Annotated in this window: 48 protein-coding genes and 1 pseudogene (1 of these 49 cut by a window edge); 36 read left to right on the forward strand and 13 right to left on the reverse strand. The window is 66.4% G+C overall.

What is annotated here, in order from left to right:
• The 4 genes in view from ABFX29_RS15480 to dapF are tightly spaced (at most 49 nt apart) and all read left to right on the forward strand, a layout consistent with a single transcriptional unit that may run on beyond the window.
• A protein-coding gene (locus tag ABFX29_RS15480) for an aggregation-promoting factor C-terminal-like domain-containing protein (RefSeq protein WP_152228462.1) crosses the window boundary here: on the forward strand, positions 1-514 show its 3' portion. It extends 266 nt beyond the left edge of the window; 514 of the gene's 780 nt are visible here — the last part of the coding sequence; its start codon lies off the left edge, out of view; it ends in the stop codon at positions 512-514.
• Between the two features lie 49 nt (positions 515-563).
• The gene (gene miaB, locus ABFX29_RS15485; RefSeq protein ID WP_152228461.1) at positions 564-2,105 is read left to right on the forward strand and encodes a tRNA (N6-isopentenyl adenosine(37)-C2)-methylthiotransferase MiaB; all 1,542 of its coding nucleotides are present in this window, start codon (positions 564-566) and stop codon (positions 2,103-2,105) included.
• Complete coding sequence (gene miaA / locus ABFX29_RS15490) at positions 2,102-3,010, forward strand: tRNA (adenosine(37)-N6)-dimethylallyltransferase MiaA (RefSeq protein WP_152228460.1); 909 nt, start codon at positions 2,102-2,104, stop codon at positions 3,008-3,010. The genes miaB and miaA overlap by 4 nt, the downstream gene beginning before the upstream one ends.
• Entirely contained in the window at positions 3,007-3,957 is a 951-nt protein-coding gene (gene dapF / locus ABFX29_RS15495; protein WP_152228459.1) for a diaminopimelate epimerase, read from the forward strand. The genes miaA and dapF overlap by 4 nt, the downstream gene beginning before the upstream one ends.
• A 23-nt stretch (positions 3,958-3,980) precedes the next feature.
• Here dapF and ABFX29_RS15500 read toward each other — a convergent pair whose 3' ends face one another.
• A complete protein-coding gene (locus ABFX29_RS15500; RefSeq protein ID WP_152228458.1) occupies positions 3,981-4,592 on the reverse strand; it encodes a class I SAM-dependent methyltransferase in 612 nt (203 codons plus the stop codon).
• Positions 4,593-4,781: 189 nt separating this feature from the next.
• On the opposite strand from ABFX29_RS15500, the gene hflX reads away from it, so the two are divergent.
• Positions 4,782-6,350: a GTPase HflX gene (gene hflX, locus ABFX29_RS15505; protein WP_152228457.1), complete on the forward strand. Its 1,569-nt coding sequence runs from the start codon at positions 4,782-4,784 to the stop codon at positions 6,348-6,350.
• Complete coding sequence (locus ABFX29_RS15510) at positions 6,343-8,379, forward strand: ATP-dependent DNA helicase (protein ID WP_152228456.1); 2,037 nt, start codon at positions 6,343-6,345, stop codon at positions 8,377-8,379. The genes hflX and ABFX29_RS15510 overlap by 8 nt, the downstream gene beginning before the upstream one ends.
• 49 nt (positions 8,380-8,428) lie before the next feature.
• Here the strand turns inward: ABFX29_RS15510 and lexA are convergent.
• A pseudogene (lexA, locus tag ABFX29_RS15515) lies at positions 8,429-9,100 on the reverse strand (transcriptional repressor LexA); the annotation flags it as partial.
• A gap of 411 nt (positions 9,101-9,511) precedes the next feature.
• On the opposite strand from lexA, the gene ABFX29_RS15520 reads away from it, so the two are divergent.
• From ABFX29_RS15520 to ABFX29_RS15555, 8 genes are all read left to right on the forward strand, one after another.
• Positions 9,512-9,970 carry a LysM peptidoglycan-binding domain-containing protein gene (locus ABFX29_RS15520; protein WP_246167543.1) on the forward strand — a complete coding sequence of 153 codons (459 nt, stop codon included), beginning with the start codon at positions 9,512-9,514 and terminating at the stop codon, positions 9,968-9,970.
• An 81-nt stretch (positions 9,971-10,051) separates the two neighbouring features.
• Positions 10,052-11,152, forward strand: coding sequence for a histidinol-phosphate transaminase (locus ABFX29_RS15525; protein ID WP_152228454.1), 1,101 nt, complete (start codon positions 10,052-10,054; stop codon positions 11,150-11,152).
• A gap of 86 nt (positions 11,153-11,238) precedes the next feature.
• Positions 11,239-11,856, forward strand: a complete 618-nt coding sequence (gene hisB / locus ABFX29_RS15530; RefSeq protein WP_152228453.1) for an imidazoleglycerol-phosphate dehydratase HisB — start codon at positions 11,239-11,241, stop codon at positions 11,854-11,856.
• Positions 11,853-12,488, forward strand: coding sequence for an imidazole glycerol phosphate synthase subunit HisH (hisH, locus tag ABFX29_RS15535; protein WP_152228452.1), 636 nt, complete (start codon positions 11,853-11,855; stop codon positions 12,486-12,488). Before hisB ends, hisH begins: the two co-directional genes overlap by 4 nt.
• Before the next feature lie 21 nt (positions 12,489-12,509).
• Complete coding sequence (locus ABFX29_RS15540) at positions 12,510-12,647, forward strand: hypothetical protein (protein WP_170287766.1); 138 nt, start codon at positions 12,510-12,512, stop codon at positions 12,645-12,647.
• 27 nt (positions 12,648-12,674) lie between these two features.
• Positions 12,675-13,424 (forward strand): bifunctional 1-(5-phosphoribosyl)-5-((5-phosphoribosylamino)methylideneamino)imidazole-4-carboxamide isomerase/phosphoribosylanthranilate isomerase PriA, encoded by a 750-nt coding sequence (gene priA, locus ABFX29_RS15545; RefSeq protein ID WP_152228451.1) that lies wholly within the window; start codon positions 12,675-12,677, stop codon positions 13,422-13,424.
• Positions 13,425-13,429: 5 nt separating this feature from the next.
• Positions 13,430-14,278, forward strand: coding sequence for an SseB family protein (locus ABFX29_RS15550; RefSeq protein WP_152228450.1), 849 nt, complete (start codon positions 13,430-13,432; stop codon positions 14,276-14,278).
• Between the two features lie 29 nt (positions 14,279-14,307).
• On the forward strand, positions 14,308-15,615 hold the full coding sequence (locus ABFX29_RS15555; RefSeq protein WP_152228449.1) for an MFS transporter: 1,308 nt from the start codon (positions 14,308-14,310) through the stop codon (positions 15,613-15,615).
• Between the two features lie 52 nt (positions 15,616-15,667).
• On the opposite strand, the gene ABFX29_RS15560 is transcribed toward ABFX29_RS15555, so the two are convergent.
• Complete coding sequence (locus ABFX29_RS15560) at positions 15,668-16,093, reverse strand: DUF1844 domain-containing protein (protein ID WP_152228448.1); 426 nt, start codon at positions 16,091-16,093, stop codon at positions 15,668-15,670.
• Positions 16,094-16,465: 372 nt separating this feature from the next.
• Here ABFX29_RS15560 and infC point away from each other — a divergent pair, with 372 nt between their 5' ends.
• The 4 genes from infC to ABFX29_RS15580 all read left to right on the forward strand — a co-directional run bounded on the left by infC (position 16,466) and on the right by ABFX29_RS15580 (position 19,445).
• Positions 16,466-17,452, forward strand: coding sequence for a translation initiation factor IF-3 (infC, locus tag ABFX29_RS15565; RefSeq protein WP_246167541.1), 987 nt, complete (start codon positions 16,466-16,468; stop codon positions 17,450-17,452).
• A gap of 103 nt (positions 17,453-17,555) precedes the next feature.
• Entirely contained in the window at positions 17,556-17,750 is a 195-nt protein-coding gene (gene rpmI / locus ABFX29_RS15570) for a 50S ribosomal protein L35 (RefSeq protein ID WP_055240480.1), read from the forward strand.
• A 117-nt stretch (positions 17,751-17,867) separates the two neighbouring features.
• A complete protein-coding gene (gene rplT / locus ABFX29_RS15575) occupies positions 17,868-18,527 on the forward strand; it encodes a 50S ribosomal protein L20, sunset domain variant (RefSeq protein WP_152228446.1) in 660 nt (219 codons plus the stop codon).
• A gap of 18 nt (positions 18,528-18,545) precedes the next feature.
• A complete protein-coding gene (locus ABFX29_RS15580; protein ID WP_152228445.1) occupies positions 18,546-19,445 on the forward strand; it encodes a TrmH family RNA methyltransferase in 900 nt (299 codons plus the stop codon).
• Between the two features lie 13 nt (positions 19,446-19,458).
• Here the strand turns inward: ABFX29_RS15580 and ABFX29_RS15585 are convergent, their stop codons facing one another.
• Entirely contained in the window at positions 19,459-20,691 is a 1,233-nt protein-coding gene (locus tag ABFX29_RS15585; RefSeq protein ID WP_152228444.1) for an MFS transporter, read from the reverse strand.
• A gap of 171 nt (positions 20,692-20,862) precedes the next feature.
• Here ABFX29_RS15585 and ABFX29_RS15590 point away from each other — a divergent pair, with 171 nt between their 5' ends.
• A complete protein-coding gene (locus tag ABFX29_RS15590; protein WP_211372393.1) occupies positions 20,863-21,312 on the forward strand; it encodes a (deoxy)nucleoside triphosphate pyrophosphohydrolase in 450 nt (149 codons plus the stop codon).
• A gap of 44 nt (positions 21,313-21,356) precedes the next feature.
• Here ABFX29_RS15590 and ABFX29_RS15595 read toward each other — a convergent pair whose 3' ends face one another.
• The 4 genes from ABFX29_RS15595 to ABFX29_RS15610 all read right to left on the reverse strand — a co-directional run bounded on the left by ABFX29_RS15595 (position 21,357) and on the right by ABFX29_RS15610 (position 23,803).
• Positions 21,357-21,845: an SRPBCC family protein gene (locus ABFX29_RS15595; RefSeq protein ID WP_152228443.1), complete on the reverse strand. Its 489-nt coding sequence runs from the start codon at positions 21,843-21,845 to the stop codon at positions 21,357-21,359.
• 12 nt (positions 21,846-21,857) lie between these two features.
• The gene (locus ABFX29_RS15600) at positions 21,858-22,211 is read right to left on the reverse strand and encodes an ArsR/SmtB family transcription factor (protein WP_152228442.1); all 354 of its coding nucleotides are present in this window, start codon (positions 22,209-22,211) and stop codon (positions 21,858-21,860) included.
• Between the two features lie 51 nt (positions 22,212-22,262).
• Entirely contained in the window at positions 22,263-23,294 is a 1,032-nt protein-coding gene (locus tag ABFX29_RS15605) for an Rv2578c family radical SAM protein (protein ID WP_152228441.1), read from the reverse strand.
• A 71-nt stretch (positions 23,295-23,365) separates the two neighbouring features.
• Positions 23,366-23,803, reverse strand: coding sequence for a hypothetical protein (locus ABFX29_RS15610; RefSeq protein ID WP_246167539.1), 438 nt, complete (start codon positions 23,801-23,803; stop codon positions 23,366-23,368).
• Between the two features lie 194 nt (positions 23,804-23,997).
• Between ABFX29_RS15610 and pheS the strand changes: the two genes are divergently transcribed.
• The 3 genes from pheS (at position 23,998) to ABFX29_RS15625 (ending at position 28,315) form a co-directional block, all read left to right on the forward strand.
• On the forward strand, positions 23,998-25,074 hold the full coding sequence (gene pheS / locus ABFX29_RS15615; protein ID WP_152228440.1) for a phenylalanine--tRNA ligase subunit alpha: 1,077 nt from the start codon (positions 23,998-24,000) through the stop codon (positions 25,072-25,074).
• Entirely contained in the window at positions 25,075-27,618 is a 2,544-nt protein-coding gene (gene pheT, locus ABFX29_RS15620) for a phenylalanine--tRNA ligase subunit beta (protein WP_152228439.1), read from the forward strand.
• Positions 27,619-27,694: 76 nt separating this feature from the next.
• On the forward strand, positions 27,695-28,315 hold the full coding sequence (locus tag ABFX29_RS15625) for an HAD family hydrolase (RefSeq protein ID WP_246167537.1): 621 nt from the start codon (positions 27,695-27,697) through the stop codon (positions 28,313-28,315).
• Here ABFX29_RS15625 and ABFX29_RS15630 read toward each other — a convergent pair.
• The 5 genes from ABFX29_RS15630 to ABFX29_RS15650 all read right to left on the reverse strand — a co-directional run bounded on the left by ABFX29_RS15630 (position 28,312) and on the right by ABFX29_RS15650 (position 31,403).
• Positions 28,312-28,644 (reverse strand): TfoX/Sxy family protein, encoded by a 333-nt coding sequence (locus ABFX29_RS15630; protein ID WP_152228438.1) that lies wholly within the window; start codon positions 28,642-28,644, stop codon positions 28,312-28,314. The two genes, ABFX29_RS15625 and ABFX29_RS15630, sit on opposite strands and share 4 nt — an antisense overlap.
• Positions 28,645-28,658: 14 nt before the next feature.
• The gene (locus tag ABFX29_RS15635; protein ID WP_152228437.1) at positions 28,659-29,075 is read right to left on the reverse strand and encodes a hypothetical protein; all 417 of its coding nucleotides are present in this window, start codon (positions 29,073-29,075) and stop codon (positions 28,659-28,661) included.
• Between the two features lie 275 nt (positions 29,076-29,350).
• On the reverse strand, positions 29,351-29,599 hold the full coding sequence (locus tag ABFX29_RS15640) for a helix-turn-helix domain-containing protein (protein WP_152228436.1): 249 nt from the start codon (positions 29,597-29,599) through the stop codon (positions 29,351-29,353).
• Positions 29,592-30,215 carry a DUF2975 domain-containing protein gene (locus ABFX29_RS15645; protein ID WP_152228435.1) on the reverse strand — a complete coding sequence of 208 codons (624 nt, stop codon included), beginning with the start codon at positions 30,213-30,215 and terminating at the stop codon, positions 29,592-29,594. Before ABFX29_RS15645 ends, ABFX29_RS15640 begins: the two co-directional genes overlap by 8 nt.
• Before the next feature lie 222 nt (positions 30,216-30,437).
• Positions 30,438-31,403 carry a quinone oxidoreductase family protein gene (locus tag ABFX29_RS15650; RefSeq protein ID WP_152228434.1) on the reverse strand — a complete coding sequence of 322 codons (966 nt, stop codon included), beginning with the start codon at positions 31,401-31,403 and terminating at the stop codon, positions 30,438-30,440.
• A gap of 158 nt (positions 31,404-31,561) precedes the next feature.
• Between ABFX29_RS15650 and argC the strand changes: the two genes are divergently transcribed.
• The 14 genes from argC (at position 31,562) to tyrS (ending at position 46,869) form a co-directional block, all read left to right on the forward strand.
• Positions 31,562-32,593, forward strand: a complete 1,032-nt coding sequence (gene argC / locus ABFX29_RS15655; protein ID WP_152228433.1) for an N-acetyl-gamma-glutamyl-phosphate reductase — start codon at positions 31,562-31,564, stop codon at positions 32,591-32,593.
• Positions 32,593-33,762: a bifunctional glutamate N-acetyltransferase/amino-acid acetyltransferase ArgJ gene (argJ, locus tag ABFX29_RS15660; protein WP_152228432.1), complete on the forward strand. Its 1,170-nt coding sequence runs from the start codon at positions 32,593-32,595 to the stop codon at positions 33,760-33,762. Before argC ends, argJ begins: the two co-directional genes overlap by 1 nt.
• A gap of 16 nt (positions 33,763-33,778) precedes the next feature.
• A complete protein-coding gene (gene argB / locus ABFX29_RS15665; RefSeq protein WP_152228431.1) occupies positions 33,779-34,702 on the forward strand; it encodes an acetylglutamate kinase in 924 nt (307 codons plus the stop codon).
• A complete protein-coding gene (locus tag ABFX29_RS15670) occupies positions 34,699-35,958 on the forward strand; it encodes an acetylornithine transaminase (RefSeq protein WP_152228430.1) in 1,260 nt (419 codons plus the stop codon). The genes argB and ABFX29_RS15670 overlap by 4 nt, the downstream gene beginning before the upstream one ends.
• Positions 35,955-36,920, forward strand: coding sequence for an ornithine carbamoyltransferase (argF, locus tag ABFX29_RS15675; protein ID WP_152228429.1), 966 nt, complete (start codon positions 35,955-35,957; stop codon positions 36,918-36,920). The genes ABFX29_RS15670 and argF overlap by 4 nt, the downstream gene beginning before the upstream one ends.
• Positions 36,917-37,453, forward strand: a complete 537-nt coding sequence (locus ABFX29_RS15680; RefSeq protein ID WP_152228428.1) for an arginine repressor — start codon at positions 36,917-36,919, stop codon at positions 37,451-37,453. Before argF ends, ABFX29_RS15680 begins: the two co-directional genes overlap by 4 nt.
• A 96-nt stretch (positions 37,454-37,549) precedes the next feature.
• On the forward strand, positions 37,550-38,758 hold the full coding sequence (locus tag ABFX29_RS15685; RefSeq protein ID WP_152228427.1) for an argininosuccinate synthase: 1,209 nt from the start codon (positions 37,550-37,552) through the stop codon (positions 38,756-38,758).
• A 3-nt stretch (positions 38,759-38,761) separates the two neighbouring features.
• The gene (gene argH, locus ABFX29_RS15690) at positions 38,762-40,216 is read left to right on the forward strand and encodes an argininosuccinate lyase (protein WP_152228426.1); all 1,455 of its coding nucleotides are present in this window, start codon (positions 38,762-38,764) and stop codon (positions 40,214-40,216) included.
• A gap of 97 nt (positions 40,217-40,313) precedes the next feature.
• Positions 40,314-40,835 carry a pyridoxine/pyridoxamine 5'-phosphate oxidase gene (locus ABFX29_RS15695; protein WP_152228425.1) on the forward strand — a complete coding sequence of 174 codons (522 nt, stop codon included), beginning with the start codon at positions 40,314-40,316 and terminating at the stop codon, positions 40,833-40,835.
• 107 nt (positions 40,836-40,942) lie between these two features.
• A complete protein-coding gene (locus ABFX29_RS15700) occupies positions 40,943-41,812 on the forward strand; it encodes an SRPBCC domain-containing protein (RefSeq protein ID WP_152228424.1) in 870 nt (289 codons plus the stop codon).
• Positions 41,813-41,850: 38 nt separating this feature from the next.
• Positions 41,851-42,498 carry a DNA-3-methyladenine glycosylase gene (locus ABFX29_RS15705; protein ID WP_152228423.1) on the forward strand — a complete coding sequence of 216 codons (648 nt, stop codon included), beginning with the start codon at positions 41,851-41,853 and terminating at the stop codon, positions 42,496-42,498.
• Between the two features lie 84 nt (positions 42,499-42,582).
• The gene (locus tag ABFX29_RS15710) at positions 42,583-43,152 is read left to right on the forward strand and encodes an adenine phosphoribosyltransferase (RefSeq protein WP_152228422.1); all 570 of its coding nucleotides are present in this window, start codon (positions 42,583-42,585) and stop codon (positions 43,150-43,152) included.
• A gap of 110 nt (positions 43,153-43,262) precedes the next feature.
• Positions 43,263-45,530 carry a UvrD-helicase domain-containing protein gene (locus ABFX29_RS15715; RefSeq protein WP_152228421.1) on the forward strand — a complete coding sequence of 756 codons (2,268 nt, stop codon included), beginning with the start codon at positions 43,263-43,265 and terminating at the stop codon, positions 45,528-45,530.
• A gap of 13 nt (positions 45,531-45,543) precedes the next feature.
• Positions 45,544-46,869, forward strand: a complete 1,326-nt coding sequence (gene tyrS / locus ABFX29_RS15720; RefSeq protein ID WP_152228420.1) for a tyrosine--tRNA ligase — start codon at positions 45,544-45,546, stop codon at positions 46,867-46,869.
• Positions 46,870-47,225 lie beyond the last annotated feature (356 nt).

Genomic DNA, 47,225 nt, shown 5'->3' on the forward strand with positions numbered 1-47,225 from the left:
GAGCCCGTCCGCTTCCGCTGCCGCGGATTCGCAGGCCGATCAGGCAGCCGCCCAGCAGGCCGCTGACGAGCAGGCCGCAGCTGCCGAGGCGGAAGCCCAGGCGGCAGCAGCCCGCGAAGCAGAAGCAGCGGCTTCCGCCGCTGCGGCAGCAGAACAGGCTGCAGCCGAAGAAGCCGCCCGTGTGGCGGCCGCCTCCGTTCCGTTGGATGACCCTGCCGGTGCCAAGGCCTATGCAGCTTCGGTCCTGGGCGCCCATGGCTGGGACGCGTCACAGATGACCTGCCTGGACACTCTGTGGAATAAGGAGTCCGAGTGGCTGACCAGTGCAACCAACGCCAGCTCCGGGGCGTACGGCATCCCGCAGGCCCTCCCGGGCACAAAGCTGGCTGCTGCCGGGGGAGACTGGCAGACCAACTACCGTACCCAGGTCAATTGGGGCCTGACCTACATTGAGTCCCGCTACGGCAGCCCCTGCTCTGCACTGAACTTCCACTACGCCAACAACTGGTACTAAGCCCCGGCGAAATTGCGGCCCTGCCGCCGGCGGGACGTACCCTTGTAGGGTGAGCCTGTCTGTATCCCCTCCCGCATCAGAACCGCTAGCCGGCCCGGACGCTGAAGAGCACCAGCGCACCTATCAGGTGCGGACCTTCGGATGCCAGATGAACGTCCACGACTCCGAACGGATTTCCGGCCTGCTTGAAGGCGCCGGTTACGTTCCGGCAGAGGAAGGCGACGCCGACGTCGTTGTCTTCAATACCTGCGCCGTGCGCGAGAACGCGGACAACAAGCTCTACGGAAACCTGGGCCAGCTGGCACGCGTCAAGGAATCCCGCCCCGGAATGCAGATCGCCGTTGGCGGCTGCCTGGCGCAGAAGGACCGCGACACGATCATTGCCAAGGCGCCCTTTGTTGACGCGGTCTTCGGCACGCACAACATCGGCGCCCTGCCTGCCCTGCTGGAGCGGGCACGGCACAACGACGCAGCGCAGCTGGAGATTCTCGAATCCCTTGAGGTGTTCCCCTCCACGCTGCCCACCAAGCGGGACTCGGTCTATTCGGGCTGGGTGTCGATTTCAGTCGGCTGCAACAACACCTGCACGTTCTGCATTGTCCCGTCGCTGCGCGGCAAGGAACGCGACCGGCGGCCGGGGGAGATCCTCGCCGAGGTCCAGGCACTGGTGGACGACGGCGCCATTGAAGTCACCCTGCTGGGCCAGAACGTGAATTCCTACGGTGTGGAGTTCGGTGACCGCGGCGCGTTCGCCAAACTGCTGCGCGCCTGCGGTTCAATTGAAGGACTTGAGCGGGTCCGCTTCACGAGCCCGCACCCGGCAGCGTTTACCGACGACGTCATTGATGCCATGGCTGAAACGCACAACGTGATGCCGCAGCTGCACATGCCGCTGCAGTCCGGCTCGGACAAGGTCCTCAAGGACATGCGCCGGTCCTACCGCTCCAAGAAGTTCCTGGGCATCCTGGAGAAGGTCCGCCGGCAGATGCCGCACGCTGCCATCTCCACGGACATCATCGTCGGGTTCCCGGGGGAGACCGAGGAGGACTTCCAGGCCACGCTGGACGTCGTTGAGCAGGCCAGGTTCGCCACCGCCTTCACCTTCCAATACTCCAAGCGTCCCGGCACCCCGGCGGCCGACCTGCCTGACCAGCTGCCCAAGGCGGTGGTCCAGGAGCGCTTCGAGCGGCTCACTGCCCTGCAGGACCGCATTGCCGCGGAAGAGAACGCCAAACAGGTGGGCACCACGGTGGAAGTCATGGTCACCGCGGCCGCAGGCCGCAAATCCGAGGAAACGGGACGGCTGTCCGGTCGCTCCCGGGACCAGCGCCTGGTCCACTTCACCGTGCCCGACGGCGCACCGGTTCCGCGCCCGGGAGACCTGGTCACCGTTCCGGTGACGTCCGCCGCTGCCTTCCACCTGGTTGCCGACCCGGCAACGGCCGCGGATTACTCCCTTCGCCGTTCACGTGCCGGAGATGCCTGGGACCGTTCGCAGGCTGATTCCTGCGGTATCCCGTCCCCGGCCGCCGACGGCGCTGCCCGCGCGGGCGTCTCACTCGGCATGCCTGCCCTGCCGCCGCGCCGGTGACGGGCGCAGCGCTGCCCGTTATCGCCGTCGTTGGCCCCACCGGAACCGGCAAGTCCGACCTCGGTGTTGCACTGGCCCGGCACCTGGGCGGGGAGGTCATCAACGCCGATTCAATGCAGTTCTACCGCGGCATGGACATTGGCACCGCCAAGCTGCCGGAAGCCGAACGCGGCGGGATCGCGCATCACCTGCTGGACATCCTGGACGTCACGGAGGAAGCCAGCGTCTCCGCCTTCCAGGCCCAGGCCCGGGAGGCCATCAACCAGATCCGCTCGCGAGGCAACTGCCCGATCCTGGTGGGCGGCTCCGGACTCTATGTCCGGGCGGCACTGGACGTCCTTGAATTCCCCGGCACGGATCCGCAGCTGCGGCAGCAGATCGAAGGCGATCTTGAACGGGAGGGTTTCGAGGCGCTTCGCGAACGGCTGCGGGCCGTCGACCCCGTGTCCGCCGGCAGGCTGGGCGACGCCCGGCGGGTGGTACGCGCACTGGAGGTCCACGAGCTCACCGGGAGGCCCTTCAGCTCCTTTATGCCGGACCGCACCTACCACCAGCCGGCCATCCAACTGGGGCTCGACGTCGAACGCCCCCTGTTGCACGAACGCCTGGCCCTGCGGGTGGAGATGATGGTTCGGCAGGGGCTGCTGGAGGAAGTGCGGGCCCTGGACGCCGCCGGCCTGCGGACCGGGCGCACGGCCTCGCGTGCTTTGGGCTATGCGCAGTTCTTGAAGGTCCTGGACGGACTCTGGAGTTCGGAACAGGCAGTGGAAGACACTGTGGTTGCCACCCGACAGTTTGCGCGCCGCCAGATCACCTGGTTCCGGGCCGATCCGCGCGTCACGTGGCTGGACGCCCGGGATCCGGACCTGCTTCAGCGGGCGCTCACCGCTATTCTGGAGAAGTGAGCACAACTCCCCCCGCCGCCTTGTCCGCCTCCGGCCTGCCCTCCGGCCTTGCCGGCCTCGCCTTCGCGAAGGGACACGGTACCGGCAACGACTTTGTCCTGGTTGCTGATCCTGACGGGCTGCGGGACTACGACGCCGCCGAGGTGGCAGCCGTGTGCAACCGCCATAACGGAATCGGCGCCGACGGTTTTATCCGCGCCGTGCGTTCGGAGCACCTGCCCGAAGGCCAGGCCCTGCTGCAGACCAACCCGGACGCAGAGTGGTTCATGGATTACCGCAACGGAGACGGCAGCATCTCCGAGATGTGCGGCAACGGCGTGCGCGTGTTCGTCCACTTCCTCCTGGAAGAAGGACTCGCGGAGCTCGCCGAGGGCCAGGCCCTGCCCATCGGAACGCGCGCCGGCCTGAAGACCGTGACCCGCACTGAAAACGGCTACGCCGTGGACATGGGCCCCTGGGAATTCATCTTCCCGGACCACGCTGCTGCCAAAGCCATGGACACCGTGGTCAACGCAGGCGGCCTGGAAGTGCCCCGGCCGGGACTCTCCGTGAGCATGGGCAACCCGCACACTGTGGTGGCCCTGGCGGAACTGACCGAGCTCGCGGCAACGGACCTGGCCAAGGCGCCCTCGGTGGAGCCCGTCCCGGAGGACGGCACCAACGTTGAATTCGTTGTTCCGGCGGACCCCCTGGTGGTCGACGGCGTGGGCCAGCTGACCATGCGCGTGCACGAACGCGGGGTGGGCGAGACGCAGTCCTGCGGTACCGGTGCCTGCGCTGCAGCCGCCGCCACCCGCTTCTGGGCAGGCTCCACTGCCCCTAACAGCTGGAACGTTGCCGTGCCCGGCGGAGTCCTTGGAATCCGCTTCCTGGCCGGTCCGGAAGGACGCGAGCACGTGGAACTCAGCGGTCCCGCCGTGCTGGTGGCCCGCGGAACCCTGCTGTAACGGCCACGGCGGGCCAGCAGGACCTAAGCAGCGCGCTGCACTTTCAGGATGCGGAAGGATTTCGCGGTGCTGTACCGGCTGACGCCGTAGTCCGTGCCGAGGTTCTCAGCCAGCCAGCGCTGGAGTGAGTCCGAGCCGAGGTTCTTCTGCACCACCAGCCAGGCGGTTCCGCCCGGAGCCAGCCGCGGCAGCCACAGCAGCAGCAGCGCGTGCAGTTCATCCTTGCCGATCCGGATCGGCGGATTGGACCAGATGGTTTCGAAGCGCAGGGACGAATCGACGTCGTCCGGAAGCGATGCCTGGACGTTGCCCAGCCCAAGCGTGGCAGCGTTATCACGGGTCAGGCCAAGGGACCGTTCGTTGACGTCCACCGCGTAGACCTGCGCCGCGGGGGATTTCATGGCCATGGTCAACGCGATCGGGCCCCAGCCGCAGCCAATGTCCAGCAGGTTCCCCTCTTTGGCAGGGTCGGGAATACCGGAGAGCAGAACCTGCGTTCCCTTATCAATGCCGTCGGGGGAGAAGATCCCGCCCGAGGTCGCGAGGGTGACCTCGCGTCCTGCCAGGCAGACCTGCAGCGGTCTGCGGACCTCCGGCGTTGCCGGTTGCGAACTGAAGTAATGCTCTGAACCCATAACTACCAAGATTAGTGGCTGTCCCGCCCGCGGACCCCATCGGGTCCGCCGTACCGGGTCCGCCGTACCGGGTCCGCCGTACCGTCTGCACCGGGGCGGCGCCGCAAACCTTCTTGCACAACCCGCCGGGCGCCCATCACAATGTGGGTCCACTGGCCTACCATGGTTAACACCGCTTCTAAGGAGATTATGACCATCAACAATTCCCGTCCCGCTGCCGGCTCGACGCCCACGGACCTTAAGCCCGAGGAAATTCAGGGCGTCATTGACCGGATCCTGGCCAAGGAAGACGCAGCTGCTGCCAAGCAGAGCGTCACTCCTGCCGGGGGATACCGCGGACAGGCGCAGGCGTTGTCATCGCAGGCAGCGGAGCACTCTGACTTCGACGGGGATCAGCAGGATCTGGCAGACCGCCGTGCCCTGCGCCGTGTGGCCGGACTGTCCACGGAGCTTGAAGACGTCACCGAGGTTGAATACCGGCAGCTGCGGCTCGAGCGCGTAGTGCTCGCCGGACTGTGGACGGAAGGCACTGCGGCAGACGCCGAGAACTCCCTGCGTGAACTGGCGGCGCTGGCTGAGACTGCCGGCTCCGAGGTGCTGGACGGAATGATCCAGCGGCGGCTGAAGCCGGACCCCGGAACCTTCCTCGGCTCCGGCAAGGCCCAGGAGCTCAAGGACGTCGTGATGGCCACCGGCGCGGACACCGTGATCGTGGACAGCGAACTTTCGCCGTCCCAGCGCCGCGGACTGGAAGACATTGTGAAGGTGAAGGTCATTGACCGCACCGCCCTGATCCTGGACATCTTCGCGCAGCACGCGAAGTCCCGCGAAGGCAAGGCCCAGGTTGAACTGGCACAGCTTGAGTACCTGCTCCCGCGCCTGCGCGGCTGGGGCGAATCCATGTCCCGCCAGGCCGGCGGACAGGTTGGCAGCGCCGGGGCCGGCATGGGCTCTCGTGGCCCCGGTGAAACGAAGATCGAGCTTGACCGCCGGAAGATCCGCACGCGCATGGCCAAGCTGCGGCGTGAAATCGCCGGCATGAAGCCCGCCCGTGAAACGAAGCGCGCCAACCGCCAGCGCAACCAGATTCCTTCCGTGGCGATTGCCGGCTATACCAATGCCGGAAAGTCCTCGCTGCTGAATCGGCTGACGGACGCAGGAGTCCTGGTGGAGAACGCGCTGTTCGCCACGCTGGACCCGACGATCCGCCGTGCAGAGACCCCCGACGGACTGGGCTACACCCTCGCCGATACCGTGGGATTCGTGCGGTCCCTGCCCACGCAGCTGATCGAAGCCTTCCGCTCCACGTTGGAGGAAGTGGCCGACGCCGACCTGATCCTGCACGTAGTGGATGCCTCCCACCCTGATCCCGAAGGGCAGATCGCGGCAGTCCGTTCCGTGCTGGCTGACGTCGATGCCCGCCGGATCCCGGAGATCATCGTGCTCAACAAGGCCGATGCCGCGGACCCGTTCGTGATTGAGCGGCTGCGCCAGCGTGAGCCGCGAACCGTAGTGGTGTCCGCCCGCACGGGCGAAGGCATAGACGAGCTGCTCCAGGCCATCTCCGAGGGTATTCCGCGGCCGGGCGTGGAACTCGAACTCCTGGTTCCGTACGAGCGCGGCGACGTAGTCTCCCGCCTGCACAGCCAGGACGCTGAGATCCTGCAGCTTGACCATGAGGAAAGCGGCACCCGGATCCGGGTCAAGGTCCGCGATTCACTGGCTCCGGAGCTGGAGCCGTTCCTCAACCATGCCTAAGAAAGACACCGCCGGCGAGGTCCTGGACCTGCTGCAGACGGCCGTAACAGCCATGGGCGGCCAGCAGCGTCCGGGACAGCAGCAAATGGCCCGGGAGGTCGCCGAGTCCATCGAATCCGGTCAGCACCTGCTGGTGCAGGCCGGAACCGGAACCGGCAAGTCACTGGCATACCTTGTACCGCTGATCCACCATGCCCTCGAGAGCAGCAAGCCCGCGCTGGTTTCCACGGCCACGCTTGCGCTCCAGGCACAAATCGTGGGACGCGACGTTCCGCGCCTGCTGGCTGCGCTCAAGCCCAAGCTGCCCCGCGAAGTGGACGTTGCGCTCCTGAAGGGCCGCAGCAACTACGTTTGCGTCCACAAGACGGGCGGCGGTTTCCCCGACGACGACGACCCGGGCGCGCTTTTTACCCTTGGCGAGGAGAAGGCGGTGTCCCATCCGGCACCTGCGGCCGGACCGACGTCGGCTCTCGGCCGCGAAGTGGTTCGCCTGCGGGACTGGGCGGAGGAAACCGAAACCGGCGACCGGGATGAGCTGCTCCCCGGCGTCAGCGACCGCGCCTGGCGGCAGGTTTCCGTGACCGCGATGGAATGCCTCGGAGCCCAGCGCTGTCCTGTGGCCGAGCACTGCTTCAGCGAACAGGCACGTGCCAAGGCGGCCGTCGCGGACCTCGTGATCACCAACCACGCAATGCTGGCCATCAGTGCGTTTGAAGGACTGGCAGTGCTGCCGGACTACGACGTGGTGGTAATCGATGAGGCCCACGAGTTGCAGGACCGGGTGACCGGAGCAGTCACCGGGCAGCTCTCGGGCACCGTGATCAGTGCCGCCGTTACGGCAGCACGCAAGCACACTTCCGCCTCGGTGGAGGAGCTGGCCGCTGCCGGACGGGCCTTTGACGCCTCGGTGGAAGGCCTGCCAGCGGGCCTGATGCCCTCCGGCCTCAACGAAGAGCAGCAGTTGGCGGTGTCCCGGGTACGCGAAGCGGCCCGGGTGGCGCTGTCAGACTCCAAGCCGGAGGGTGGAGACGCCGGCGACGGCGGACGGCAGATGGCCCGTTCCCGGCTGCTCGCAGTGCTGGAGCTGTGCGAGCGCGTGCTTGAGGCCCCGGAGTCCGGGGAGGTTCTGTGGTCCTCGAGGCCGAGCACGTTTTCCCCCGGGGAAGGCTACTCTCCGCCGGACGATTCAGCTCCGGCCACCTTGAACGTCGCTCCGATCTCCGTGGCTGGACGGCTGAGGGACGGGCTTTTCGACGGTCACACCGTGGTGCTGACCTCAGCTACCCTGGCAATCGGCTCCGAATTCGGGCCGGTGGCAGGTGGCTTGGGACTCAGCGGCGCAGGCGCCCCGGCCTGGACGGGTACCGACGTCGGCAGTCCCTTCGACTATCCCCGGCAGGGCGTCCTGTACGTGGCGAAGGACCTGCCCAAGCCGGACCGCGGCACCTCCCCGGCGCAGCTGGCGGAACTCGAAGCGCTGCTGAAGGCATCGGGCGGTGCGGCGCTGGGCCTGTTCTCGTCGCGGCGTGCGGCTGAGGAGGCCGCTGCCGCACTGCGTGACAAGGTGGACTTCCCCATCCTCTGCCAGGGCGAGTCCTCAATGTCGGCACTGGTGAAGGAATTCGCCGAGGACGACGCTACCTGCCTGTTCGGAACCATGTCCCTGTGGCAGGGCGTGGATGTGCCGGGCGAGGCCTGCAGGCTGGTGGTGATTGACCGCATTCCGTTCCCCCGCCCTGATGATCCGCTGATGACCGCGCGGACCCGCGCCGTCGCGAAGGCCGGAGGCAACGGCTTTATGAGTGTCTCTGCGACCCATGCAGCCGTCCGGCTGGCGCAGGGTGCCGGACGGCTGATCCGGGCTGCCGGAGACCGCGGCATGGTGGCCGTGCTGGATTCCCGGCTCGCGACCGCCCGGTACGGAGGGTTCCTGCGCGCTGCGCTGCCGCCCTTCTGGGCCACCACGGACAGGTCCGTGGCGCTGGGCATCCTGGAACGTCTGAACGCCGGGCAGCGTACGAAAGCCTAGGCCGGGAAAACGGGAAAGCCCGTTTGCGCCGGCGGGAAAACAGGCCGCCCTAGAGGGAGCGCATCACCGAGACGACTTTGCCCATGATGGTCGCGTGGTCGCCCATGATCGGCTCGTAGCGGGTATTCTGCGGCAGCAGCCAGGTGTGTCCGTTGCGCTGCCGGAAAGTCTTGACCGTGGCCTCATCATCCAGCAGGGCGGCTACGATGTCCCCGTTTTCTGCCGTCTGCTGCCGCCGGACCACCACCCAGTCCCCGTCGCAGATGGCGGCGTCGACCATTGAATCCCCGGATACCCGGAGCATAAAGAGTTCACCGTGGCCCACCAGCTGGCGGGGGAGCGGCACCATTTCCTCCACTACCTGCTCAGCCAGGATCGGCCCGCCGGCCGCAATCCGTCCCACCAGCGGAACCATCGCCGTGTCCACCGCAGTGGTCAGCTCGGTGACGGAGGCCGCCGTGCCGGTCTCCGAAGTAGCCGGTCCAGAGTCGGAGGGCTCCTTGTGCATCAGCAGCGGCACCAGGATCTCCATGGCGCGGGGCCGTTTGGGATCGCGCCGGATGTAACCCATCTTCTCCAGCTGGCTCAGCTGGTGCGTGACGCTGGACAGGCTGGCCAGTCCCACCGTGTCTCCGATTTCGCGCATGGACGGCGGGTAGCCGTTGGCGCTGACGGAGGCCTGGATGGTCTCCAGGATCTTCTTCTGCCGCGGGGTCAGTGCCCGGGGGCGGGGGGAATCGGCCGCAGCAGCGGCAGCCGGGCGGCCTTCGGAGTCTGTCCTACGGGGCACTTCGGCTTCCCTTCAAGCGTTCCGGACTACCCGGAAGTGGCGGCAATGTCAGTGGCGGGTGTTTTCCTTTAGTCCGAACGCTGGTGCCGGCAGTGGCCCGCTCACCAAGAGGGCCAAATCCGGCGGCTTTCGAAGGTTTCCGCTGGTACCACGCTAGGCGAGCCGGAGGTCATTTTCAAACATTTGTTCGAGTGAGTCTCGACAGCGTTCGTAGATAGATGCTAGAAAAGGAAACAGCAGGAATCGAATACATGTTCGATTCGAAGATGCCAACAGTTCGAATCCAGTTTCGAAGCCGGGTGTGTGCCGGTGAGGAAAGGCTTCGGACCGGAAAGGTTTGCCATGTCCGTTCAGTTTGCGGCAGCCCCCAGTTCAATGGGCTCCATCCGTTTCATTCCAGCCTCCTCCCGCCCCGGCGCGCGTTCCGGCGCGCGTTCCGGCGCCAACCCGGCGGCCGCCCGTTCCAACCGGGAAAACCGTCCCGTGCCGAAGGGTCCGCTTAAGCTCACCCGCCGCGGACGGTTCCTGCTCATCGGAGCTCCGGTCATGCTCGGCGGAGCTGCGCTGCTGACCTTCATCGGGTTCTTCACGGCCCCGGCCCTGGCATCCAGCGACAGCGCCGAAGTCACCCGGACCCAGCAGGTCAGTGTCTCTGCCGGGGACAGCCTCTGGAGCCTCGCCGGAGAATACGCACCCGAACGCGACCCGCGCGCCGTCGTGGCAGACATCATGGAGTTGAATAATCTCTCCGATGCAGTGGTTCCTGCCGGCGTCCAGCTCTATATCCCGGTGGCCGGCTAGCCTGCGTGCGGCAACTCCGGGCTGCCCGTCACCTTTACGCAGGATTCTGCGGCGCGGCGGGCAGCGCCTTAAGCTGTACAGGTGAACGAACAGCTGGAAAAACTCAACCGCCTTCCCCTGCGAGACGACCTGAGGGGCCAGACCCCGTACGGAGCTCCGCAGCTGGAAGTGCCCATCCTGCTGAACGTCAACGAGAACACCCACGGACTGCCGCAGGAAGTCGCGGACGCCATTGCGGAGTCGGTGCGCCAGGCCGTTACCGGCCTGAACCGCTACCCGGACCGGGAATTCACCGAACTGCGTGAACGCCTGGCCTCCTACCTTGGACACGGACTGTCACCCGAAAACATCTGGGCCGGAAACGGCTCCAACGAGGTTCTGCAGCACATCCTGCAGGCCTTCGGCGGTCCGGGCAGGACCGCCATGAGTTTTCCTCCCACGTACTCCATGTACCCGCTGCTCTCGAGCGGAACCGGCACCGAATACATCACCGGCACCCGCGCCGCGGACTTTACGCTCAGCGCCGCATCGGCTGCCGAACAGGTGCGGGATGCGAAACCGAACATCGTTTTCCTGTGCACCCCCAACAACCCCACGGGCACGGCCCTGGGGCTGGACGTTGTGGAAGCCGTCTACGAGGCAGGCGCTGCCAGCAACGCCATCGTGATTGTGGATGAGGCCTACGCCGAGTTCTCCCACGCGGGCACTCCGAGTGCCCTGTCCCTGCTGCCCGGCCGTGAACGGCTGATCGTCTCCCGGACCATGAGCAAGGCCTTCGCCCTGGCCGGTGCCCGGCTTGGGTACATGGCCGCGGCACCGGAGGTCGCAGACGCCCTGCGCCTGGTCCGTCTGCCGTACCATCTCTCAGCCGTCACGCAGGCTACTGCCAATGCTGCCCTGGCCCACGCGGATGCGCTGCTGGCCAACGTGGAGGACATCAAGGGCCAGCGCGACCGGATCGTGTCCGAGCTGACCGAAATGGGCCTGCAGCCAGCCGAGTCGGATGCCAACTTCGTGCTCTTTGGCGGACTCGAAAACCCGCGGAAAACCTGGCAGGGTCTCCTGGATGCCGGCGTGCTGATCCGCGACGTCGGAATTCCGGGGCATCTGCGCGTAACGGCAGGCACGGAGGCTGAAACCACCGCCTTCCTCACCCGGCTGCGCGAGCTGCTCTCGGCTTAGCGCATCTGCCGCAAACCCGCGCGCCGCCTGCGGTGCGCAAACACTAGACTGGTAACCAGAGTCCCCTTCTTCCTAAGGAACCTTTTATGACCGTGGAGACCACCACCGGCCGTACGGCCCGCCTCGAGCGGACCACCAGCGAATCATCCGTCCTCGTGGAGCTGGATCTGGACGGCACCGGGCGCTCGGATATCAGCACCTCCGTGCCGTTCTACGACCACATGCTCACCGCCCTGGCGAAGCACTCGCTGATCGACCTCACAGTCAAGGCCACGGGAGACACCCACATCGACGTCCACCACACCGTGGAGGACGTTGCCATCAGCATTGGTGAAGCCCTGAAGACTGCCTTGGGCTCCAAGGCAGGTATCCGCCGTTTCGGGGAAGCTACCGTTCCGCTGGATGAAGCCCTGGCCAACGCGGTCGTGGACATCTCCGGCCGCCCTTACCTGGTCCACTCCGGCGAGCCTGCCGGGCAGGAGTACCACCTGATCGGCGGACACTTCACCGGGTCGCTGACCCGCCACGTCTTCGAAGCCATCACCCTGCACGCACAGATCTGCCTGCACATGAACGTGCTCGGCGGCAGGGACCCGCACCACATCGTGGAAGCGCAGTTCAAGGCCTTCGCGCGCGCTCTGCGTGCCGCCGTGGAACCGGATCCCCGCGTAGAGGGCATTCCTTCCACGAAGGGCGCCCTGTGAGCCGGAATGTCACCGTCCTGGACTACGGTTCCGGCAATATCCACTCAGCCGTGCGTGCGCTGGAACGGGTGGGCGCCAACGTCACCCTGAGCTCCAAGTCCTCGGACGTCCTGGACGCGGACGGCCTGGTAGTTCCCGGTGTTGGTGCCTTCGCCGCAGTGATGCAGGGGCTCAAGGACGTTGACGCCCTACGGATGATCGGACGCCGCGTGGCCGGCGGCCGTCCAGTGCTGGGCATCTGCGTGGGCCTGCAGGTCCTCTTCGAGGAAGGCGTGGAGCACGGCGTCCGTACCCAGGGCATGGGCGAATGGCCCGGCGTGGTGGAGCGGCTGGCAGCGGACGTCGTTCCGCACATGGGCTGGAACACCGTTGAAGCCCCCGCCGGGTCCCGCCTCTTCGCAGGCATTGAAGACGAACGGTTCTACTTCGTGCACAGCTACGGCGTGCAGAAGTGGGACTTCGACGTCACGCAGCCTGCCATGCGCCCGCCCCTGGTGACCTGGGCCAACCACGGCGGCCCGTTCGTTGCCGCAGTGGAAAACGGTCCGCTCAGCGCCACCCAGTTCCATCCGGAGAAGTCCGGGGACGCCGGAGCAGCCCTGCTTGAAAACTGGCTGAAGGGCCTGGGCTGAGCTATGTGGAGTGTTGTCCTTATGGGTCTTGCCGGCCTGCTGATCGGCGGAGCCATTTCCTTCCGGCGGCAGGGAATGCCGCGCTTTGTCTCGATCAGTTTCTGGGTCCTGGCGGGAATGTCCCTGCTCGGCGCCTACGTCCTTACTCTCGGCCTCTGAGCCGGCACCATCACTGAAAGCAGGACCATGTCCCTCACCGAAACACCCATTCTTGAACTGCTCCCTGCCGTGGACGTCGCTGACGGCCAGGCCGTCCGCCTGGTCCAGGGCGAAGCAGGTTCGGAGACCAGCTACGGCGACCCGCTTGAGGCTGCCATGGCCTGGCAGAACGACGGCGCCGAGTGGGTGCACCTGGTGGACCTGGACGCAGCTTTCGGCCGGGGCAGCAACCTGCCGCTGCTCAAGCGCGTGGTGGAAGAGCTTTCCATCAAGGTGGAGCTCTCCGGCGGCATCCGCGATGACGCCTCGCTGGAAAAGGCGCTGGAGCTTGGTGCCCGCCGGGTGAACCTGGGCACTGCCGCCCTGGAAAACCCGGAATGGACCGCCAGTGCGATCGCCCGCTACGGCGACGCGATCGCCGTCGGGCTGGATGTCCGCGGCACCACGCTGGCTGCCCGCGGCTGGACCAAGGAAGGAGGGGACCTCTGGGAGGTCCTCGCCCGCCTCGAAGACGCCGGCTGCCCGCGCTACGTCGTCACCGACGTGACCAAGGACGGAACCCTCCGCGGCCCGAACGTTGACCTGCTGCGCGACGTGCTGGCACGCACCGACCGTCCGGTAGTCGCCTCCGGCGGCATCTCCAGCCTGGATGACCTGGCCGCCCTGCGTAAACTGGTTCCCCTGGGACTGGAAGGCACCATCGTGGGCAAGGCACTGTACGCCGGTGCGTTCACGCTGCCGCAGGCTTTCGACGTCGCCGGCCACCCGGAGCGCTAGCACCCGTGGCCAAGCGCGAACTGCCCGGACACATTGCCGCGGCCCTCGCTGCGGCCGGGGGACCGGCGGATTCCGCCGGTGTTCCCTGGGCCGGGCGCAGCCTCGAGGGTGAAGGCAATCCGCTGCACCAGTTCGACAAGGACGACGGCCAGCCTGACGCCGGATATACGGCTGCTGTCCAGGCCCTCGTGGCCGGGACCGGGACCGAGGCCGGCGTGGTTGAATCGCTGGCCACGGCGCGGGTCTACGTGGCGATCGTCGCAACGCTCGGGGAGGAAGCCTCCTCGGAACACGGACTGACCGCGGACAAGGAAGCCGACCTTGCCCTGGTGACGCTCACCGCGCCCGACGGGCGCAAGGCGCTTCCTGTCTTCTCCTCGGTCGACGCTCTTTCGCGCTGGCATCCCCAGGCCCGTCCGGTGGCCGTCTATGCTCCGCGGGCGGCGCTGTCCGCAGTGTCTGAAGAGGCCCAGCTGCTGGTCATCGACCCTGGAAGCGATGTGACGTTCGTGGTACGCCGTCCGGCTATGTGGGCACTGGCCCAGCAGCGCGAATGGGTGCCTTCCTATGAGGACAGCGGGCTGGCTGGGATCGTTGCCGAAGCCGCCGGCCAGGAATCGGCGGTACGCCAGGTGCGCCTCACCGCAGGCGGTGGCGTAGCCTCCCGGACGGCAGGAGGTACGCTGGTTTCCGGCGGGGGCGCCGGGCCGGAACTGAGGGTAATCCTCCAGCTGGCACCAGGACTTGACGCGGCGGGCGTCCAGTCCCTCGCAGCAGCGCTGCAGCAGCGCCTTGCCGGCCATCCTGAATTCGTTGAGCGTGTTGATTCCCTGGAACTGAAAATCACGCGCTGACCGGCCCGAGCGGCCAGAAGAGAAGTGCAGTGAACTTTAGTGTCTACCGGGACCTGCTTTCCATCGTCCCGGTCCGGCGTGTGCTCCTGGTGGGCATGCTGGCCCGTTTCCCCCATGCTGCCGCAGGCGTGCTCCTGACCCTCCATGTGGTGCTCACCCTGGACAAGGGGTACGCCGCGGCCGGAGTCGTTGCCGCCCTGGTGACCATCGGCATCGCCGTCGGCGCCCCGTGGCGGGGCCGCCGGGTGGATAACGTGGGGCTGCGCAAGGCGCTGATCCCCTCGGTGATCTCCGAAGCGGTGATCTGGTCCGTGGCACCCCACGTGAGCTACGAATGGCTGCTGGTGCTGGCCCTGATCGGCGGGCTGTTCACGCTGCCCGTCTTCAGCGTTGTGCGCCAGTCCCTCGGTGTCCTGGCCAAGGGGGACAAGCGGCGGACCGCTTTCACCCTCGACTCGATCGGCACCGAGGTTGTCTTTATGGGCGGACCTGCAGTGGGTGCCGTCCTCGCCACTTCCGTCTCCACCGCCGTCGGGCTGACCCTGGTGGGTATCTGCACTGCCGGCGCCGGTCTTTTCCTTATGTGGTTCAATCCGCCCACCAGGTCTGAATCGGTTGAGGCCACAGAGCACGACGTCGAAGCGGCCACAGCCGCGGTGGTTTCCTCGGCGCCGGCCCACCTGGGCGAACCTGCCGCCGAACTTACCGAAGCGGCCGCAGCCGCAGCGGAAGCAGACGGCCAGCGCGGGGGGCTGCTTGCCCGGGCGGGGGCCGGCTTCTCCTGGCTGACGCTCAGCGTTGCAGTGGTGTTCGTGGTGGCGGCCGGTGCGGGCCTGCTGCTGGCCAGCAGCGACGTCGGCATTGTGGCCCTGGTGGAAGCCTCCGGCAACCCGGGCCAGCTGGGCATCGTCTTCGCTGCCTGGTGCTTCGCCTCGCTGGTGGGCGGCCTGATTTACGGTGCCATGAAGCGGCGGATTTCGCCCATGCTGCTGCTGCTGGCCATGGCAGTGCTCACCCTGCCGATGTCCCTGGCAACCGACACACTGTCCCTGGCACTGCTCTCAATTCCCGGCGGCCTGCTGTGCGCACCCGTCCTTTCAGCCGCGTCCGAAAGGGTTGCTGACCTAGTGCCCGAAGAGCGCAGGGGAGAAGCCATGGGCTGGTACGGTTCCGCGCTGACCACAGGCACCGCGATCGGTGCACCACTGGCCGGAATGGCGATCGACGTCGTCGGACCCTGGGCGGGCTTCGCCTTCGCGGGCACGGCCGCCGCGCTTATGGTGCTGATTACCCTGGGCGCCCGCGCCGTGGTGAATGCCCGGCGCACCTTGGTCTAGGCACAGCAAAGGCCCGAAGGGAGATCCTTCGGGCCTTTGCTGTGTGCGGAACCTAGTTGACGGGGCCGGTGAACTTCTCGCCGGGGCCCTGTCCGGGGGCATCAGGAACTGAGGATGCTTCGCGGAAGGCCAGCTGGAGGGAACGCAGTCCGTCACGCAACGGACCGGCGTGCTGGCTGCCGATCTCCGGGGCAGCAGCGGTGACGAAGCCGGCCAGCGCGGTGATCAGCTTGCGGGCCTCGTCCAGGTCCTTGAGGTCTTCTGCATCCGCGCCTTCGGCAAGTCCGCACTTCACGGCGGCGGCGCTCATCAGGTGAACTGCCGCGGTGGTGATAACTTCAACCGCCGGAACTTCGGCGATGTCGCGGACCTGTGCCGAAACGGGGCTCTCGGAATGGGTGTGGGTTTCTTCTTCGGAGGTTCCGGGGAAGGAATGGCGGGCAGAATCGCCAGCCGGATTGCTCTGTGGGGTACTCATACTGGTAAGCTTGTCACAGACCGACCGGTAGACGTTATTTGCAGCAGCTCACCGACATGATGAAAATCAGTGGGCTGCTGTTGCAGGTAACGGGACCGGTATGCAAGCGGAGACTCTCCCACCCGCGTCAGCCTGATTAATCCAGCCTCACCGCCGGATCAGAGTTGCCGGGTTCTGGTCGGCCCTTCCAGGGCGGCATCTTCGGATGATTCCCGGAAGCGCGCTGTCAAACAGCGCCGGCCGATCCTCGAGGCCTCCGATTGCGCGTGCAATTGGGGGCCTTCTTCAGTTGCAGGCGGTAGCCGTTTTGAGTCAAACAGGAGCTGCAACATTAGCGAGCCAAGAATCAATGATCGGATCCGTGTCCCTGAGGTGCGGTTGGTAGGACCGGCTGGGGAACAGGTAGGTGTGGTCCGGATCGAGGACGCCCTTCGTCTGGCAGCGGAGTCCGACCTGGATCTTGTAGAGGTAGCACCTCAGGCGAAGCCTCCGGTGTGCAAACTAATGGACTTCGGCAAGTACAAGTACGAAGCCGCAGTCAAGGCCCGTGAGGCACGCAAGAACCAGACCAATACGGTCCTGAAGGAAATCCGTTTCCGCCTCAAGATCGACACCCACGACTACGAGACCAAGCGCGGGCACGCCCTTCGCTTCCTCGCCGCGGGTGACAAGGTCAAGGCCATGATCCAGTTCCGCGGACGTGAGCAGCAGCGCCCTGAGATGGGCATCCGCCTGCTGCAGAAGTTCGCTGAGGACGTCGCTGAGGTGGGTGTGGTTGAGTCCAGCCCCCGCATCGACGGCCGGAACATGGTCATGGTGATCGGCCCCCTCAAGAACAAGGCAGAAGCTAAGGCCGAAGCCCGCCGCGCCTCCCAGCGCGCCGAGGCAAAGGCTGCAAACGAAGCCGCCAAGAAGGGTGAAGCCCCGGCACGGGTCGACACCAGTGCCGACAAGGCGCCCATGACGCAGAGCCTGGCAGATCTCCTGCCGGACGGCCTGCGCCTTGGTTCTTCCGCAGCAGAAGCCGACAAGGCCCGTGCTGAGCAGGAACAGGCCGAAAAGGCAAAGGCAGCGCAGGCCGCCAAGGCCGCGGCGGACAAGGCTGCTGCCGATGCCCGCCGTGCGGAGGAAGCAGCCAAGGCTGCTGCCGCCAAGCCGGCCACGAAGCCTGCTGCGGCACCTGCCGCTGCAAAGCCGGCCGAAGCGCCCAAGCCCATGGCAGTGCCCAAGCCGACGGCCGTCAAGCCGGCCGCGCCGAAGCCCGCTGCCCGGCCGAAGCCGGCCGCCGCGCCCAAGCCTGCTGGCAAGGCACCCTCTTCGGGAGCCTCGAGCCAGAAGAAGCCTGGCACTGCGGAGTAAGCACCGCTAGAACGCCCAGGCGTCCCTAGGAAACCCCGGCACCGTTACAGGTGCCCATATCCCCGCGGGTTCGTACCGCGGAAACCAAAGGAGATCGGTTCCCATGCCGAAGATGAAGACCCACAGTGGCGCCAAGAAGCGCTTCAAGCTGACCGGTACCGGCAAGCTCAAGCGCCAGCAGGCGAACCGCCGCCACTACCTGGAGCACAAGTCCTCCCGCCTGACCCGCCGTCTCGCCGGTGACAAGATCGTCACCCCGGGCGAGGCCAAGGTCATCAAGAAGATGCTCGGCAAGTAACCATCTTCCCCAGCGGTTCTGAGAAGGACTGCTCCATATATCAACTAACTTTCCCGCGGCCCGTCAGGGGCCGCAGCACAGGTAGTGTGCGCGGGACTATTTCTAAGGAGTACGCACGTGGCACGTGTGAAGCGGGCGATTAACGCCCATAAGAAGCGTCGGGTAATCCTCGAGCGCGCCAAGGGCTACCGCGGACAGCGTTCGCGTCTGGTCCGCAAGGCCAAAGAGCAGCTGCTGCACTCGTACGTGTACAGCTACGGTGACCGCCGCAAGCGCAAGGGCGACTTCCGCCGCCTGTGGATCCAGCGCATCAACGCTGCATCCCGCGCCAATGGCCTCACCTACAACCGTCTGATCCAGGGCCTGAAGGCTGCTGAGATCGAGGTTGACCGCCGCATGCTGGCCGAGCTGGCCGTGAACGACGCCAACGCGTTCGCCACCCTGGTTCAGGTTGCCAAGGACGCACTGCCGTCCGACACTTCCGCTCCGGCCGCTGCTGCTGCAGCTCCGGCTGCCAAGAAGGCTCCCGCCAAGGCTGCTGCGAAGGCTGCCCCGGCTGCCACCGCCACCGTTGCTGACGGCGGCTTCAAGGCCTCCGAAGGCGAAGCTCCCGAGGGCTACGTCATCAAGGGTGCAGCAACCGGCAAGTACCACGTCCCGGGTTCCACCTGGTACGAGCAGACTGAAGCTGAGTACTGGTTCAACTCCGTGGAAGCAGCCAAGGCTGCCGGCCTGGAGCCTGCTGGCGGCGAAGCCCGCCAGAAGTTCCAGGGCTAATTTCGGTACCTGCTGAACATGCATGACGCCGGACGCTCCGCCGCGCCGCTGATGTCCAACCCCCGAGCTGATCGGGTGAAGGAAGCAGCGAAGCTGGCGGGGCGTTCGGCTCGTTTAAAGACCGGCCGTTTCCTGGCCGAAGGCCCGCAGGCCGTCCGTGAGGCCCTGATTGCGCACCGCGCCGCGCTGGCGGAAGGCCGCCCCGGCGTCGTCGTCGAGGCGTATGCCACCCAGGCATGCCTGGACCGGCTGCCCGAATTGGCCGAATTGGCGGATCAGGCCACCCTGCGCCTGGCCACGGACGAAGTCCTGGCAGCCATGGCAGACACGGTATCGCCGCAGGGAATTGTGGCGGTGTGCCGCATCCAGTCGCCGTCGCTCGAGGAGGTGCTGGCCGCGCGCCCGAAGCTCCTTGCCGTGATGTGCGAAGTGCGGGACCCCGGCAACGCCGGAACGATCCTGCGCGCGGCCGACTCTGCCGGAGCGGACGCCGTGATCCTCACTGCCTCCAGCGTGGACATCCACAATCCCAAGGCCGTGCGCTCCACGGTCGGCTCGCTGTTCCATCTTCCGGTGGTCTCCGGGGTGGACTTTGCTGAACTTTCTTCCCGGCTGCATGACGCCGGTATCACGATCCTTGCCGCCGACGGCTACGGCAGCCAGGACCTGGACGCGCTCCAGGACTCCTCGGCCCTGCGCAGGCTGGCACCCGCCGCGGACGCCGCGGATGCCGGCCCTCGGCTTGAAGATCCCTCCGCCTGGCTGTTCGGCAATGAAGCCCAGGGCCTGGCCGAGGACGAACTTGCTGCTGCGGACTACCGTGTGGCCGTCCCTGTCTATGGCCAGGCCGAGAGCCTCAACGTGGGCACGGCCGCGACCGTGTGCCTCTACGCCTCAGCCCGCGCCCAGAACCGCTGAGGCAGCAACAGCCCTAGCGCTGCAGCGCCTCTTCAGCAGCCCCGGCAGCGGATGCGCCCGCGGGACGACGCCGGTCCAGCGCTCCGCTGAGCAGTGCAACTCCCAGCCCCAGCAGAGCCAGGACGGCACCCACGATTGCCGGTGAACGGAAGCCCCAGCCCCAGGCAATCACCAGGCCGCCGGCCATGGCGCCCAGGGCATTGGCCATGTTCAGTGCGGCGTGGTTCAGGGAGGACGCCAGCGATGCCGCTCCGGGGGAGACATCGAGCAGGCGGGTCTGCAGCGCGGGGGTCAGGGCGGAGCCGATGGCACCTACCAGGAAGACCAGGATGATGGCGCCGGCCTTGTACTGCACACCCCAGGCGTAGACGGCCAGGATCACGACGGTACCGGCCAGGACGGCGTAGATGCTGCCCATCACCGAACGGTCGGCAATCCGGCCGCCCACGATGTTGCCCACTACCTGACCCACACCGTAGAGGCCCACGATCAGCGGCAGCACTCCCATGGAGAAACCTGCGACCTCGGTCATGGTAGGGGAGATGTAGGTGTAGACGGCGAAGAATCCGCCAAAGCCGACCGTTCCGACCAACAGTGCCAGCCACATCTGCATCCGGCGCAGGGCGCTGAGCTCGCGGCGGATGCTGGCATCGGGGTGCGCGGCCTGGAAGGGAACGAACCATGCCACCAGGGCGACTGTCAGCAGCGCAATCGCCCCAACAAGGACGAACATCCAGCGCCAGCCGGCCAGCTGCCCCAGCCAGGTGGCGAACGGCACGCCGATCACGTTGGCGATACTCAGTCCAAGCATGACCATGGAGATGGCCCAGCCGCGTTTGGTAGGCGCCACCAGGGAGGCGGCGATGACGGCCGCGACGCCGAAGAAGGCGCCGTGCGGCAGTCCTGAAAGGAAACGGGTGACCAGCAGCCACCCGTAGTCCGGGGCAATGAAGGATGAAAGATTGGCCACGGCGAAGAACGCCATCAGTCCCAGGGCCAGCCACTTGCGCGGCATCTTGGCTCCGGCGGCTGCAAGAAGAGGCGCACCAACAACGACGCCGAGGGCGTAGGCGGAGATGACGTGCCCGCCTTCGGGGACGGAGACACCCAGTTCTGCGACCATTTCCTGGAGCAGTCCCATAATGGCGAACTCGGTGGTGCCGATGGCGAAGCCACCTGCGGCAAGGGCAGTGATGGCCAGGGAAACATTGCGGGTTCTGGGCGTCGCTACGCGCAGGGAAGGCATAAGTGCGGGGGTGCTTTCGGATCAGCGGTTGCCGCGGAGCCGTGAAAAGCACGGTCGCGTCTGGCGGGCCCGGGACCAGCGCGGGAGCAGGGGCTGCCGTTGGCCGGGGGCCAAACGGCCACGATGCCGTTCCTTCCAAGTCTAGGACAGCGGGCACCGTAGACTCGATCTGTGTCGAATTCAGAACTGAAGCAGGTAGTCGGAGCCGCGATCGTGGATAACCTGGGCCAGCCGCGGAGCCTGCTGGCTGCTCGGCGCACGGCCCCGGAAGCCTATGCCGGCATGTGGGAGTTTCCCGGCGGCAAGGTTGAACCGGGGGAGACCTGCGAAGCCGCCCTGCACCGTGAGCTCACCGAAGAACTGGGCATTGAGGTGGTTCTGGGTGCTGAAGTCACCGGACCGCTGGACCAGGGCTGGCCGCTGAACGCCAAAGCCGCGATGCGTGTCTGGCTCGTGGAGGTCTCGGCCGGGAAGCCGCAGCCGCTCGAGGATCACGATGAGCTTCGCTGGGTCCGCTTGGATTCCCCGGAGCTTGCTGACCTGCCCTGGATTCCGGCGGACCTGCCGATCGTCACGGCCGTTCGTGCGGCCGCGGGTCAGCCCCCGGCCGGAATCGCCTAGCCGGGGCCCTGCCGCCGCCGGAGGCGCCGCCACTGGAAGCCGGGTCAGGCGTCCGCGAGGATCGCGTCCATTTGGGACATGGCGCAGGCCACGCCGTCAATGGCGCCCATGGAGATCTGTTCCTCCATCTGCTCCCGGTCCGCAAATGCCGTCACGACTTCAACGACCGTTCCCCCGTCCCGGGCAGCGAAGGTGACGGTGACGTCGGAGATCGGCATGTCGTCCCGGCGGGTGCCGTCCTCCTCGGCAAAGCCGTCGCGGAAGCGCAGCTTCTCCGGGCGTTCGACCGAGATCACCTCCCACCAACCGTGGTACGTTTCGCCGTCCGGTCCGGTCATGAAGTAGGTGACCGTGCCCCCGGGCGTCAGGTCGTGCTGCGGAACCGTGGCGGGGTGCGTTGGCGGACCCCACCACCGCTCGAGCTTCCGCGGGTCGGCCCACAGCTCCCAGACCTGTTCGGGAGCTGCCTCGAACTCCGCGAGGGCGGTGATGGTCAGGGTGTCGTAGTCCTTGTCGATGCTCTTCACGCTCATGACTAATCTCCTCTACCGGGGTCCGTTCCCGGGCGTGTCCTGCCGCAGCAGGTCTGACATCCGGTTCAGCCGGCCTTCCCAGGCCTCAGCCAGCGCGTCCAGCGCGCGGTGTGCCTGGTCGACGGCGTCCGGTGCGGTGCTCACGAGCTGTTCCCTCCCGCGGCGAACCTTGAAGACCAGGCCTGCCGCTTCGAGGACCGCGACGTGCTTCTGCACCGCCGCGAAACTCATGGGATAGGCCTCGGCCAGCCGCGATACCGACAGTTCGCCGGCGGCCGCACGGCGCAGGATGTCCCTGCGTGTGCTGTCCGCCAGGGCATGGAACAGGCGGTTCACGGCTTCGTCTGACAACGCATCTACAACCATTTGGTTGTAACTTAGGACTCGCCGCGGCACCGGTCAAGACCTCCGGGGAAATTAGAAGAGAGTGCCGGCTGCCACGGGCAGGCCGGCCGCCGTCTTCGGGGCGGGCCGGGCTGCACCCCGGGTGGCGAGGAACTGGTTTTTGCCGGCGAAACCGTGCCGCTTCTTGAAGTGCGTGATTCGTCCCGCAAGCCACTGGCGGTATTCCTTCGATGCGTACGTGCCGCCGTCGTACAGCTGGTCGTAGCGTGCCGAAAGCTGAGGATAGTCGCGCGCGAGCCATTCCCGGTACCACTCTCGCGCTCCCGGGCGAAGGTGCAGGGCGCCGGCCGTGACCGACGTGGCGCCGGCGTCCGCCAGTGCGGAAAAGAGTGCGTCCAACGACTCGTCGCCGTCGGTCAGCCACGGCAGGATCGGCATGGCCATCACATTGCAGCCCATGCCGGCATCCCGGATGCGCCGGATCAGGTCCAGCCGGGCTTTGGGGGACGGGGTGCCCGGCTCAACCCGATTGGCCAGCTCCGGATCCAGCAGCGCCAGTGAGATGCCCATGCTGATGCTGGTCTGCTGCGAGGCTTCGGCCAGCAGCGGCAGGTCGCGGGCAAGCAGAGTTCCCTTGGTGAGGATGGAGAAGGGAGTTCCGCTGTCCGCCAGCGCCCGGATGATGTCCGGCATGAGCTTGTAGCGGCCCTCGGCCCGCTGGTACGGGTCGGTGTTGGTACCCATGGCCACGTGTTCGAACTGCCACGACGGCTTTGCGAGCTCCTTTCGTAGGATCTCGCCGGCGTTGGTTTTGACCACCAGCTGGCTGTCGAAGTCCGCGCCGGTGTCCAGATCCAGATAGCTGTGTGTCTTGCGGGCAAAGCAGTACACGCAGGCGTGGCTGCAGCCCCGGTAGGGATTCACCGTCCAGCCGAAGGGCATCGAGGAAGTCTTGGGCACCTTGTTTAGGACGGATTTCGCCAGGACCTCATGGAACGTCACGCCCGCGAACCCCGGTGTCTGCACAGAGCGGACCAGTCCCTGCAGGGGGAGCAGTGCATCTGCGGTCGGCGGTGCTTTTGGTTCCTGTTCCTGCCACCTCATGCGACCAATTAGAACATACGTTCGAATTACCGCCTACCCCTCACCCTCATCGAGATAGCAGAAACTGCACGTTAGGCACCCCTATTCGGGCACTTTCTGCCATCTCGATGAGGGGAAGAAGGAGGGGGTGGGTAACCGCCGTCGGCCAGCCCGGCCAGGATCTCAAAGATGTTCGACGACGCCGGGTCTCCCGTCCGCAGTGTGGAGAACCCGGCTGCGGCGAAGTAAAGCGGCAGGAACGCCAGTCCCAGCACGGCATACTGGCTGCTGTGCCTTGCCTCATGCCGCAGCAGAGCGGATGCGGGTTCGACGGCGAACGCCCCGGATACCCGGGAACGGTAAAGGATCACGTTGCCCAGGGTGAAGGCTGCCGCGCGGGGGAGCGGAAGGCTCCAGCCTCCGGCCAGCAGCAGGCCCCCGGGGCCGCGCCGCACCGGCACCCGGCCCAGTCGGGCAGCCAACAGGCCTGCCGCCGTCGTGCCGTTGACCAGATTCAGTGCGCGGCGCATTGCCTGTCTACGGGACAAACACTGCCTGGCAGGGCTCATGCTGCCCATGGTAAGTGAGCGGGACGGTCTTCACACTGCCGGGGCGGACGGCGTTAGTTGGTTAGACTGGTAGCCGCAGGCTGCGTACCTTTGCCTGCAGCATCCCTTTTGCTTTCACCCACATCAACACGGCCGGAAACAGGTAAGAACGGTACATGTCGAATTCCATACCGGGGACGGACTCCCCAGACAACGCGGCACCCAATCCGCTCGACGAGTCAGCCATCGCGGCTGCCGTTGATTCAGCGCTCGCAGCCATCGCCTCCGCAGCGGACCTGGATGCCCTTAAGGACGTCCGCATCGCCGTCACCGGCGAGAAGTCCCCGCTGTCCCTGGCCAACCGCCAGATCGGCGGACTGCCCAAGGACCAGAAAGCCGCCGCCGGCAAGGTAGTCGGCCCGGCCCGAGGCCGAATCAACCAGGCGCTCGCCGCCCGCACCGTGGAGCTGGAAGCCGAGCGCGACGCCCGGATCCTCGTCGAGGAAGCCGTCGATGTCACCGCAGCTCCCCGCCGCCGCCGCATGGGCGGACGCCACCCGCTCTCCACCCTGCAGGACCGCGTCAGCGACATCTTCGTGGGCATGGGCTGGGAAATCGCGGAGGGCCCCGAGGTCGAATCTGAATGGTTCAACTTCGACGCCCTGAACTTCAAGCCGGACCACCCTGCCCGCGAAATGCAGGACACCTTCTTCGTGGAGCCCCCCGAAGCGCACCTGGTGATGCGCACGCACACCTCCCCGGTGCAGGTCCGTTCAATGCTCGAGCGCGACCTGCCGATCTACGTGCTGTGTCCCGGCAAGGTGTTCCGCACCGATGAACTCGACGCCACGCACACCCCGGTGTTTCACCAGTTCGAGGGCCTCGCGATCGACAAGGGCCTCACCATGGCAGACCTGGTCGGCACCCTGGAGCACTTCACCCGTGTGCTCTTCGGCGACGAAGCCAAGGTACGGCTGCGCCCGAACTACTTCCCGTTCACCGAGCCCAGCGCCGAGCTGGACATCTGGCACCCCGGCGCCAAGGGCGGTCCGCGCTGGATCGAGTGGGGCGGTTGCGGCATGGTCAACCCCAACGTGCTGCGCGCCGCGGGAATCGACCCCGAGGTCTATTCAGGTTTTGCCTTTGGCATGGGCATTGAGCGTGCCCTCATGTTCCGCAACGAAGTATCCGACATGCGGGACATGATCGAAGGCGACGTACGTTTCAGCGAACACTTCGGGATGGAGATCTAAGTGAGAATCCCACTTTCCTGGCTGCGCGAGTACGCCCAGGTGCCGGCGGATGCAACCGCCGAAGACGTGATGGCAGAACTGGTCAAGGTTGGCCTGGAGGAAGAGGACGTCCACCGTCCCACCGACGAACTGCAGGGCCCGATCGTGGTCGGCCAGGTGCTCTCCAAGGAGCCCGAGCCGCAGAAGAACGGCAAGACCATCAACTGGTGCTCCGTCCGGGTGGTGCCGGAGGGCGCTGAGCAGACGCTGACCGGTGACGGCATTGACCCGTCCGGTGTGCAGGGCATCGTCTGCGGCGCGCACAACTTCGAGGTGGGGGACAAGGTTGTTGTCACCCTGCCCGGCGCCGTGCTGCCCGGTGATTTCCGGATCAGCCCGCGCAAGACCTACGGCCACGTTTCCGCCGGCATGATCGCCTCCGTGCGTGAACTCGGCATCGGCGAAGACCACGACGGCATCCTGGTGCTCTCCACCCTGGGTCTTGATCCCGAGGTCGGCACCGACGCGATGGAGCTGCTGGGCCTCTACGACCAGGCGGCGGAAATCAACGTCACCCCGGACCGCGGCTACGTCTTCTCCATCCGCGGCGCTGCCCGCGAGTACGCCCACGCCACCGGCACCAAGTTCACCGACCCCGCGGCCACGGTGGAGGTTCCGGAAGCCGACGGCGCCGGGTACCCGGTGCGCCTGGCCGACGAAGCCCCGATCTACGGCAAGGCCGGCTGCGACCGCTTCGTGGCCCGCACCGTCCGCGGCGTGGACCCCACCCGCCCGACGCCGCCGTGGATGTCCTCACGCCTGCGCCTGGCCGGCATGCGGTCCATCTCGTTGGTCGTGGACATCTCCAACTACGTGATGCTCGAGCTCGGCCAGCCGCTGCACTTCTACGACCTGGACAAGCTCACGGGCGAGATCGTGGTCCGCCGCGCCAACCCGGGCGAGACGCTGAAGACCCTGGATGACAAGGTCCGCACGCTGGACCCCGAGGACCTGCTGATCACTGACGGCTCCGGTGCCATTGGCATCGCCGGCGTGATGGGCGGCAATGCCACCGAGGTCTCCGACGCCACACAGAACGTCCTGATTGAGGCCGCCCACTTCGAGGAAGTCTCGATTGGCCGTTCGCGCCGCCGCCACAAGCTCCCGTCCGAGGCGTCCAAGCGCTTCGAGCGCGGCGTTGACTGGTACGTCGCGGACATCGCTGCCCAGCGCGCCGTCGACCTCCTGGTGGAACTCGCCGGCGGCACCGCCGACGAATCCATCACCGACGCCGGAACCGCACCGGAAACCCGCAGCATCTTCCTGCCGGCGGACTTCCCGGCCAGGCTGATCGGCCTGGAGTTCACCGAGGACCAGATCACCGGCACGCTCACCGATTTGGGCGCAGACGTTGAAAAGGCCGACGGCGGCTTCCGGGTAGTTCCCCCGAGCTGGCGGACCGACCTGGAAACCCGTGAGGACCTCACCGAGGAAATCATCCGGCTGGTGGGCTACGACAAGATTCCCTCCACCCTTCCGGTTGCTCCTCCCGGCCGCGGCCTGACCCGCGTCCAGCAGCAGCGCCGCCGGCTGCAGCAGTCCCTCGCGGCGTCGGGCCTCACCGAAGTGCTGTCCTACCCCTTCGTCACCGAAGCGGACAACAACACCTTCGGCACCCCGGTGGCCGGCGAAGAACGCCCGGCCGTGAAGCTGGCCAACCCGCTCTCCGCCGAGTTCGGCTACCTGCGCACCTCGGTGCTGCCGGGCCTGTTCGACGTCGCCAAGCGGAACCTTTCACGCGGCTTCCGGGACCTGGCGCTCTTCGAATCCGCGCTCGTCTTCCTTCCGGGGGAGCAGAACGGCACGGAGTCGATTCCGCCGCTGGGTGTCAAGCCCTCGGAAGAGGTCCTCGACGGCCTCTATAACGGAATCCCGGACCAGCCGCTGCATATCGGCGTGCTGTTCACCGGCCACGAGTCACCCGCCGGCGCCGGCCACACTCCGCGTGCCTGGGACTGGGCCGACGCCGTCGACACCGCCCGGATCATGGGCGACGTGCTCGGCGTCGAACTGGTCATCAGCCAGGGCGAACACCAGGCTTTCCATCCGGGACGCACCGCCAAGATCTCGCTGCGCAGCGGCGAAACGGTTGGCTACGCGGGCGAACTGCACCCGAAGCTGCTCGCAGCCCGGGATATGCCGGCCCGCACCGTGGCGCTGGAGCTCGATGCCGATGCACTGTTCGATGCTGCTCCGGACGTCATCGTGGCGAAGGAAATCTCCACGTACCCGGCCACCACGCAGGATGTGGCGCTCATTGTGGGCGAAGACATCCCGGCAGAGTCCGTGCTGGAAACCCTGCGTGAAGGTGCCGGCGACCTGCTGGAAGACATCGCGCTGTTCGACGTCTACACCGGCAAGGGCATCGAGCCGGGGCACAAGTCCCTCGCCTTTGCCCTGCGGTTCCGCGCCGATGACCGCACGCTGACCGCCGACGAGGCCTCCGAATCCCGGGCCGCCGCCGTCGCGCTGGCTGCCGAGCGTTTTGGTGCCGTGCAGCGGTAGTTCCACCTGAAAAAGCGCAGATCCCCGCCGGAATCTTCCGGTGGGGCTCTGCGTTTTTTTTGCTAGCTTGTAGGGGGTGAATACTCTTTCCCGCCCCGGCACCTGGTACCTCTTCGACTACGGCATGGTGATCTCTGCCGCGCCGCTCCCGGAAGACTGGGACGCGCTTCGGAACGCCACCGGCATGGATCTGCAGCCCGCGTCGAGTCCTTATTGGGCCACCCGGCTGGAGTACGACGGCGGTGAGCTAAGTCCCGCGGATTACTGGGCTTCGGTCCTCGGCCGGCGTGTGGATGAGAACGAGCTGGCCCGGCTCGAGGAGCTCGACGCCCGACAGTGGTCGCGGCCCAATCCCCGCACCCACCAAGTGCTGGAGTTCTTGGCCGGGGAAGGTGCGCAGCTGGCGCTGCTCTCAAATATGCCCGCGGAGATGTCTTACCGGTACGAGTCGGAGGCGTCCTGGCCGGCGTTCTTTGCTGCCCGCTACTTCAGCGGCCGGCTGGGCATGGTCAAACCGGATGAACGGATCTACCGGCACGTCCTTGACGGCCTGGGTGCAGCCCCCGAAGACGTGGTCTTCATCGACGACAATCCGGCGAATATCGAAGCAGCCAAGGCGTTAGGCATGCAAGTGGTGCTGCACGCGGAGGGCACGGACCTGCGGCAGGAATTTGCTCTGCTCGCCGATCCGGGCTAGCCGCCCCGCGACGTACGCCCCACGGCGAGCCACCAGTCCAGAGCTTCATCGTCCGCGATGATGTCCATGGGAACGTTCATCCATCCTTCGCCCATCGGACGGCCCGCGCCCATGAAGGCAGGCTGGCCGCCGACGGCGAGCAGCTCCCGGTAATCCGCCGGATCCACACAAACCAGCAGGTTCCCGACCCGGCCAGCCGACACCGTCAGACGTCCGTCCACCATAAAAGCCACGCCGCCGAACATGTTTTTCTCCCGGACGTCTTGGTGGGAGGCAAGGCTCGCCCGGATGCGCTGGGCCAGGGTCTCCTGCGCCGGGTCCGACTGCATAATCCTGCCGCCTTTCAGTGAGGACGGTTGCCCACGGGATCTGCCGAACTGGTTTTCCGGTTCGCCACCAGGAGCGGGGCGGTCATTCCCATGCCAATCAGCAGATATCCGATCGCTATCCAACCGTGCCCCGGAATCGAGCTGACGTAAAGAGCTACGGGGACGACGACTACTCCCAGCAACAGCAGAGTTCCCGCCAGGCGCTTGCCTGTTGGTTGGAATGTGCGGAAGGTTTCGTGTCTTGCGGCGGCCCGGCGGTCCCTGATCACCTGGAGGGCAGCGGCGAGCCCGGTGAATAGCAGCATCAGCTGGGCCGCCTGTGCGTCGGGCGGCAGCCCGAGCAGGTTGCCGCTCAGAATGCCGGCAGCGGCGAGTGCGATGCTGACGGCGTCGACCTGCGCGACCCGATCCGGGCCTTGTGCGCTCATCATGGGGTCGAGTCTCGCACAAACGCGCGGCGCCCACAGTGCAGCCGAGGTATCGGACACGGGGCGGGGGATGCGCGGTGATTCTGCTGCCGGTTCAGGAAGATCCGACCGGTTCGCACTTCTGCTGCCGCTTGGATCAGGCAGCAACCCCCAAACCGGCAACAGAACCCGGATCTGCTCCGCTTTGTGCAGATCGCTCCGCGGCATATCGGAGCGATTGCCACAAAGTGGAGCGGAACCGGCAAGCCGGCAGCGGGCCTAGACGCTGACAAACAGTTTCAAGTCCGAGGCTCGATGCTGAAGAGTTCGCCCGGCGTGGTTTCCAGAGCGTCGCAGACGGCTGTCAAGGTGGTGAACCGAACGGCCTTGGCCTTGTTCGTTTTGAGGATGGAAAGGTTTGCCATGGTTATGCCGGTCCGCACTGAAAGCTCAGTCAACGTCATTCCCCGCTGGAGCAGCACCTCATCCAGATGGCACACCACTCGGTGGCCGCTGGCTGGCTCGGCAGCGGATCGAGTGTCAGACAAGTCCGTCCGTCTCTTCCTGCAGCCGTCCGCCTGCCTTGAAAGCGCTGGAGAGCGCCAGGCCAACGACGCCGCTGGTGATCATGAAGTACGGCCACCGGGGAGCGTCGGTGCTGATTGCTGCGTAATCCGCGCCGAGCGGGAAACCTTCGGTGCCGAAATTGCTCGCCACCTCAAAGACGGCCCGGTTTGCCGTAGCGTCGAGCGTGCCGTACAGAAGCCCAGCTCCAATCAGGAGAAAGCTAAGGGCCAGTAGATTCTTCCGTACCCGCGCTGTGAACGGCCGTCCGGCAGAGATTTCCCGCAGGACTCTCGCGATGAGGAACGCGGCCACCAGTGCCATGACAATGTAAAGCAATGCAGGGGTCGCACACAGCACGCGCAGCCACAACGGAATATCCACCAGATAGCCAACTGCACCCTCACGGAGTTCCGCCTGAGTGATTTGGGGGAGCATAACGAGCTGCACCCGCGGATCAGCACCCCCGAAGGCCAACGGAGTCCGGCCGAAGATCGTCACGAATGCCTCCGCAGCACTACCGAGTGCTGCGAGGCAGGCAACGATCCAAACCGAGATCACCGCCAACTGGCCGGACTTCGGTTTTCTGGTGTGCGTCACGTTCGTCATCATTCCCCATATCGATTGTCAATAATATTGATAAACGATATGACGGGTTGGTGCGGATGGCAACACTGTCGAGAGAATCGGGATCGCTCCGGTTTGTGCAGATCGCTCCCGTTTGTGGCGTTCCCTCCGCGGCGTACCGGAGCGTTTGTCACAAAGCGGAGCGAATCCCGAGGCAGCGCCAGGGGAACGGAGACGGCAACAATCGGGCCGGCGCTACGGAACCAGCAGCACCTTGCCGGTCGTCTTCCGGCCTTCGAGGTCCTCATGTGCCTGTGCGGCGTCGGCCAGGGGGTAGGTTGCGCCGATCCGCACGTCCAGGGTTCCGGCCTCCACCATGTCGAACAGTTCGCGGGCACGCCACTGCCGCTCCTCGGCGCTGAGCAGGTAATCCCTTAGCGTCGGCCGGGTCAGATAGAGCGAGCCCAGGGCGTTCAGCCGCTGGATATCGAACGGAGGTACCTGGCCTGAGGCGCCGCCGAACAGCACCATCATGCCGCGCGGACGCAGGCTGGCCAGGGAACCGTCGAACGTAGCCTTCCCGACGCCGTCGAACACGACGTCCACGCCGTGCCCGTCGGTCAGTTCGCGCACCCGGTCGGAGAAGCCGTCGTAGCGCAGCACATGGTCAGCGCCGGCCGCGGACGCCAGCGCTTCCTTCTCATCCGTGGAAACGGTGGTGATCACGGTGGCGCCCTTGGCCTTGAGCAGTTGGGTCAGCAGCAGCCCGACGCCGCCGGCACCGGCATGGGTGAGGACGGTTTCCCCGGCCTGGACGGGGTAGGTGGAGTTGCACAGATAATGCGCCGTGATGCCCTGAAGCGGCAGGGCGGCGGCTACCTCGCTGCTCACGCCCCGGGGCACGGGCAGGGCCTTGGACGCATCCAGCAGCATGTACTCGGAATAGGCTCCGCCGCCCTCTGCGGTCGCAACCCGGTCCCCGTCGCTGAAAGCGGCTACGTCCATCCCTGCCTGGACTATGGTGCCTGCGGCTTCGGAACCTGGAATGAAGGGATAATCCATCTTGTAGACACCGCTGCGCTGGTACGTGTCGATGAAGTTCACGCCCGCGGCAGCCACCTTCACCAGCAGCTCGTTGGGTCCGGGAACGGGAAGGTCCACGTCTTCATAGCGCAGGATTTCGGGTCCGCCCGCTTTGGGGACGACAATGGCCTTATGCATGGAATGCCTCTTCCGGTGGATTGGCGGCTGTAAACAGGTTCGCGAACCTTCGAACCATCGTAGGGCGGGGGCTGCCGGGAGGCACGGATTCTGGCCCACCGGAGTCATATTGCATAGTTATGAAGCCTCATGCATAAAACTGCTGTAGGGTGGATGGCATGACGATTTCCGTAGCTGTATCAGGTGCCAGCGGCTATGCCGGGGGCGAAGTCCTGCGCCTGCTCGCCGGCCACCCCGGCGTCGAAATTGGTGCCATCACCGCCCACAGCAATGCCGGATCGCGGCTCGGTGAACTCCAGCCCCACCTGCATGCACTGGCGGACCGGGTGCTCGTGGACACCACGGTTGAAAACCTGGCCGGCCACGACGTCGTCTTCCTGGCACTGCCGCACGGCGCCAGCGCGGAGATCGCCGCCCAGCTGCCCGAAGACACCCTGGTGATCGACGCCGGAGCGGACCACCGGCTCACCGACCCCGCCGTCTGGGAAAAGTTCTACGGCTCACCGCATGCCGGGTCCTGGCCGTACGGCCTGCCCGAGCTGCCGGGCCACCGCGAGATGATCCGCGGCGCGCGCCGGATCGCTGTTCCCGGCTGCTACCCGACGTCCTCGCTGCTGGCCCTGACTCCCGGGTTTGCTGCCGGCCTGCTGGAGCCCGACGACGTCGTCATCGTGGCCGCGTCCGGCACCTCCGGCGCGGGCAAAGCCGCGAAACCGCACCTCCTTGGCTCTGAAGTGATGGGCGGCATGAGCCCCTATGGTGTGGGCGGCGGCCACCGGCACACCCCCGAAATCGAACAGGGCCTCTCCGCCGCTGCGGGGGAGCAGGTCTCCATTTCCTTCACTCCGACGCTGGCCCCGATGGCCCGGGGAATCCTCACCACCGCCACGGCGAAGGTCCGACCCGGTGTCGACGCCGCCGCCCTGCGCCAGGCGTGGGAAGCGGCTTACGCCGATGAGCCGTTTGTCCGGGTGCTGCCCGAAGGCCAGTGGCCGGCCACCAAGATGGTGGTCGGCTCCAACTACGCCGCCCTGCAGCTCGCCTACGATCCGCACGCCGGCCGCGTGATTGTCTCCGCCGTGATCGACAACCTCACCAAGGGCACCGCCGGCGGCGCTGTCCAGTCCATGAACATCGCCCTGGGCCTCGAAGAGACCACCGGGCTCACCCTGCAGGGAGTAGCACCGTAATGAGCACCAACGCAGCAGCAGGCATCACCGCACCGGCAGGGTTCCGTGCCGCCGGTGTCACCGCAGGCCTGAAGGCTTCCGGCGGACGCGACGTCGCCCTGGTGGTCAACGACGGCCCCGCCAAGGCAGCAGCAGCGGTCTTCACCCGCAACCGGGTCGCGGCAGCCCCGGTGCACTGGTCACGCCAGGCGATTTCCGACGGCAGGGCCGACGCCGTGTTCCTGAACTCCGGCGGCGCCAACGCCTGCACCGGCCCGCAGGGTTTCCAGAACACCCACGCCACCGCAGAGAAGGTTGCCGACCTGCTCGGCATTTCCGCGAACGACGTCCTGGTCTGCTCCACCGGCCTGATCGGCGAGCAGCTGCCCATGGACAAGCTCCTCCCGGGCGCCGAGGCTGCGGTCCGGGCACTGGATTCCGACGGCGGTGCGCTGGCTGCCGAAGCGATCATGACCACGGACACGGTCTCCAAGCAGGCAGTTTTCACCGGAACCGGATACAGCATTGGCGGCATGGCCAAGGGCGCCGGCATGCTGGCACCGGGCCTGGCCACCATGCTGGTGGTCCTGACCACGGATGCGGACCTCGACGCCGCTGCCCTGGATGCGGCGCTGCGCGCCGCCACCGCCGTCACCTTCGACCGCACCGACTCCGACGGCTGCATGTCCACCAACGACACCGTGATCCTTATGGCCTCCGGCGCGTCGGGAACCACCCCGGACACCGAAGAATTCACCCGGGGACTCACCGAGGTGTGCTACTCCCTGGCCCAGCAGCTGATCACCGACGCCGAAGGCGCCAGCCACGACATCGCCATCACCACGCTCAACGCTGCCACGGTGGCCGACGCCGAGAACGCCTCCCGCGCCGTCGCCCGTTCCAACCTCTTCAAGACCGCCATCTTCGGGAATGACCCGAACTGGGGCCGGGTGCTTTCAGCCGTCGGCACCACCGACGCCGCGTTCGAACCTGACCAGATCAATGTCACCATCAACGGCGTGCAGGTCTGCCGGGGCGGAGGCATCGGGGAACCGCGCGACGGTGTGGACCTCACCGGACGGGCCGTCAGCGTTGAAATCGACCTCGCTGCCGGCACCGAGTCCGCGACCATCTGGACGAACGACCTGACCACGGACTACGTCCACGAAAACTCGGCGTACAGCAGCTAGGCGGGAAAAGAACAGCATGAGTACAGCCACCCAGCAGGACCAGGCGGCGGCACAGGACAAGGCCGCCACCCTGATTGAAGCCCTGCCCTGGATCCAGCGCTTCGCCGGCAGCACCATCGTGATCAAGTACGGCGGCAACGCCATGATCAACGACGAACTGCGCCAGGCCTTCGCCGAAGACATCGTCTTCCTCCACCACGTGGGCGTGCACCCCGTAGTGGTGCACGGCGGCGGGCCGCAGATCAGTGCCCTCCTGGACCGGCTCGGCATCGAATCCGAGTTCAAGGGCGGGCTGCGCGTCACCACTCCCGAAGCCATGGACGCCGTCCGCATGGTGCTTACCGGGCAGGTGGGCCGCGAACTGGTCGGCCTGGTCAACTCCCACGGACCCTACGCCGTCGGCCTCTCCGGCGAAGACGGCGGGCTGCTGCAGGCCGTCCGCACCGGAACCGTCATTGACGGAGAAGAAGTGGACCTGGGTCTCGTCGGCGAAGTGGTGGGTGTAAACCCCGGCGCCATCCTGGACCTCATCGAAGCCGGCCGGATCCCGGTGATTTCCACGGTGGCCCCGGAAATCGGTGCCGACGGCAACCCCACCGGGCAGGTACTCAACGTCAACGCGGACACCGCAGCGGCCGCCCTGGCTGTGGCGCTGGGAGCCTGCCGCCTGGTGGTCCTGACCGACGTCGAAGGCCTCTACGCCAACTGGCCGGACAAATCTTCGCTGATTTCCGCCCTCACTGCCGGCGAACTGCGGGAGATGCTCCCGTCGCTTGAATCCGGCATGATCCCCAAGATGGAAGCCTGCCTGGCTGCCGTGGACGGGGGAGTGGACCGCGCCGCCGTCGTCGACGGCCGCATGGCGCACTCGATGCTGCTGGAAGTCTTCACCACTGCCGGCATCGGCACCCAGATCATCCCGGACGGAGCAGAAGCATGAGCACCCCCGCTACCCCCGCAGGCGACACCGCAGTGTCCACCGTCGTGGACCCCGCCGGTTCCGGCAGCGAGTGGCTCGCCCGCTACACCGATTCGCTGATGAGTGTCTTTGGCACCCCGCAGCGCGTGCTGGTCCGCGGCCACGGGTGCACGGTTTGGGACGCGGACGGCAAAGAATACCTGGACCTGCTCGGTGGAATCGCCGTGAACGCCCTGGGTCATGCCCACCCGTTCGTCACTTCCGTGATTGCCAGCCAGCTCAACACCCTGGGACACATTTCCAACTTCTTCACCAGTCCTACGCAGGTGGCGCTGGCCGAGAAGCTGCTGCAGCTCGCCCAGGCCCCGGCAGGATCCAAGGTCTTCTTCGCCAACTCCGGCACCGAAGCCATCGAGGCCGCTTTCAAGCTCGCCCGGCGCAACTCCACGCCGGAACGCACCCGGATCATCGCCATGGACCGTGCCTTCCACGGCCGGACCATGGGCGCCCTGGCGCTGACCGCCAAGCCCGCCTACCGTGAGCCTTTCGAACCGCTTCCCGCCGGCGTCGAGCACATCCCGTACGGCGACGTCGAGGCGCTGCGTGCCGCCGTGGACGAGACCGTCGCGGCTGTGTTCATCGAACCCATCCAGGGTGAAGCCGGTGTGCGGGTGCCGCCGGCCGGTTACCTGGAAGCAGCCCGTGCAATCACTCGCGACGCCGGTGCGCTGCTGGTATTCGACGAGGTCCAGACCGGAATCGGCCGCACCGGACGCTGGTTCGCCTCCGAAGGCGTGCTGCCTGACGCCATGACCGTGGCCAAGGGGCTGGGCAGCGGATTCCCGATCGGCGGCCTCATCACCTTCGGACCAGAGGTTTCGTCCCTGCTGAGCCCCGGCCAGCACGGAACCACCTTCGGCGGCAACCCCGTCGCCACCGCTGCGGCGCTGGCCACGCTCTCCGCACTTGAAACCGGAGACATCCTGGCGAACAGCCAGGCCACGGGGGAGTTCCTGCGCCACAGCCTCCGCAGCATTGAAGGGGTCCGTGAAGTCCGCGGCGAGGGCCTGCTGGTCGGGTTCGACCTGGAACAGGACCTTGCCCCCGCGGTCGTGACAGCAGCGCTGGACGCAGGTTTTATCATCAACGCGACCGGCCCGGCAACGCTCCGCCTGGCGCCGCCGCTCATCCTCACCACGGACCAGGCACAGAGTTTCCTGGATCAGCTTCCCGCCCTTCTGCAGGCCGCCGCGGCCACGACGATTGGACAGCCATGACCCGCCACTTCCTCGTTGACACCGACCTGACCCAGGCCGAACAGGCCGAAGTCCTGGACCTCGCGGATGCCCTGAAGAAGGACCGCTGGAAATACCAGCCCTACGCCGGTGAGGGCTCCGGCCGGCAGACCGTTGCCGTTATCTTCGACAAGACCTCCACCCGGACCAGGGTGTCCTTTGCTGCCGGTATCTCCGACCTGGGCGGCGCGCCGCTGATCATCGGCGCGGGGGAGTCCCAGCTGGGCCACAAGGAATCCATTGCGGACACGGCCAAGGTCATGGAGCGCATGGTCTCCACCATCGTCTGGCGCACCTACGCCCAGTCGGGGCTGGAAGAAATGGCCGCGAACTCTTCCGTTCCGGTCATCAACGCGCTCTCCGACGACTACCACCCCTGCCAGCTCCTGGCGGACCTGATGACCATCCGGGAACACAAGGGCACCCTCGCGGGACTCACCCTGACCTACCTGGGGGACTGCGCCAACAACATGGCCAACTCCTACCTGCTTGCGGGCGTCACCGCAGGGATGCACGTACGCGTCGCGGGGCCGGTGGGCTACCTGCCGGACCCGAAGATTGTGGACGCCGCAGCGGCCCGTGCCGAGGAGACCGGGGGATCGGTAACGATCACCACCGATGCGGCCGAAGCCCTCGCCGGGGCCGACGTCGTCGCCACCGACACCTGGGTTTCGATGGGCCAGGAAGACGAGAAGGCCGCCCGCCAGGAACTGTTCCGGGACTATGCCGTGGACAGCGCCGCCATGGCGCAGGCCGCGGAGAACGCCGTCGTGCTTCATTGCCTGCCCGCGTACCGCGGCTACGAGATTTCCGCCGACGTGATCGACGGCCCGCAGTCCGTGGTCTGGGATGAAGCCGAGAACCGGCTGCACGCCCAGAAAGCCCTGATGGTGTGGCTCATGGCACGGTCCGGCCTCACCGGGATCCCGGAGGAAGCGGCATGAGCATGCCCACCACCAAGACGGCCCGGCAGGCACGCATCCGCGCGCTGCTGACCGGGCTGTCGGTGCGGTCGCAGGCGGAGCTTGCCGCCCTGCTGGCGGACGACGGCGTGCAGGTCAACCAGGCCACGCTTTCCCGCGACCTGGTGGAACTCGGCGCCGTGCGCATGCGCGGCAAGGACGGGGTGCTGGTGTACGCCGTTCCGGCCGAAGGCGGCAAGCGCACCCCGCAGTCGGGAATCACCCAGGAAGTGCTCGACGCGCGGCTGGCCCGGCTGTGCGGGGAACTGCTGGTTACAGCGGAAGCGTCCGGAAACATCGTGGTGCTGCGCACCCCGCCCGGGGCCGCGAACTTCCTGGCCCTGGCCATCGACCACTCCGTCATGCCTTCGATCCTGGGCACGCTGGCAGGAGATGACACAGTCCTGCTGGTGACCCGGGAACCCGACGGCGGAGCGGAGCTGGCCGCGCGCTTCCTCTCCATTGCGGATGAGGCAACCGCCAGCGGCCAGGCACCTGACAATCGCATACTGTAGAAACCGGACCGGCAGGGCCGCCGCACCAGGTTTCCCCCCACTTTTAGAACCAACCCGCAGCCTGCGTGCTGCACCAAACACAAGAGGAGCACATTCGTGAGCGAACGTATTGTTCTGGCCTACTCCGGTGGCCTGGATACGTCTGTAGCCATCGGCTGGATTGCCGAGGCAACCGGCGCCGAGGTCATCGCCGTGGCGGTCGACGTCGGACAGGGTGGCGAATCCCTTGAGACCATCCGCCAGCGTGCCCTCGACTGCGGCGCGGTGGAAGCCTACGTGGCTGACGCCCGCGACGAATTCGCCGCCGAGTACTGCATGCCGGCGCTGCAGGCCAACGCCCTGTACATGGATTCCTACCCGCTGGTCTCCGCGCTTTCCCGCCCGGTTATCGTCAAGCACCTGGTAGCCGCTGCACGCCAGTTCGGTGCGACCACCGTCTCGCACGGCTGCACCGGCAAGGGCAACGACCAGGTCCGCTTCGAGGTCGGCATCCAGACCCTGGGCCCGGACCTGAAGTGCATAGCCCCGGTCCGTGACCTGGCCCTGACCCGCGACAAGGCAATTGCCTTCGCCGAGGAGAAGAACCTGCCGATCGTCACCACCAAGAAGAACCCGTTCTCCATCGACGCCAACGTCTGGGGACGCGCCGTGGAAACCGGCTTCCTGGAAGACATCTGGAACGGCCCCACCCCGGACGTCTACGAATACACCGCAGACCCCGCCTCCGGCATCGCCGCTGACGAAGTCGTCATCACCTTCAAGGAAGGCGTTCCGGTAGCTATCGACGGCAAGCCCGTCACCCCGCTGCAGGCCATCGAGGAGATGAACCGCCGCGCCGGTGCCCAGGGCATTGGCCGCATCGACATCGTCGAAGACCGCCTCGTGGGCATCAAGAGCCGCGAAATCTACGAAGCACCGGGTGCCATGGCCCTGATGGCCGCGCACCGCGAGCTCGAGAACGTCACGGTGGAGCGCGAGCAGGCCCGCTTCAAGAAGACGGTCGGCCAGCGCTGGACCGAACTGGTCTACGACGGCCAGTGGTTCTCCCCGCTGAAGAACTCCCTGGACGCCTTCATCGAAGACACCCAGAAGTACGTCTCCGGCGACATCCGCATGGACCTGCACGCAGGCCGCGCCACCGTTACCGGCCGCCGTTCGGAGTCCTCGCTGTACGACTTCAACCTCGCCACCTATGACACCGGAGACACCTTCGACCAGTCGATGGCCCGCGGGTTCATTGAACTCTTCGGCATGTCCTCCAAGGTGGCCTCCGGCCGCGACCAGCGTTTGGCAGAAGGTAAGTAAGCAATGAGTAACGGCAAGCCGTCAATCGAATCCCAGCCTGGAGCCGGCGGCTCCACGGTCCAGGGTGCACTGTGGGGCGGCCGCTTCGCCGGCGGTCCCGCCGACGCACTGGCAGCCCTGAGCAAGTCCACCCACTTCGACTGGCGGCTTGCCGGCTACGACATCGCCGGCTCCCGGGCACACGCCCGGGTGCTGCACAAGGCAGGCCTGCTCTCCGACGAAGAACTCGCCGGGATGCTCAAGGCCCTGGACGAGCTCGACGCCGATGTGCGGTCCGGCGCCTACCTCCCCGCGGACTCCGACGAGGACGTCCACGGTTCCCTGGAACGCGGCCTGATCGAGCGGGCCGGACCGCAGCTGGGCGGCAAGCTCCGCGCTGGCCGGTCCCGCAACGACCAGATCGCAACGCTGGGCCGGATGTACCTGCGCGACCACGCCAGGATCATCGTCTCAGGCGTGCTGGCCACGGTCGATTCCCTGGTGGAGCAGGCCGAAAAGCACCTCGGTGTCGCCATGCCCGGCCGCACCCACCTGCAGCACGCCCAGCCGGTGCTGCTCAGCCACCACCTGCTGGCCCACGCCTGGGCCCTGCTGCGCGACGTGCAGCGCCTGGCCGACTGGGACAAGCGTGCAGCGGTTTCCCCGTACGGTTCCGGTGCGCTGGCCGGGTCCTCGCTGGGGCTGGACCCCAACGCCGTCGCCGCGGACCTGGGCTTCGACTCCGCGGCCTGGAACTCGATCGACGGCACCGCCTCCCGCGACGTGTACGCGGAGTTCGCCTGGGTTGCCGCCATGATCGGCGTCGACCTGTCCCGGATCAGCGAGGAGATCATCCTCTGGGCCACCAAGGAATTCTCCTTCGTCACGCTCGACGATGCCTTCTCCACGGGCTCCTCGATCATGCCGCAGAAGAAGAACCCGGACGTGGCTGAACTGGCCCGCGGCAAGGCCGGCCGCCTCATTGGCGACCTGACCGGACTGCTGGCCACGCTCAAGGGCCTGCCGCTGGCGTACAACCGGGACCTGCAAGAGGACAAGGAACCCGTCTTCGACGCAACGGACACCCTGGAACTGCTGCTCCCGGCCGTCTCCGGCATGATCGCGACCCTGGTCTTCAACACCGAACGCATGCAGTCCCTGGCTCCGCAGGGCTTTGCGCTGGCAACGGACATCGCCGAATGGCTGGTCCGCCAGGGGGTGCCGTTCCGGGAGGCGCACGAGCTTTCCGGTGCCGCCGTGAAGCTGGCCGAAACCCGCGGCGTCGAACTCTGGGACCTGAGCGATGAGGATTACGCCGGGATTTCAGAGCACCTCACCCCGGAAGTCCGCGCCGTTCTTTCCACCGAGGGATCGCTGGACAGCCGCAGCAGTCAGGGCGGTACTGCCCGCTCGGCCGTTGAATCGCAGCTAACCGAGCTGAAGAAGCAGCTCGACGCCGCCCGCGCCTTCGCTGCCTAAGCCTTCCCCCACCATCGAGATGGCAGAAACTGCCCGTTTGACGTGTCATACGGGCAGTTTCTGCCATCTCGATTTGGGGAGGGGATAGCGTGGAGCCATGCCCAACCCGAACCTGCGCCGCACGCTGCGGGCCCTGCCCGACTTCGCTTCCGGCCTGCCCGGCTTCGACCCGGAGCAGGCACCGGAGGACCCGGCCGAACTGTTCCTGAGCTGGCTCGAGGAAGCGCTGGCAGCCGGTGTGCCGCAGCCGCACGCCTTTTCCCTGGCGACGGCGGATGACGCCGGGAACCTCTCCTCCCGCATGCTCATCCTGAAGGACCTCGACGCCGACGGCTGGCATTTCGCTACCTCGCGGACCTCACGGAAGGGGCGGGAGCTTGAGCAGAACCCCCGCGCTGCCATGAACTTCTACTGGTACGGCCAAGGCCGCCAGATCCGGGTGGCAGGAAGCGTGGTGCAGCTGGACGCCGAAGCCTCCGCCCGGGACTGGAACGAACGGCCCGGCGCGGACGGCTCGCAGAACCCGTCCTGGCAGCTCTACGCACTCTCACCCCGGGAAGTCGAGTTCTGGCAGGCGGATCCGGGAAACCGGCACATCCGGTTCCGCTACCCGAGGTAGCCGCTCTTCGGTGCCGGGCGGAACGCGCCGCGTGCACCCCCTCCCGCCGGAGGCCCGCCCCCGCTAGCCTGAAATGGTCCGCACCCCACGTCCAGGAAGGCCGGGCCATGGCTGAAAGCCCATCACCGTCCAGCAGCAGCGATACCCGGCCCGTCCCCGAGGGCCGGATCGAAAAGGTTACCGACGGGTGGGTGCTGGCGTTCGACAAACAGCTTGATTACCCCACCGCCCACATCTGGGACGTCCTGACCAATCCGCAGAAGGTGGAACAGTGGCTGGGACCCGTCCATCCGGACTGGGAGCTGGGCAAGGAGTACACCCTGGAGAAGGGCGGCAGCGGTGTCTCCGGCACAGTGCTGCAGCTCAACCCCCGCTCCAGCCTGCAGATCTCCTGGGACGATGAGCTCGGTGAAGAGTCAGTGCTGGATTGGCAGGTCCTGGAATCAGACGGCGGTTCGCTGCTGACTTTCCGCGCACATTCGGACACCGCGGATTTCCTGGCCGAGGGCAGCGCCGGCTGGCAGGGGATCATGGGCGCCTTCGCCGCCGTTGCCGCCGGGAACGCGCCGCCGGAGGAGGAACCGGGTTCCTGGGAGGCGCTGCGCGATGCCTACTCCCGGGAGTTCGACGTCAGTCCCACCATGGGAAAGGTGGTGGAGAACCCCGACGGCAGGAGCCTGGAGTTCGAACGCTGGTACCGGGCTCCGGCGGAGGACGTACGCGCCGCCGTCGAAGCGTCAAGCGGGAACCTGGGTATTGGAGAGGAAGCCGTGACGGAAGTGCGCGACGACGGCGGGCCGGCGAAGCTGCACGTGCGCCAGAGGGTGGAGGGCGGCTCGGTCGAAGACACTGCCGCGCTGATGGCTGCATGGCATCTGGCCCTTGATTCGGCCGCGATCCGGCTGCAGGGCAGCACCCCGCACCCCAACTCCCACCGGCTGCGTGCACTCGAAGCCCTCTACCGCGCAACCCTCTGAGTTTCTCGCGCGGACGGCCCGCCCTTTACGGTAAGGAAATGGACGTTTCCGATCCCCGCAGCCTCCTGGCCGTCCCCGCAACCGAAGCAGCACCCTGGCTGCTGGGAGCAGTGTTGCACCGCGATTCACCGGATGGTCCCGTGGCCGTACGGATCACCGAGGTTGAGGCCTACCTGGGTGAAGCAGACCCCGGTTCGCATGCTTTCCGCGGCCAGTCCGCGCGCAACTCCACCATGTTCGGTCCGGCGGGACACCTCTACGTCTACTTCACCTACGGGATGCACTACTGCGCCAACGTAGTCTGCGGTGTGGAAGGCCAGGCTACCGGCCTCCTGCTGCGGGCAGGGGAAATAGTGGAGGGGCACTCACTTGCCCGCCTTCGCCGGAGAGAACCCAAGACCGATCTGGACCTTGCCCGCGGTCCGGCGCGGCTGGCCCAGGCGCTGGGGATCGACCGGAACCTGAACGGGGCGGACGTCTTCGCCGGGCCGCTGCGGCTCGAGCTGCCGCAGGCAGCGGCGGATCCTGCCCTGACCTCCCGCGGTCCCCGGGTTGGGGTCAGCGGAGCGGGCGGCTCCGAGGCCTACCCCTGGCGTTTCTGGCTCACCGGCGAGCCCAGTGTCTCCAAGTACCGCCCTGCGGTGCAGCGTCGCCGACCGGCCGGCGCCACCGCCGCAACGGACTAAACCACAGGACCCTGTGACCAGCAGCGCATCCCCGTAAGGGCACCGGGCGGGCGAGTCCGGGCCCCGGCCCGGTAAGGTGGATGGGTGAAAGACGAAGCTTCAGCCCCCCTTGCCGGTTCAGCTGCCCCGGCAGAATCCATCCTTGAGACCATTGACCGCCTCTGCGCAGTGGTGCCGAATTACCCGACGCCGGGGGTGACGTTCCGCGACCTGACCCCGGTCTTCGCCGACGGACCTGCCCTGCGCGGAATGGTCGATGCGCTGCTGGCTGAGTTCGAGGGAACCTTCGACTTCGTTGCCGGCGTTGAAGCACGCGGTTTCCTGCTGGCTGCGGCTGCAGCCTACGCCTCCGGACATGGTGTCATCACCGTCCGCAAGCCCGGCAAGCTGCCGCGCCCCACGTACAACGAGACGTACTCGATGGAATACGCCACCAACAGCCTCGAAGTCCACATTGGTGATATTCCGGCCGGCTCACGGGTCCTGGTCCTGGACGATGTCCTGGCGACCGGCGGCACCCTGGGCGCCACCGCCCGGCTGATCGAACGTGCTGGTTCACGCGTCGCCGGGATCGGCGTCGTACTTGAACTCGACGGCCTTGGAGGGCGCGAAAACCTGGCCGGTTACCACGTCCATTCCCTGCGCACGTACTAGCCTTTTGGCCCCCGGCAGTCCGCCGCAGGGCCGCACTCTGGACAGGGCATACAAAATGTGCCGAAGCGGGGTAAACTTGACGGTCTGCCTTTGCGAGAGGGAACGCGAACATGCCTGAAGAGTCTTCGGCCCATATGGAGCTGGAAAACGAGCGCCAGTATGTGGCTGGCTTGTACCACCGGCTCGATGAGCTGCGCGAGGAAAAACGTGAGCAGCTGGCCCAGGTGCGCCGCAGCCACTCCGCGGGGTCACACCAGAACCGGTCGGAACGCGATGCGTTCGCCACCATGTATGAAGACCGGCTGGCGCAGCTCATGGCCGTCGACGACCGCCTGGTCTTCGGCCGTCTTGACCTCGACGACGGCGAGACCCGCTACATCGGGCGCATCGGTCTCTCCACCTCGGACCTGCAGCGACTCATGGTGGACTGGCGGGCACCCGAAGCGGGCACCTTCTACCAGGCCACCGCTTTCGAGCGCCAGGGTGTGCGGCGCCGACGCCACCTGATGCTCAAGGGGCGCGAGGTCCAGGGCCTGGAAGACGACGTGCTGGACTATTCAATGCTCGAAGAGGGGCAGGATCTGCAGGGTGAGGGTGCACTGCTTGCTGCCCTGAATTCCAAGCGGACCGGACAGATGTCGGACATCGTCGGCACCATCCAGGCCGAACAGGACCGGATTATCCGTGCCCCGCTGCCCGGAACCCTCGTGGTCCAGGGCGGACCGGGCACCGGCAAGACCGCCGTTGCCCTGCACCGCGCCGCCTATCTGCTCTACACCCACCGCGAACGGCTGAAGTCCGCCGGCGTGCTGCTGGTTGGTCCTTCCAACGCCTTCATCCGGTACATCGAACGTGTGCTGCCTTCCCTGGGCGAGACCGGCGTCGTTATGTCCAGTCTTGGCCAGCTGATGCCCGGCATCACTGCCTCCGGAGAAGAGACTCCCGCGGCGGCGGAGATCAAGGGCCGGCTCTCAATGGCCGACGTCGTTGCCCGTGCCGTCGCGAACCGCCAGCGGAACTTCACCGAGCCGCGGCGCTTGAACATCGAAGGTACCTGGGTCACCCTGACACCCAAGCAGGTAGCCCGCGCCCGGGACCGTGCCCGTGCCACCGGCAAGCCGCACAACGAGGCCCGCGTAACGTTCGTGAAGATCCTGCTGCGGGAGCTCACCGACCAGATGACGGAGATCCTGGAGGAATCGGCCGGTGCCGGCAACAGCACCGACCGCGCCTATCTCGCCGAGGATGTGCGCAGCTCCCGCGATGTCCGGGTGGCCCTGAACCTGTGCTGGATGCCGCTGACGCCGGAAAAGCTCATCAGCGAACTCTTCAGCAAGCCCGGGCACCTTGAAGCCGCGGCCCCGGAACTTACGGAGGCTGAGCGCGCAGCACTGCGGCGCAGCCCGGACGCACCATGGACTGAAGCCGATGTTCCGCTGCTGGACGAAGCCGCCGAACTGCTCGGAGAACTCGACGCCTCCGCAGGCCGGGACAGTGCAGCCCTGGAAGAGGCCCGGAAACGGGACCTTGCCAACGCCGAGCGTGCCATTGAGAACACCGAAGGATTCCTGGAAGACTCCGGAGCCCACGGCATCCTCTCCGCCGAAGACCTGGCCAACCACAACATGGCCACTGAGCAGCGGCTGACCGCAGCGGACCGTGCCGCAGTGGACCGCACCTGGGCCTTTGGCCACGTAGTGGTGGACGAGGCCCAGGAACTCTCAGCCATGCAATGGCGGCTGCTCATGCGCCGCTGCCCGCTGAAATCCTTCACCGTGGTGGGCGACATTGCACAGACGTCCTCCGCCGCCGGCGCCACGTCCTGGCAGCAGGCGCTGGAGCCCTTTGTGGGGGAGCGGTGGACCCTGGAAGAACTCACCGTCAACTACCGCACCCCTGCGCAGATCGCCGAAGCAGCCGTCCGCATGGCCAATGCGGCCGGACTGGTGGTTTCCGCGCCCAAGGCCGTCCGCGACGGGCAGTGGGCGCCGTTCCTGGACAACGTGCCCGAGGGCGGCCTGCTGCCCCGGCTGCTTGAGACGCTTCCGGAAGACCTTGCCGCGATCGAGGGAGGCCTGCTGGCCGTCATCACCGAGGACCACAGGCTGGAACGCGTCCGCAAGGAGGTAACCGCCCTGTACGGGAACCGTGTTGGCACCGGTGCCGGCGGCCTGAGCCAGGACATCGTGGTGATTTCCCCGCGCGAGGCCAAGGGCCTGGAGTTCGACGGCGTCATCATCCTCGAACCGTCCGAGCTGCTCACGGCGGCCGCCGGGAAGGTGGGGGATCTGTATGTCGCCATGACCCGTCCCACGCAGCGACTGCGTCTTATTGCGGAGCACGGTATCCCTGCGGGCATCGACGGCAGCGAATCCTGATAATTTAGAAGGCGTGCCACAGAATACCCAGACCCCCGAGGGCCTTGCTGCCCAGCAGAACGATCCGAGCTTTGCCAATATCTGGCAGGAACTGAAATGGCGTGGGCTGATCAAGCTCTCCACCGATGAGGCGGAACTTGAAAAGCTGCTCGCCGGGGAACCGGTCACGTATTACTGCGGGTTCGATCCCACAGCGCCCAGCCTCCACCTGGGCAACCTCGTGCAGCTGCTGACCATGCGCCGCCTCCAGCTGGCTGGCCACCGGCCCCTGGCGCTGGTGGGCGGATCCACCGGTCTGGTCGGCGATCCCCGCCCGACGGCGGAACGCACCATGAACACCAAGGAGACGGTGAACGAGTGGGTTGGCTACCTGCAGGGACAGGTGCAGCGTTTCCTCAGCTTTGAGGGTGAGAACTCCGCCCGCATGGTGAACAACCTGGACTGGACGGCGCCGATGAGCGCCATCGACTTCCTCCGCGACATTGGCAAGCACTTCCGGGTGGGCACCATGGTCAAGAAGGAAATTGTTGCCTCCCGCCTGAACTCCGACGAAGGCATCAGCTACGCCGAGTTCAGCTACCAGGTGCTGCAGGGCATGGATTACCTTCAGCTCTTCCGCGACTACAACTGCGTGCTGGAGACCGGCGGCTCGGACCAGTGGGGAAACCTGACGTCCGGCACCGAGCTGGTGCGCAAGGTCGAGGGAGCCACCGTGCACGCACTGGGCACCCCGCTCATCACCAATTCCGACGGGACCAAGTTCGGCAAGAGCGAAGGCAACGCCGTATGGCTGGACGGTTCCATGACCAGCCCGTATGCAATGTTCCAGTTCTGGCTGAACACTGCGGACGCTGACGTCATCGACAGGCTGAAGGTCTTTACCTTCCGGACCAAGGCGGAAATCGAAGAACTTGAGCGCTCGGTAAAGGAAGCCCCGCACAAGCGCGAGGCCCAGCGTGCACTGGCGTACGACGTGACTTCACTGGTGCACGGCATCGAAGCGACGGAGAAGGTCATCGCCGCCTCGGCTGCACTATTCGGTCAGGGGTCGCTCGAAGAACTGGATGAAGCGACGCTGACTGCGGCCACTGCCGAACTGCCTCGGGCGGAGGTGACGCCGGATGGCCTTGGCATCATCGACCTGCTGGTGGCTGCCGGACTGTCCAAGACCAACTCGGAAGCACGGCGGACCATTACCGAGGGCGGTGCCTACGTGAACAACCGCAAGGTCACCGAGATCGATGAGGTTGTTGCTGAGTCGGAGCTGCTGCACGGAAAGTACCTGCTGCTGCGCCGCGGCAAGCGGAACCTGGCCACCGCCGTCGTTACGGCGAAGTAGTCTGCTGACGTCTTGAGGCCGGCTCCCTGTTGGGTGCCGGCCTCTTGCATGTCCAGGGTTTCCAAAGGCCGCTTTGCGGGGTGGAAGACATCACACGGCAACCGGCTTGCACGGGTGCCCGTGGGTGTGTAAAGTAATTGGAGTCGCCGCGGTTGGGGCGCCGGAAGCTAGGCTTCCGGAGATTCCCCGGGACGGTGGCCAAATCCACACAAAACAAAAGCTGGTTCACGGCTCTGCTGTGAAAGAGCTTCGTTTTCGTGTGGAATCATCCGATTGTTTCAAGCGAATTTCGGGAATTCACCGAATTGCTAAAACGGTTCGGATGGAATATGCTGGTAAAACACACAGCGGTGCGA

The organism is Arthrobacter gandavensis (assembly GCF_039528575.1).
Classification (GTDB): domain Bacteria; phylum Actinomycetota; class Actinomycetes; order Actinomycetales; family Micrococcaceae; genus Arthrobacter_B; species Arthrobacter_B citreus_B.

Coding starts and splice junctions, on each gene's coding strand:
- argC (WP_152228433.1), top strand. CDS start 31,562: ATGACGATTTCCGTAGCTGTATCAGGTGCCAGCGGCTATGCCGGGGGC.
- ABFX29_RS15705 (WP_152228423.1), top strand. CDS start 41,851: ATGGACGTTTCCGATCCCCGCAGCCTCCTGGCCGTCCCCGCAACCGAA.
- argF (WP_152228429.1), top strand. CDS start 35,955: ATGACCCGCCACTTCCTCGTTGACACCGACCTGACCCAGGCCGAACAG.
- ABFX29_RS15595 (WP_152228443.1), bottom strand. CDS start 21,845: ATGAGCGTGAAGAGCATCGACAAGGACTACGACACCCTGACCATCACC.
- ABFX29_RS15510 (WP_152228456.1), top strand. CDS start 6,343: ATGCCTAAGAAAGACACCGCCGGCGAGGTCCTGGACCTGCTGCAGACG.
- ABFX29_RS15695 (WP_152228425.1), top strand. CDS start 40,314: ATGCCCAACCCGAACCTGCGCCGCACGCTGCGGGCCCTGCCCGACTTC.
- ABFX29_RS15605 (WP_152228441.1), bottom strand. CDS start 23,294: ATGAGGTGGCAGGAACAGGAACCAAAAGCACCGCCGACCGCAGATGCA.
- ABFX29_RS15600 (WP_152228442.1), bottom strand. CDS start 22,211: ATGGTTGTAGATGCGTTGTCAGACGAAGCCGTGAACCGCCTGTTCCAT.
- ABFX29_RS15650 (WP_152228434.1), bottom strand. CDS start 31,403: ATGCATAAGGCCATTGTCGTCCCCAAAGCGGGCGGACCCGAAATCCTG.
- ABFX29_RS15560 (WP_152228448.1), bottom strand. CDS start 16,093: ATGAGTACCCCACAGAGCAATCCGGCTGGCGATTCTGCCCGCCATTCC.
- ABFX29_RS15715 (WP_152228421.1), top strand. CDS start 43,263: ATGCCTGAAGAGTCTTCGGCCCATATGGAGCTGGAAAACGAGCGCCAG.
- hisB (WP_152228453.1), top strand. CDS start 11,239: ATGACCGTGGAGACCACCACCGGCCGTACGGCCCGCCTCGAGCGGACC.
- ABFX29_RS15700 (WP_152228424.1), top strand. CDS start 40,943: ATGGCTGAAAGCCCATCACCGTCCAGCAGCAGCGATACCCGGCCCGTC.
- ABFX29_RS15630 (WP_152228438.1), bottom strand. CDS start 28,644: ATGCAGTCGGACCCGGCGCAGGAGACCCTGGCCCAGCGCATCCGGGCG.
- ABFX29_RS15520 (WP_246167543.1), top strand. CDS start 9,512: ATGTCCGTTCAGTTTGCGGCAGCCCCCAGTTCAATGGGCTCCATCCGT.
- ABFX29_RS15610 (WP_246167539.1), bottom strand. CDS start 23,803: ATGCGCCGCGCACTGAATCTGGTCAACGGCACGACGGCGGCAGGCCTG.
- argB (WP_152228431.1), top strand. CDS start 33,779: ATGAGTACAGCCACCCAGCAGGACCAGGCGGCGGCACAGGACAAGGCC.
- ABFX29_RS15580 (WP_152228445.1), top strand. CDS start 18,546: ATGCATGACGCCGGACGCTCCGCCGCGCCGCTGATGTCCAACCCCCGA.
- pheS (WP_152228440.1), top strand. CDS start 23,998: ATGTCGAATTCCATACCGGGGACGGACTCCCCAGACAACGCGGCACCC.
- priA (WP_152228451.1), top strand. CDS start 12,675: ATGTCCCTCACCGAAACACCCATTCTTGAACTGCTCCCTGCCGTGGAC.
- ABFX29_RS15635 (WP_152228437.1), bottom strand. CDS start 29,075: ATGATGAGCGCACAAGGCCCGGATCGGGTCGCGCAGGTCGACGCCGTC.
- ABFX29_RS15585 (WP_152228444.1), bottom strand. CDS start 20,691: ATGCCTTCCCTGCGCGTAGCGACGCCCAGAACCCGCAATGTTTCCCTG.
- ABFX29_RS15680 (WP_152228428.1), top strand. CDS start 36,917: ATGAGCATGCCCACCACCAAGACGGCCCGGCAGGCACGCATCCGCGCG.
- ABFX29_RS15670 (WP_152228430.1), top strand. CDS start 34,699: ATGAGCACCCCCGCTACCCCCGCAGGCGACACCGCAGTGTCCACCGTC.
- ABFX29_RS15540 (WP_170287766.1), top strand. CDS start 12,510: ATGGGTCTTGCCGGCCTGCTGATCGGCGGAGCCATTTCCTTCCGGCGG.
- argH (WP_152228426.1), top strand. CDS start 38,762: ATGAGTAACGGCAAGCCGTCAATCGAATCCCAGCCTGGAGCCGGCGGC.
- ABFX29_RS15500 (WP_152228458.1), bottom strand. CDS start 4,592: ATGGGTTCAGAGCATTACTTCAGTTCGCAACCGGCAACGCCGGAGGTC.
- argJ (WP_152228432.1), top strand. CDS start 32,593: ATGAGCACCAACGCAGCAGCAGGCATCACCGCACCGGCAGGGTTCCGT.
- hflX (WP_152228457.1), top strand. CDS start 4,782: ATGACCATCAACAATTCCCGTCCCGCTGCCGGCTCGACGCCCACGGAC.
- rpmI (WP_055240480.1), top strand. CDS start 17,556: ATGCCGAAGATGAAGACCCACAGTGGCGCCAAGAAGCGCTTCAAGCTG.